Origin of the sequence: Paenibacillus sp. RC67 (assembly GCF_030020805.1) — a bacterium.
In the GTDB taxonomy this organism is placed as follows: Bacteria; Bacillota; Bacilli; order Paenibacillales; family NBRC-103111; genus Paenibacillus_S.
In genome coordinates this window covers 257,672-315,342 of the sequence record NZ_CP125098.1, presented here as the reverse complement: position 1 = coordinate 315,342, position 57,671 = coordinate 257,672, and the positions used below count along the sequence as shown (strand labels likewise).

General features: G+C 44.1%; 55 protein-coding genes and 1 other RNA gene (2 of these 56 running past the window's edge). 9 read left to right on the top strand and 47 right to left on the bottom strand.

Features of this window, described 5'->3' with window-relative positions; translation table 11 throughout:
* The 4 genes from QMA13_RS01470 to QMA13_RS01455 all read right to left on the bottom strand — a co-directional run.
* Positions 1-689: the 5' portion of an ABC transporter permease gene (locus tag QMA13_RS01470; protein WP_282939028.1), read on the bottom strand. Its footprint begins 175 nt before the window's first position; only the first 689 of its 864 coding nucleotides appear in the window; the start codon lies at positions 687-689; its stop codon lies beyond the left edge, outside the window.
* Positions 686-1,528: an ABC transporter permease gene (locus tag QMA13_RS01465; protein ID WP_282939026.1), complete on the bottom strand. Its 843-nt coding sequence runs from the start codon at positions 1,526-1,528 to the stop codon at positions 686-688. Before QMA13_RS01465 ends, QMA13_RS01470 begins: the two co-directional genes overlap by 4 nt.
* Positions 1,515-2,708 carry an extracellular solute-binding protein gene (locus tag QMA13_RS01460; RefSeq protein WP_282939024.1) on the bottom strand — a complete coding sequence of 398 codons (1,194 nt, stop codon included), beginning with the start codon at positions 2,706-2,708 and terminating at the stop codon, positions 1,515-1,517. The genes QMA13_RS01465 and QMA13_RS01460 overlap by 14 nt, the downstream gene beginning before the upstream one ends.
* A 137-nt stretch (positions 2,709-2,845) precedes the next feature.
* Positions 2,846-3,574 (bottom strand): GntR family transcriptional regulator, encoded by a 729-nt coding sequence (locus QMA13_RS01455; RefSeq protein ID WP_282939022.1) that lies wholly within the window; start codon positions 3,572-3,574, stop codon positions 2,846-2,848.
* Between the two features lie 323 nt (positions 3,575-3,897).
* Between QMA13_RS01455 and QMA13_RS01450 the strand changes: the two genes are divergently transcribed.
* Entirely contained in the window at positions 3,898-4,542 is a 645-nt protein-coding gene (locus QMA13_RS01450) for an SGNH/GDSL hydrolase family protein (protein WP_282939020.1), read from the top strand.
* Positions 4,543-4,811: 269 nt separating this feature from the next.
* On the opposite strand, the gene QMA13_RS01445 is transcribed toward QMA13_RS01450, so the two are convergent.
* The 23 genes from QMA13_RS01445 to QMA13_RS01335 form a co-directional block, all read right to left on the bottom strand.
* Positions 4,812-9,791 carry an S-layer homology domain-containing protein gene (locus QMA13_RS01445; protein WP_282939018.1) on the bottom strand — a complete coding sequence of 1,660 codons (4,980 nt, stop codon included), beginning with the start codon at positions 9,789-9,791 and terminating at the stop codon, positions 4,812-4,814.
* Between the two features lie 108 nt (positions 9,792-9,899).
* Complete coding sequence (locus QMA13_RS01440; RefSeq protein ID WP_282939016.1) at positions 9,900-10,031, bottom strand: hypothetical protein; 132 nt, start codon at positions 10,029-10,031, stop codon at positions 9,900-9,902.
* A 169-nt stretch (positions 10,032-10,200) separates the two neighbouring features.
* Positions 10,201-10,578 (bottom strand): hypothetical protein, encoded by a 378-nt coding sequence (locus tag QMA13_RS01435; RefSeq protein WP_282943200.1) that lies wholly within the window; start codon positions 10,576-10,578, stop codon positions 10,201-10,203.
* Positions 10,579-10,606: 28 nt separating this feature from the next.
* Positions 10,607-10,840, bottom strand: a complete 234-nt coding sequence (locus QMA13_RS01430) for a hypothetical protein (protein WP_282939014.1) — start codon at positions 10,838-10,840, stop codon at positions 10,607-10,609.
* A 238-nt stretch (positions 10,841-11,078) separates the two neighbouring features.
* Entirely contained in the window at positions 11,079-11,747 is a 669-nt protein-coding gene (locus tag QMA13_RS01425) for a glycoside hydrolase family 73 protein (RefSeq protein WP_282939012.1), read from the bottom strand.
* A complete protein-coding gene (locus QMA13_RS01420) occupies positions 11,744-12,202 on the bottom strand; it encodes a phage holin family protein (protein WP_282939010.1) in 459 nt (152 codons plus the stop codon). Before QMA13_RS01420 ends, QMA13_RS01425 begins: the two co-directional genes overlap by 4 nt.
* Before the next feature lie 42 nt (positions 12,203-12,244).
* Positions 12,245-12,430: a hypothetical protein gene (locus QMA13_RS01415; protein WP_282939009.1), complete on the bottom strand. Its 186-nt coding sequence runs from the start codon at positions 12,428-12,430 to the stop codon at positions 12,245-12,247.
* Between the two features lie 2 nt (positions 12,431-12,432).
* Positions 12,433-12,927, bottom strand: a complete 495-nt coding sequence (locus QMA13_RS01410; RefSeq protein WP_282939007.1) for a hypothetical protein — start codon at positions 12,925-12,927, stop codon at positions 12,433-12,435.
* 18 nt (positions 12,928-12,945) lie between these two features.
* Positions 12,946-15,516 carry a hypothetical protein gene (locus QMA13_RS01405; RefSeq protein WP_282939005.1) on the bottom strand — a complete coding sequence of 857 codons (2,571 nt, stop codon included), beginning with the start codon at positions 15,514-15,516 and terminating at the stop codon, positions 12,946-12,948.
* 3 nt (positions 15,517-15,519) lie between these two features.
* Positions 15,520-15,801, bottom strand: coding sequence for a ketopantoate hydroxymethyltransferase (locus QMA13_RS01400; protein ID WP_282939003.1), 282 nt, complete (start codon positions 15,799-15,801; stop codon positions 15,520-15,522).
* Positions 15,798-16,370 carry a putative phage tail protein gene (locus tag QMA13_RS01395; protein WP_282939002.1) on the bottom strand — a complete coding sequence of 191 codons (573 nt, stop codon included), beginning with the start codon at positions 16,368-16,370 and terminating at the stop codon, positions 15,798-15,800. Before QMA13_RS01395 ends, QMA13_RS01400 begins: the two co-directional genes overlap by 4 nt.
* Before the next feature lie 4 nt (positions 16,371-16,374).
* A complete protein-coding gene (locus QMA13_RS01390; RefSeq protein ID WP_282939001.1) occupies positions 16,375-17,454 on the bottom strand; it encodes a baseplate J/gp47 family protein in 1,080 nt (359 codons plus the stop codon).
* Positions 17,447-17,851 (bottom strand): DUF2634 domain-containing protein, encoded by a 405-nt coding sequence (locus QMA13_RS01385; protein WP_282939000.1) that lies wholly within the window; start codon positions 17,849-17,851, stop codon positions 17,447-17,449. The genes QMA13_RS01390 and QMA13_RS01385 overlap by 8 nt, the downstream gene beginning before the upstream one ends.
* Positions 17,848-18,192 (bottom strand): DUF2577 domain-containing protein, encoded by a 345-nt coding sequence (locus QMA13_RS01380; protein WP_282938998.1) that lies wholly within the window; start codon positions 18,190-18,192, stop codon positions 17,848-17,850. The genes QMA13_RS01385 and QMA13_RS01380 overlap by 4 nt, the downstream gene beginning before the upstream one ends.
* Positions 18,189-19,187, bottom strand: coding sequence for an XkdQ/YqbQ family protein (locus QMA13_RS01375; RefSeq protein WP_282938996.1), 999 nt, complete (start codon positions 19,185-19,187; stop codon positions 18,189-18,191). The genes QMA13_RS01380 and QMA13_RS01375 overlap by 4 nt, the downstream gene beginning before the upstream one ends.
* A 13-nt stretch (positions 19,188-19,200) precedes the next feature.
* Positions 19,201-19,938 carry a LysM peptidoglycan-binding domain-containing protein gene (locus QMA13_RS01370; RefSeq protein ID WP_282938994.1) on the bottom strand — a complete coding sequence of 246 codons (738 nt, stop codon included), beginning with the start codon at positions 19,936-19,938 and terminating at the stop codon, positions 19,201-19,203.
* 285 nt (positions 19,939-20,223) lie between these two features.
* Positions 20,224-22,386 (bottom strand): phage tail protein, encoded by a 2,163-nt coding sequence (locus QMA13_RS01365; protein ID WP_282938993.1) that lies wholly within the window; start codon positions 22,384-22,386, stop codon positions 20,224-20,226.
* Between the two features lie 211 nt (positions 22,387-22,597).
* Positions 22,598-23,017: a phage tail assembly chaperone gene (locus QMA13_RS01360; RefSeq protein WP_282938992.1), complete on the bottom strand. Its 420-nt coding sequence runs from the start codon at positions 23,015-23,017 to the stop codon at positions 22,598-22,600.
* 18 nt (positions 23,018-23,035) lie between these two features.
* The gene (locus QMA13_RS01355; RefSeq protein WP_282938990.1) at positions 23,036-23,500 is read right to left on the bottom strand and encodes a phage tail tube protein; all 465 of its coding nucleotides are present in this window, start codon (positions 23,498-23,500) and stop codon (positions 23,036-23,038) included.
* Between the two features lies 1 nt (position 23,501).
* Positions 23,502-24,818, bottom strand: a complete 1,317-nt coding sequence (locus QMA13_RS01350) for a phage tail sheath family protein (protein ID WP_282938988.1) — start codon at positions 24,816-24,818, stop codon at positions 23,502-23,504.
* A complete protein-coding gene (locus QMA13_RS01345) occupies positions 24,819-25,007 on the bottom strand; it encodes a hypothetical protein (RefSeq protein WP_282938987.1) in 189 nt (62 codons plus the stop codon).
* A complete protein-coding gene (locus tag QMA13_RS01340; RefSeq protein WP_282938986.1) occupies positions 25,004-25,432 on the bottom strand; it encodes a phage tail terminator family protein in 429 nt (142 codons plus the stop codon). Before QMA13_RS01340 ends, QMA13_RS01345 begins: the two co-directional genes overlap by 4 nt.
* 510 nt (positions 25,433-25,942) lie before the next feature.
* On the bottom strand, positions 25,943-26,305 hold the full coding sequence (locus tag QMA13_RS01335) for a hypothetical protein (RefSeq protein WP_282938985.1): 363 nt from the start codon (positions 26,303-26,305) through the stop codon (positions 25,943-25,945).
* A 207-nt stretch (positions 26,306-26,512) separates the two neighbouring features.
* On the opposite strand from QMA13_RS01335, the gene QMA13_RS01330 reads away from it, so the two are divergent.
* From QMA13_RS01330 to QMA13_RS01320, 3 genes are all read left to right on the top strand, one after another.
* Positions 26,513-27,526, top strand: coding sequence for a hypothetical protein (locus QMA13_RS01330; RefSeq protein ID WP_282938983.1), 1,014 nt, complete (start codon positions 26,513-26,515; stop codon positions 27,524-27,526).
* Between the two features lie 95 nt (positions 27,527-27,621).
* Complete coding sequence (locus QMA13_RS01325) at positions 27,622-28,203, top strand: ImmA/IrrE family metallo-endopeptidase (protein WP_282938981.1); 582 nt, start codon at positions 27,622-27,624, stop codon at positions 28,201-28,203.
* A 34-nt stretch (positions 28,204-28,237) separates the two neighbouring features.
* On the top strand, positions 28,238-28,639 hold the full coding sequence (locus QMA13_RS01320; protein ID WP_282938979.1) for a hypothetical protein: 402 nt from the start codon (positions 28,238-28,240) through the stop codon (positions 28,637-28,639).
* 86 nt (positions 28,640-28,725) lie between these two features.
* On the opposite strand, the gene QMA13_RS01315 is transcribed toward QMA13_RS01320, so the two are convergent.
* Positions 28,726-30,297: an MDR family MFS transporter gene (locus QMA13_RS01315; protein ID WP_282943198.1), complete on the bottom strand. Its 1,572-nt coding sequence runs from the start codon at positions 30,295-30,297 to the stop codon at positions 28,726-28,728.
* Positions 30,298-30,469: 172 nt separating this feature from the next.
* Positions 30,470-31,084, bottom strand: a complete 615-nt coding sequence (locus QMA13_RS01310) for a TetR/AcrR family transcriptional regulator (RefSeq protein ID WP_282938978.1) — start codon at positions 31,082-31,084, stop codon at positions 30,470-30,472.
* Positions 31,085-31,523: 439 nt separating this feature from the next.
* Here QMA13_RS01310 and QMA13_RS01305 point away from each other — a divergent pair, with 439 nt between their 5' ends.
* Complete coding sequence (locus QMA13_RS01305; protein ID WP_282938976.1) at positions 31,524-32,414, top strand: helix-turn-helix transcriptional regulator; 891 nt, start codon at positions 31,524-31,526, stop codon at positions 32,412-32,414.
* 509 nt (positions 32,415-32,923) lie between these two features.
* On the opposite strand, the gene QMA13_RS01300 is transcribed toward QMA13_RS01305, so the two are convergent.
* Positions 32,924-34,915 (bottom strand): S-layer homology domain-containing protein, encoded by a 1,992-nt coding sequence (locus QMA13_RS01300; RefSeq protein WP_282938974.1) that lies wholly within the window; start codon positions 34,913-34,915, stop codon positions 32,924-32,926.
* 44 nt (positions 34,916-34,959) lie between these two features.
* Positions 34,960-37,413, bottom strand: coding sequence for a hemoblobin-interacting domain-containing protein (locus QMA13_RS01295; RefSeq protein ID WP_282938973.1), 2,454 nt, complete (start codon positions 37,411-37,413; stop codon positions 34,960-34,962).
* A gap of 76 nt (positions 37,414-37,489) precedes the next feature.
* Here QMA13_RS01295 and QMA13_RS01290 point away from each other — a divergent pair, with 76 nt between their 5' ends.
* Positions 37,490-37,699 (top strand): hypothetical protein, encoded by a 210-nt coding sequence (locus tag QMA13_RS01290; protein WP_282938972.1) that lies wholly within the window; start codon positions 37,490-37,492, stop codon positions 37,697-37,699.
* Positions 37,700-37,953: 254 nt separating this feature from the next.
* Here QMA13_RS01290 and QMA13_RS01285 read toward each other — a convergent pair whose 3' ends face one another.
* The 11 genes from QMA13_RS01285 to QMA13_RS01235 all read right to left on the bottom strand — a co-directional run bounded on the left by QMA13_RS01285 (position 37,954) and on the right by QMA13_RS01235 (position 51,503).
* Complete coding sequence (locus QMA13_RS01285; RefSeq protein WP_282938970.1) at positions 37,954-39,369, bottom strand: MBL fold metallo-hydrolase; 1,416 nt, start codon at positions 39,367-39,369, stop codon at positions 37,954-37,956.
* Positions 39,370-39,441: 72 nt separating this feature from the next.
* A complete protein-coding gene (locus tag QMA13_RS01280) occupies positions 39,442-40,818 on the bottom strand; it encodes an ABC transporter substrate-binding protein (protein ID WP_282938968.1) in 1,377 nt (458 codons plus the stop codon).
* Positions 40,819-40,857: 39 nt separating this feature from the next.
* Positions 40,858-41,682, bottom strand: a complete 825-nt coding sequence (locus tag QMA13_RS01275) for a carbohydrate ABC transporter permease (protein ID WP_282938966.1) — start codon at positions 41,680-41,682, stop codon at positions 40,858-40,860.
* Between the two features lie 20 nt (positions 41,683-41,702).
* Positions 41,703-42,593 carry a carbohydrate ABC transporter permease gene (locus tag QMA13_RS01270; RefSeq protein WP_282938964.1) on the bottom strand — a complete coding sequence of 297 codons (891 nt, stop codon included), beginning with the start codon at positions 42,591-42,593 and terminating at the stop codon, positions 41,703-41,705.
* On the bottom strand, positions 42,590-43,666 hold the full coding sequence (locus tag QMA13_RS01265; RefSeq protein ID WP_282938963.1) for an ABC transporter ATP-binding protein: 1,077 nt from the start codon (positions 43,664-43,666) through the stop codon (positions 42,590-42,592). The genes QMA13_RS01270 and QMA13_RS01265 overlap by 4 nt, the downstream gene beginning before the upstream one ends.
* A 230-nt stretch (positions 43,667-43,896) precedes the next feature.
* Complete coding sequence (locus QMA13_RS01260) at positions 43,897-45,894, bottom strand: stalk domain-containing protein (protein WP_282938961.1); 1,998 nt, start codon at positions 45,892-45,894, stop codon at positions 43,897-43,899.
* Positions 45,895-46,294: 400 nt separating this feature from the next.
* Entirely contained in the window at positions 46,295-47,260 is a 966-nt protein-coding gene (locus QMA13_RS01255) for an SPFH domain-containing protein (protein ID WP_282938960.1), read from the bottom strand.
* 42 nt (positions 47,261-47,302) lie between these two features.
* Complete coding sequence (locus tag QMA13_RS01250) at positions 47,303-48,091, bottom strand: TPM domain-containing protein (RefSeq protein WP_282938958.1); 789 nt, start codon at positions 48,089-48,091, stop codon at positions 47,303-47,305.
* The gene (locus tag QMA13_RS01245) at positions 48,088-49,119 is read right to left on the bottom strand and encodes a TFIIB-type zinc ribbon-containing protein (protein ID WP_282938956.1); all 1,032 of its coding nucleotides are present in this window, start codon (positions 49,117-49,119) and stop codon (positions 48,088-48,090) included. Before QMA13_RS01245 ends, QMA13_RS01250 begins: the two co-directional genes overlap by 4 nt.
* 37 nt (positions 49,120-49,156) lie before the next feature.
* On the bottom strand, positions 49,157-49,843 hold the full coding sequence (locus tag QMA13_RS01240) for a PspA/IM30 family protein (protein WP_282938954.1): 687 nt from the start codon (positions 49,841-49,843) through the stop codon (positions 49,157-49,159).
* Between the two features lie 343 nt (positions 49,844-50,186).
* On the bottom strand, positions 50,187-51,503 hold the full coding sequence (locus QMA13_RS01235) for an ABC transporter substrate-binding protein (RefSeq protein ID WP_282938953.1): 1,317 nt from the start codon (positions 51,501-51,503) through the stop codon (positions 50,187-50,189).
* Between the two features lie 180 nt (positions 51,504-51,683).
* Between QMA13_RS01235 and QMA13_RS01230 the strand changes: the two genes are divergently transcribed.
* From QMA13_RS01230 to QMA13_RS01220, 3 genes are all read left to right on the top strand, one after another.
* On the top strand, positions 51,684-52,547 hold the full coding sequence (locus QMA13_RS01230) for a helix-turn-helix domain-containing protein (RefSeq protein ID WP_282938952.1): 864 nt from the start codon (positions 51,684-51,686) through the stop codon (positions 52,545-52,547).
* Positions 52,548-52,588: 41 nt separating this feature from the next.
* A complete protein-coding gene (locus tag QMA13_RS01225) occupies positions 52,589-52,729 on the top strand; it encodes an AbrB/MazE/SpoVT family DNA-binding domain-containing protein (protein ID WP_282938951.1) in 141 nt (46 codons plus the stop codon).
* 103 nt (positions 52,730-52,832) lie between these two features.
* A complete protein-coding gene (locus QMA13_RS01220) occupies positions 52,833-53,240 on the top strand; it encodes a type II toxin-antitoxin system death-on-curing family toxin (protein ID WP_282938950.1) in 408 nt (135 codons plus the stop codon).
* Positions 53,241-53,412: 172 nt separating this feature from the next.
* Here the strand turns inward: QMA13_RS01220 and QMA13_RS01215 are convergent, their stop codons facing one another.
* The 5 genes from QMA13_RS01215 to rnr form a co-directional block, all read right to left on the bottom strand.
* Positions 53,413-55,089, bottom strand: coding sequence for an ORC-CDC6 family AAA ATPase (locus tag QMA13_RS01215; protein WP_282938949.1), 1,677 nt, complete (start codon positions 55,087-55,089; stop codon positions 53,413-53,415).
* On the bottom strand, positions 55,086-55,781 hold the full coding sequence (locus tag QMA13_RS01210; protein WP_282938947.1) for a hypothetical protein: 696 nt from the start codon (positions 55,779-55,781) through the stop codon (positions 55,086-55,088). Before QMA13_RS01210 ends, QMA13_RS01215 begins: the two co-directional genes overlap by 4 nt.
* A 382-nt stretch (positions 55,782-56,163) precedes the next feature.
* Positions 56,164-56,528: a transfer-messenger RNA gene (gene ssrA, locus QMA13_RS01205) on the bottom strand.
* A gap of 180 nt (positions 56,529-56,708) precedes the next feature.
* On the bottom strand, positions 56,709-57,191 hold the full coding sequence (gene smpB / locus QMA13_RS01200) for an SsrA-binding protein SmpB (protein ID WP_282938945.1): 483 nt from the start codon (positions 57,189-57,191) through the stop codon (positions 56,709-56,711).
* Between the two features lie 87 nt (positions 57,192-57,278).
* Positions 57,279-57,671: the final stretch of a ribonuclease R gene (gene rnr / locus QMA13_RS01195; RefSeq protein WP_282943196.1), read on the bottom strand. The gene runs 2,148 nt beyond the window's last position; 393 of the gene's 2,541 nt are visible here — the last part of the coding sequence; the start codon falls outside the window, past its right edge; it ends in the stop codon at positions 57,279-57,281.

Below are 57,671 nucleotides of genomic sequence, written 5' to 3'. Positions count from 1 at the left end.
ATCAGCAAGCTTCCCGTAAATTCGTCCAGCGAGTATAAAAAAACTAGTAAGGAGCCTGCGATAATTCCCGGAGCCGCCATAGGCAGCACCACATGAAAAAAGGTGTACACTTTGCCGCCACCCAGCATATACGAGGCCTCTTCCATGGATTCTGCAACAGATTGAAATACAGAGACCAATGTCCATACGGAAAATACAATGGCGCCGACCAAATGGATAAGAGTCAGCCCTGTCAACGTACCTACGAGATCGAAACGGTACATAAAGGTCATCGCATTCGTGAATACCGGAAGCTGAGGAAATGCCTGAGGCAGCAAAAACAACAGCAGGATCAAATGCTTTAACGGAAGCCGGTTACGTGCAATGAGATAAGATAAGGGCACGGTTAGCACCAGACACAACAGCGTGACCGTAATAGCAATAACGAAGCTTAGTCCGAGAGATGAGAGCATCTTTCCTTCGAATACTTGTGTCCAGTATTTGAAGCCCCAAGAGTTCGGGAATGGATGAGGCCAGAACCACTTTTCCGCTACCGACCATAGAAGCAGACTGGACAATGGACCAAAAATGAAAAAGATCGATGCGACATAAATGAGCAGACGACGCGTCATACGAACGATTGGCGTTTTTCTCTCGTTAGGTGTGAGCGAGCCGTTAGAAGCAGCTGCCGATGAAATGACTTTGTTCATTTTTTCGCCAACCCCTTTAAGTAGTAAATGGCAGCACCCATGGACGCTATGTAAGTAATAACGCCAATCGCATTCGCTAAGCCGTAATTATGCTGATAGACGCTTTGATGGTACAAATCCATCATCAGCATTTGCTGACCGCCTGCGTTACCCAGCATGGCAGGGATGGAGAAGCACCCGAGCATGGAGGTGAAGGTCAGTACCGCCATAACCCCGATACTGCTCTTGTTCATAGGCACGAGGAAATGCCAGATCAACCTTAACTTACCTGCTCCCATTCCCCTTGCGGCTTCCAGCATCCCTTCATTTACAGATCGAAATCCGCCAAGCACCAGAAGCAGGGCCAAACCAAGATTTTTCCAAACCAAAGCAGCGATGAGACCAAACGTAGTGAACGCGAAGGATGGGAGTGCATCCGGATTAAACCAACCCGTGATAGCAATCGCCGAATTGAGCGTGCCGTGTGGCGCTAGAAATACTCGCATCGCGTGCCCTGCAACGACGAATGGCACAAACAAAGGGATTTTGAATATAAATTCCAGCACCGGGTATGCACCCAGTCGCAGCAACCCGCCGATCGTCACAGTGAACAGGGTAAGCAAGGCGAGGCTAGCTAGACAAACCCATAGCGTAAATACTACATCCCCGCCATACAAAGAAATCGCTTCGACGTAATTACCAAATGTCCATATTCCTTCCTGCGAACGCAGGCTAGAAATAAAGGAGAGCGTGAACGGATACAGGAAGAGCAGCGCGACAACAACAACCGCAGGAGTAACAAGCCCTACTCCGCCCAGCTTGTGCCAGAAGACGATGGGTGGTGAGTTAGTTTTTCTCATAGGCGGTTTTCAGATGATCAAAATAAGTGTTGATCGGGAACGATTGGCCGCGTTTATTCAGATCTTCTGCTGTAATATCTTTAAACAGCTTCTTCTTTCCCTCTTCGCTAACCTTCGGAAGCACCACTGTTGCGTCTATACCCGGATACCAGCTGTTTTTCTCTACGATGACCTTGGCTTGGGTTTCAGGAGAAGTCAGCAGATCGGCATATTTCAGAGCAGCTTCTTTGTTCTTGGCATTCTTAGGAATGACTACATACATTGGTTGACCTGGTATGCCCGGATCGAGGATTTTCAGACCAAAGTTAGGATTCATGCGGCCTTCATCCACCCATAAGTTAAACATATCGACCCATACAGGTCCCATGTCGATCTCGCCGCGGTTCAGCATATCGAGGGTACCATTGTTCCCATTGGTATAGGTCACTGGCAGTGCCTTGAGTTCTTTTAGAATAGCCGGCCATTTTTGCTCTAATGCTGCATCAAATGGACCTTCGCTCATCTTTTTATAATCGCCGGATTTCCAGTATGTAAAGGCAGTAGCAAAAGCGACACCACTTGCACCGTTCTGGATCCCGTTATATCCGAAGCGCTTCGGATTCGCTTTGATCCATGCGGTTAACTCTTCAAAATTTGCTGGGAATTTCTTTACTTTATCAGGGTTATAAGCAAAGGCAACCTGACTGTGGAACAGAGGAATAACATAGCCTTCCACGTTGGTACCCAAGCTGTTTTTACTGTCAGAGGAAACGACGTACTGCTTGTTGGCAGATTGGGGAACCCATTTGTCCAAAAGATCGTTATCAATGAGCTGCTGCATACCGCTTTGATGCACAATGGCAAGATCGATATCCCATTCCTTCTTGCCTGCATCTTTTTGCGCTTTTAGTTTTTCGAATATTTTTTGTGTTCCGCCATCTCCGGCACCAGAATTGACGACGCGAACTTGGGCGCCTGGAAACTGCTTTTGGAAGCTGAGAACTACGTTCTTTTCTTGCAGATCGGTCATGTTCGTGTCGCCGGCTGTGATGAGATTAAGTTCGTATTTCTTGGGTGCTTCCGTAGCAGCTGCGTTTCCGTTCGTTCCGCTAGTGGAAGTAGGCGTATTTGGTACAGTAGTATTCGTTGCGCATCCAGCCGATACAACCGTCGTCACCGTTAGAGCACAAAGCACGTTCATGAATTTCTTCATATTCCCCACCCTTTTCGAATTAGATGCGTTGTCTAGACATCTTTAATCTTAGTATAGATGGGTTTTGTTAACAGTATGTCATTGATATAAGAAGAAATTATTAAGCTGGACTTAGCTGAATTCGCTTATCTCCGCCGGTTCACCCAGAACTGAAATACATCATTGCGATAATAATCATACGAAAATAAGACAGGCATGTGCTGCTGATCAAAATGAATCTGCTTCAACATGAGCACCGTCGTATCCCGCTTCACTTGCAGCTTACGGCAGATGGGATCGGTGTGATGGGGGACAATCAGCTCGGTACTGGCACCCGTCAACCGGATACCGCACTCGTTTTCTAGAAATCGGAGCAAGGAACCGGTAAGCGTCTTGTTTTGAAAAGCCTGCTCTACTAGAGCTAAAGGCATCACATTAATATTATGGGCCACCGGCTCATCATTGGCGGTTCGGGTACGCTCGTTAATGATCACAGGACTGCCCACCGGTATTTTCAAAAACTGCGCCCATTCCTCTCGGCAAGGCTCCTTCCGGATGAATTGCTCCAGCTGGCCTTCTATCAATCCGGCAGAACGAATAATTTCTTCTGTGGACATAAAACGGTCGATGCTGCTAGGAATGGAGCTTAAAGGCCGTATCACAAAGCGCCCGACCCCTTTCCTCACGTCCAGCTTTCCTTCCTGCTCCAGCTGTTTCATCGCGGCTCTTACGGTTTCCCGGCTCACTTCAAATTGCTGGGTCAGCTCGATTTCCGTAGGCAGACGATCCCCTACCTTGAGCTCTCCACTCTGCATCAGCCCGTCCAAATATTCCTTGATTTTTATATAATGGCTGACTTTCGTCTTATTCGTCATGGTGGTTTCATCCTATCTTGGTATAAGGATCTGTTCTTACTTCTATCGTAGCAGAGTCTTTTCTAGGTGTAAAAGCATAAGGACAATCTTAATATTTCATAAATAATCTCAGCCCTGTTGCTGTCATAACCTCTTTCCCATGGCTATCCCCCTTTTTTTGAAGCTCCGCTTCTAAACTCGGTTACTGTCCAAACCATTCATGTTGGATTGCAATATTATAGCTGTAAATAGACGAAGAGAATGACAAGCAAACCGATTATCCTTATCTTTCTTCACCAGGATATGTTAATGCTATGATTAAACATTGGAGTTGATGCTGTCCTATGATTTATACAGCTCTTGGAGATTCCATTACATTCGGGGAAAATGCCTCCTGTTGGGCGAACGCTTATCCCCAATTAGCGGTGTCCACTTTGAATTGTCGCTCGCGCAAGGTTCGTGGGTTTGTCTTAGCTCGGTCTGGTTGGAGCAGTAATGACCTACTGGATGCTGTGATATGGCAGGGGGACCCCGTCATCGCCCATTCTGATGTGGTTTCGGTATGGATCGGGGGCGTGGATTTAGCTAAGGTTGCGTTGAGTTCGTTTAAAAGCAAACAGCCCCTAGCTGCGGAAAAGCTTATATCCAGCTATAAGCGTAATTTAAGTACCATCTTCACACAAATAAAAAGAGGAAGCTGCGCCCGAATTATCTGTTGCACGCAGTACAACCCGTTTCCCGCGACGTCTCTTGCCGTTGGGGCCATAGACCAATTAAATCGTACAATAACGGAGCTTTCTCATAGCTGCGGCGTCACGGTAGCCCCCGCTCATTCTTGGTTTGAGGGTAAGCAGGCCGAGCTTATCCATGGATTTCGGCAAGGAAAGGTCGAAGACGCGTTAAGCGGATCTATGCCCATCCATCCTAATGATCGGGGGCATCGAGTTATTGCGGCGGGATTGGCTCCTTATTTGATTCCTCGGAGGTGAGAGGGGGAGGACTAACCTGGGTTGGGGTTAGTCTTTTTTTATATGGGAGGGAGGGTATCCATTCTCATCGTGGATGGTTTTAAATGCACTGCTCCCAGCGCTTCGTTTTTTCCACTTGGAATGGTCTTTTTAGGTTCCTAATGGATACTTCGAATAAAGCAAAAGGTTCTCACCACTTTAGTAGCATTTTTCATCTAATACAAAAACAAGAGATACCAACCATAGTAGGCCGATATCCCTTGTTTTCCATAAGATTACACTTTCTGATTTTATTTATATTCCGATTGCATTAATGAGCTTCCATTGAGGTAGTACAGCTTACCATTAGCAAAAAAGATATTGCGAGCCCCAGAAAGGGAGATCGATTGCAGTTTCTGATAAGAATTAGCATCGTATAATCCATTCTTTCCTATAAACGTCTTGCCATCTGGGCTTACCGCATAGATCGGCTCAGGTAACACAACTATGGTTTGGTTAAGTTGATTCTGATTCAGAATTCGATCTTTGGCAATCACTAACCCCCGGTCCTCTAATAATAGAATTGGAGTATCCAGAGGATCTCTGCTGAAATTGTCAGGATACCCTACACTGGAACGGCCCGTTTGCTTGAACGGAGTGCTAGCGATCGATATTTCATATACATCCGTATTAGACAGACCTGCGCTCCATCCGTACTGGAACCAATAATACAGCTTGCTGTTATCTCTGTTAAAAACGATTCCGCCTATCGATTGTAGCTCTGCCCCATAATTTATTTTCTCAAAGGTCATTGCGTTAAAGACTAGCAAACGAGGCGACCACTCACCTGTTACGACATAGAGAAGTTGGCCTCTTTGATAAATTTGTCCATGGGCAGCATCACTATAATCGACCGGCGCTTGATACCTCAAGTACCGTTGTGCTTGAAAATCACTCAAGCTGATCTCCGTCACCAAGACATTCTCGTCATTGTTGCGGATGTACAACTTAGTCCCATCTTCAGATAGAGTGAGTTCAGATGGTTTATAAACAAGTGATATCGTACGTTCAATTTTATTGTCTATAAGATTTATTACGTATAGCTTACGAAACGCCTCATCTAATGCGTAGGCCTTTTTCCCGTCTGGTGCACTTACAATGTCCGCTATCACGCCATTAAGATATAAACCTGGGCCCACTACTGGCGGTACAGATTGCATTTTATTTTTATAGATAATTTCGACCACGCTGTTACCGCCAATTGTTGATATGGCAAGAAGTTTATCTGAATTGCTGTACAAAGATTTTGCAATTCCATCGATAGGATACTTGCCCAATTGCACAAAGTTGTCATATTGATAAGCGCCAATAAGCCTATCCTTAGCCGTAAAAAAGCCATTATTATTTATGTCAAAAGCAATATCAGTAAAGCCTGCATTCAAACTGTAAACATACTTCATATCACTCGAACGCGCTTCGGTTGCTTGAAACACCGTTCCTGCACCGTTAAACAGATATTTCCCATCTGGAGAAATTCGCATCTGTGTGCTCATGGCATAGTCACCATGGTACGGTGAATCATATCCATTCGGAGCTAAAGCTCCATTCTGTATATCATACGCTGTTATATCTCTTGGAGAAGAATCCGTAGTAATTGTATAAATTCGGTTAAGATTCGGATGCATATGAATATAACTTGCTTGTCTAATATTAGCGGAATATACCTCTGAATACGTGGTAGGATTATATGATTTCAAATTCGTCCACTGCCCTGATCCAGAAGCAATATAAATATACCCAGCTCTGTCCACTGCAATATCATAAGGATCAATGTTCACATCGAGTATTCTTGAGATCGATAGGTCAGAAGCATCAATAATTGCAATTGCCCCTTTTTGGTCTTCTTTCCACCAAGTGTAGGAATGCGTTCCCTTTAACAATGAGACGTAAATCTTACCATCAGCAAAAGTAATGCTTTCTGGCGGTAAAGGCAAGGATATAGAGTTTATATTGCCAGTTTCATAGTTAAGAGCGTAAAGCTTTAAATGTTCCTTATCTGTTAAGTATAAAATAGGCTGATTCGGGTGCTGCACTGAATTTGTAACTAGGAAATCAAGCTGAATGTGATCGTTATAATAAGGTGTACTTGCTACAACAGCACTAGCTTTAGACTCTACTTCCCAGTTGCTTCCTCCAAAAACAGCCTTGATTAAGTAATATTTCTTCACATTAGGCTGCAGGTTTTCATCAAGTATTGTGGTCTCCTTGGTCTTGATTACATTCCCCTGTGCATCCAGCAGTGGCCTGTATTCACCTGTTACTGTTGAGCTTGTATAAATTTTATAATATTCAGCATTTTCAACTGGCGTCCAGTTGAGGCGAACTTGCCTATCCGATTCTGCATCTGCTGTCACATTTGCAGGTGCCACGATCGGCTCGATTCTATCTAATAACCAAGCAGTTCCACTCCAACTCGCCGATAAGAATAACTCATTTCCATAAAAAACACGTATTTTATCATTTACAGCCAGCGGTTTACTACGTAACGGCGAATTCGGATCCAAATAAGCTCCATTTATTACCGTTGTTAATGCAGTTGTGCCGCTATAATATACTTTGCCGTAAACAGCCCCATTCACCGTAACCGTCCCCACCGTAATCGTTTTATACGATGCGGAACCTCCTTGAGGAGTCGCCGTATACAGCTCAGAAAGAACTGTGCCACCCTGAATGGTAAATACGCCAATATCCTGTTGAGAGTAAGAGTACTGGGCTTGGTAGACAGTTTGAGAAACGGTGCCGTTTAGTGTCCAGCTTTCCTTCGAGAAATTACCCACTGTAGCATATCTTGCAACTAACTTATCGCCTACGGTAAAAATCACTTCAGGCATTAGAGCGCCTGGATCAGCAGGAAAAACCGTCACAATGACCTGCATTGCAAAGCCAGTACTCCTATCGGTCAGATGGATAGTTACATCTTCTGGATATGGTGCATTTCCTCTCGATAAGGTTAGAGTGGACCAGCTCTCATTGCCAATCGTCATTGTTCCAAATTCAGGGCCTTTCGCATTCATTTTAACGTTTAATACGTTAGGGTGGCTTACATCAGCAGCGAAATTGTCCGAGAGAAGAGCCGAGTCCCCCTTCCATCGAAATAGAATGGAAAACTCTTGGAAGTTAGAACTAACAGTTAGCTTTTTATTTGCCGGATGGTACAGGCCATTAACCTCAAATGAAGGAGTAATAAAAGCAATTCCCGGAATGGTTAATGGAATTTCTTCCCTAGATACAACCAATTCTTTTTTCAGTTGATTGGTAGTTCCAAGGAAAGCATATATAACTAATTTTTCGTTTTCCTTTAGGGACCGGTAATATTGTAATGTCGCGGTACCGTTATTCGCAGGTGCGTGGTCTGAGTTAGCAACAATAGGAGAAAATGAAAACTTAACCTCACTGTTATATCGAGCGGTTATATCCTCTCCATACTGATTCATAAATTTGTACTTCACTTTTATGTATGATGGAGTTGCAGGATCCCAAATGACGGAGTCATACAGATAAGAGAACGTAATCCTTTCTTTCTCAACCGCAAGGTCCTGTTCTAATGTATTTACACCATTATTTAATTTTTGCTGAATCACTATAGTATGATTGCCTTCAGAAATAGGTGCTTTAAGAATCACTGTAGCAATTTTATTATCTACCGAATATTCTACTCGGTCTACTTCAATGTTACTTTTAAATGCAATATTTATAGTAGAAGCGGTAACCGATTGTGAAAAGGTGATCCCTACTTTATTGTGGCCAATAACCGCAGCTTGAAAAGTTAGGGGGGATTCCGGTTGAGTTGGCGTTGGCGTACCCCCTCCGCTATTATTCCCACCGCTGGTGCCACCGCGACTACCGCCTCCACCGCCACCACCAAAAAAGGTCGTTGTTGTTGTTTGACCATTGAGCATTGCCGGCTTCTTATCAAAGGTACTAGCTTCCGCTCCCCCACTTACTGTTGCATTCTCTATGTTTCCTTGGCCCGAAACCCGAGCTGCCGCATTCAGAACAAGCTCCTTTACAATAACTTGTTCAGCTAAGTCGATGGAGCCGCCCGTTGCTCCATCGGCAACATACATTTGCCCGATGGTACCTTGGATAACTTGTACTTTGGCATTTTTGGACAAAATCCGGATCTCTTGAAAATCACCAACGAGTTTAACTTCCGTTCCTTCTGCCAAGCTTGCCGGAAGCACAACTCGTGTAAATCCTGCTCCATTTATATGTTCTTCCTCAAGTTTAACAGCAGAATGTATCTCCGCCTCTTGCACTGATGTAGTACCGTTAGCTATAATTCGAACCTTACCGTTCACTTTCTCAATAACTAGAGAAGCTAGCGTACTATTTTCAAAGTGGATGCTATTTGCTCCCCCGCCTTTAACCGTAGTGGTTCCGCTTACTCTGACGTTCTGAAGTGTTACATCTCCTTCACCTATTCCTTCTCCTAGCATTAGATTTCCGTAAATTGTCATATTTCGAAGTGTAACACCTTGCATATTTATGGTTACATCTCTGGTCCATACTTCATTGCCACTATCCGGGCCAAAAGTACCAGCGGTCGAGAATTCTAACGGGCCCATCTTCTGCTGCACTTGGCTTGCGTTGTCGATGGTTACCACAGCTTCTGCGCGTGTAACTGCACGAGTGGGGGTAAAGCTTGAATCATTGTAACCATTCATAATGCCGTATGATGCTACAGCAGCTACTTCTCTCTTACTCCATTCGGGAAACTGATCAGCGTCTATAAATGAAGCATCTTCCTTCATTTCTAGTCTTAAAAGGTTCGTAATAATGACGGCTAATTCTTGCCGGGTTACCGCCTCGTTTGGCCGAATCGTCCCATCCTCATAGCCTCTAATGTAACCGACCTCTGCCGCCGTGCCTAGTGGTTCAAATTGCCACTCATTCTTTGCTAGATCCGGGAAAGACACCTTTTCCCTTGTAGATGTAAGCTTGAACTTACGGTTAATAAGAGAAGCTATCTCCGCACGTGTTATCGAATGGTCCGGCTGAAACGTTCCATCCTCATAGCCTTTAATAAGTCCCTCGTTTGTCCAACGATCAATGATTGGTTCAGCCCAATGCTCCTTCGTATCCATGGCAGCCTCAGCACTTGGCGTAAGCCCTGGAAATAGGGTCCATGCTAAGATCAAAAAGATCAGCATCGATTTTAGCCATTTTTGCATTAAAAATAGTCTCCCTCCAATAATTGTTTTACCTAGTGTAAATTCTATGAATTTCACCAAATTCCTCCAAAACCATACAGTTTTCGGTATTATATGTATATTTTGTTGAAGACCCTCGTTCTGTGTTTAAGAAGTAGGACCTGAATATATATTCTAAAGTCCTCGCTATGATTTTTTTAGCATCCCGTACAGAAAGGTCAGCTGCGGGAAGTCCCATCCGTTTAAAGGCGCGAACTGCGTAGAGATGATGTGCAGTATCCAGATTCCGGAAAGCCACTGGATCGGATTCATAACCAACTTTATACCTCCCGTAAGTCTAGCCCCCCTGCACCATCGTCGCCCGCTTAGCGCGGCCCCAAACCCGATGCACGATCAAACCCAAAATAACGATCCATACCGTTTGCAGTCCCATCGTTTGCAACGCTTCAACCGATCCTAGTTTCCCAACGTAGATGCCGAGTGGTGTCTAGTACGTATAAGGAAACGGTGTAAACGCAAGCGTTGCTGTACCCACCCTGGAAAATACCACAGAGGGATCAATCTGCCGGATAAGATGCGAACCGTCGCATATTTTGATCACATCTAGGGGTCCAAGCGCCGTAACCCAGAAAGCTACTAAACCGACAAGTGCGCTCAGAAGCCAAAGAATTGCATAGCTTAACACCGCACTCACAAGAAAAAGGGCTGTAGCAACAGGGCTGACCGGCAGCGGAATGTGAAACAAAACAGCGATAATAATAAACATGGGCAGCGCTTTATTCACTAGCGAACTAATCGAACTCCCGATGTCTTCGGCAAGATAACAAAAGAGGAATCTGACTGGTCTCATCAAATTAAGAGCGATATCCCCTTCGCGTATTTGCTGGTTGATTTTACTGGATACATTGCATACAAAACATCGAGGACAACACGACCGACACGAGCGTAAACGCTAACATTTGCGGTTTATTTAAAATGCCGGTTGAGCCGACTTGAAATGCTGTCTGCCAAAAGAACAATGTGGCGAGCATCATCATCAGATTCGTGCCGATCGAAACGAACACTTCGAAGCGATAAACTAATGTCGCAAGCACCCTCATTTTTGCAATATAATAATATGCCGACATCGAGCTTCCCCCACTACCAATTAAAATTTCAACACTAGATCTCAGTAAAATTTTTTCCTATTATTTTCAGATCAGTAATTTTATTCATCATAGATTCAAATTCAAAATATTGGAAATGGAAAGTTTGATTTATATTCATAGTAGAACTAGGGGGAAAATTAGTGTATCTTGGAATGCCCTGAAATGGTCTCTCTCATCTATTTGTTAAACCTGATTTAGTTATAAGATGCCGACCAGCTTACTGTTCCATCTGACCAGACGCCTTTCTCAATTGATTCGCCAGCCAATGAATATAATCCGCTTGCTCCTGTAGTTGAACTAACGCATCCTCATCACCCATTGATGCTGCTGCACACTTCTTATCCATGCAATCTTGCCAATCAGGACCCATCCACGTATTAATAATCGTATTAGCTACATCCGCATCTAGCATCGGTTCTTTCGCCTCCTTATCGTATCGTTCAAGCTCATGAGTCAAAATTAAGCTGTTCAATTTCTCAGCGTAAATCGGATCCGTTGCGTAGCCGCAAAGATACAATGCATTCGTCTGCACCTGCGGACTGGTTGCTGCTCGAACCCGATCATAACGACTCCAATTGAATAATAAGTCCTGGTCTTTAAAGCAATCTTCAATGCAATCGTAAGCGCGCCAATTGGCCTGCACTCCATCCACCTTAATCCCGTCATATACCTCCCATGTTGTTGTACTAACACTTCGACCATGCCAATAGGCATTAGGCTCGCCACTACCGACTTTAAAACCAACAAGATTATTCCAGTCATGCAGCATGCAACCCGTTTCAAGAATAGCCTGTGCTATCCGGACAGAAGAATAAAGCGGTGATCCTTCCCTGCGTAATTTCACGGCAACAGGTGCTATAGCCGCGATGAACTCCGCTCGCATCATCGATTGCTTTCCCCCTTCTGCCGGAGCTGCTCCAAAAATTGTGTTAACGCTGAAGGCATAGGTACACCTAATACCCCGAGATTTTCAATAACAGACAATCCCTCACGGCCCGCATAAAAGTACAAGGCAAGAGTCCGAAATACCGGTGCTTGTCCTCCTATAAACTGGTCACATGCAGCCGCTAGAGCAATAACCAAAAAGACGATGCCTTTACGGACACCGCCCCAAAACATGACCTCACTATTGAGACATTTATTTCTAAATGCCCCCAGTATACCGGAGAAATAATCGATGACCATTAATAAAACTAGGATTTTCATAGCGTTATCCCACCCTCCTAAATAGTCGCTTACGACAACTCCCATAAAAGCTACTGTCCCTCCAAACGAAAACTCCTTAATATTTCCTCCAAGCGCTGCCCCTGCTGCAAGTGATGCTATATCTTTAATATTCATTAATAACTCCTCTCTACCATTTGGGCAAAAAAATAGCCCCGCTTAAGCAGGGCTTTGTGTCTCTTCCATTTCAGGGCGTTTTGTATGAATTTGCGCAAGTACTAAGTCGCGGTCTTCACTAGACATATTATAGCTATCAACAATTGGTATGATCTGTCCTTCTCCAGAATCACAACGAGTCAAGCAAGCATTTGCTATAATGCGAATCTTTGGCATACTCATAGCCATGGTTATTTGCCTCCCCCTGTTAATATCTCAGCCATAATGATTTCTACGTCACCAAGTCGAGATTTTAAATCCTCTTTCTCTGCTTCCAATCTGGCTATTTTCTCGGCATCCGATTCAGGCTGCTTTTGATTCTGGATCTCCTTCAACTCCTCTGGGGTTAACCCCTCGATCCAAAGAGCTTGGGCTGGCCGCGATTGATGGACATTCCCTTCCTCAGCTGATTCGAGTTCACCAGCTTCGCCTATTACCGGTTCTAGTAGCTGATTGTATAATTCCCATGCAGTAAAGTTGAAACGAGGCTTGTACAGTCCTTCTGGTACTGGAATTGCTACGGTATAACCGGTTATTTCTAGTTCTTTAAGCTCCGAAGGTTCTTCGGTTGGATTATACAGTGGATTGAGTTGTCTATAGATAGGAAAAACGCCTGTCACATCTGCCGCGACAAGCGTTACATCTTTGATATATCCGTCTAAATCGGTGATAATTGCTTCTTTCATTTTTGACCTGACCTCCTATTATTGTTCAGCACGGAATGAGAAAAGTAAGTGCATATAACCGTTAGCTCCCTTATATAGATATATTTTTCTTGAAGTAATGGCAATCTTACCATCAACAATAGTAGATGCAATGACATTGCCTTGAGTACTTGCAAATATATCAGTTAGAATATCATCAGCAGGAGCATATCCTTTTGGGAATTGCATAATAATTGTCCCTTCTGCTGCGACTCCACCAGTAATACCCATATCAACATGGACGATTCCAAAATCATCTTTGTAATAACCACCTCTATGCAGAGACCATCCATTTAACAATGTCGGTACAATCAGTTGAGGTTGAATCTTTTTGGCCTTAGTATTTTCCAACTCACTAACCCTTTTGATAATATTCGCTTGATTTCGTGTTAACATATCGACGTTCGTCTTAAGGTTAGTGACATACCTCCCCTGCATGGCTTGGATATTGCATGTAAGGCTGTATCGGTCTAAGGCAAGGTAGGTGACGGTATAAGAGGCTGATGGGTCGTAATTTGGCCGATCTATTGCAAAACTAAAGTTTCCATAACGATTAATATCCCAGTCTAGTTTCTTAAGACTTTTATCAATAACATCATCACGATATAGTTCGAATAACTTACCGACCCTATTTTTAAATAGTGACGAGGGAAAGGCTAAATTATTCAGCAGCCATTCGCCAGTATTTGAGTAAAAGGAAGGAGTAGCCTTCTCCCTTACAATCATCCCATCACCAACTTCAATCTGATTCAACCCTTCATGAAGAGTAATGTCACCTTCTGGAATGATCTTTTCGAGAACGGGCTGAGCAAGTTGGTATTGAAGCTTATATGGTGTCCACTTAAAATTATTACCATTTGGTGCTTGTGAATATGGTAATGTATTTTGTCCACCGATATAACCAGCTGCGTTTCCTAATTGAGTACTATCCTCTCTATAGCACCAACCTTTCGTTCCTGTAGTGTAAAGACTGGACCCGTTTGAACTATCATAATTAAACATTCTCCAGCCATAGAAATACGCTTGAACCTCAGCCTGTGAAGGCTCATATCCGTCACCCCAACCACTATCTAAATTGGAAATAGAAATAAAAAATTTTCCAAATGATGTGTTCTGTACATCTGCTCCTGTATTTGGGTCACCTAATGGTATTATTTTCCCATCAAATTTTACCGCAATACTATTCGTATAATCTGATGAATTAGGCATACCCAAAACAACATACTTATAACCTGTCTTACTTGTTGATGTACTCCAATTTTGACTACCATCTAATGTTAAATATTTATGTTTAGCTAATTTGTAATAATCAGCTCCACTTCGATACAACTGATCTGCTACAGAACTGTCAATATTTGAGCACCATTGATTAGGGAACAGTAGGTAATTATCCTCACTAGGTTTGAAGAGTTTTGCTGTATTGCCAAGGTTGAGCATGGGGTTAGTGAAGGTATAGGTCCCGGCACCGCTCGTGTCATTACTTAGTAATACACGCAAGATAGCAGCGTTTGCGTCCGTTTTAAATGACTTTGGAGCGGATGAATAACCGCCAAAAGCATTTATAAGCTCCCCATTCTTATCTAAAGTATTTACCCCTATTCTTCCAGTTGCAACGGAGAGCGTGTAATCCTGATTCGGGGCTATCGGAATATCAATTGCTATCGCTTGTGAATTCCCGTCTGCCACAAGGGATGCGGAATACAGCAAATTAATGGTCATCCTCGGATTACCTGATCCTGCTGTAACAAACCAGCCTTCTGCGAATGGCGGCAGCAGATTCTCCCCATATTTCATCACATAAGGATTCACGATTGGCTTCATATCATCAACATATGGGTACTTTGCAGCGATTTGCTCTACTGTCATGCTATCAATAGCAGTATAATCTGCTGCTGAAATCTCATAGATGGAAATCCCATCAAAGTATGCACTCTCACCTGATTGCACAAAAAAGTTGGATCCGTCACTTTTTAGTAGATGCATTCTAGCTATTACCGATGATACATTACTTACACCAAATCGTACCCATGTGGTAGTAAATTTATTTGGATCTGATGCTATTGACGTTGCTGCAATTCCGGTATCAAAACCGATTTGAGAAGAACCATCATAAAAGCGAATACATGCTTTACCTGCTACTGGTTTTATACTAGCGCACGCTATATAATAACCATTTACATTAGGAAGGTTATATTGTTTAGTAATATCAACGTAATGTTCTATCACCCCGGTGCCAGTTGCAACGATTTTCATACTTTGATTTCCATGATTTTTGTTGGAAGTATCATAAGCTGCTGCTGCCCCACTACCAACAAGAGTTAAATAGGTTTCAAAATTCCCATCTCGACCCATCAAGTTCACCAGTGTACGCCCATTAAATCCCATTACATTATATGGAGCTATTCTGTCCGATTGGACGACTTGAGTACCATATTTTAAGTTCAAAGTGGTTGGTTCAGGACTATCAATTCCTTCAGTATGAGCATCCTTAATCCCTTGTTCTAAACGGTTCATATCATGTTCCGTTACGATCTCATCAAATTTCCAATCCGTTTTTGCATTGTACGGCACGTTCTATACCTCCTTGATTACTATAGTTTGTTTTATAATCGTATCACTGGTAATTGGCACATAGACTGCATTGGAGCTAATCACCACATCTTCACTGCTTTTAAGCTCTATAAGCGTTACTTCTTCTATGGAACCAAATGGTATGACATATTCCATTTCAACCGTGCTTGCCGTAACCTGCTTGATGGAAAAGCTCACTATCTCATAGCTCCCATTCACAACAACCTTTACAATCTGGTTATTCGTAAACAAGGCTAATTTGGACAAATACGTAGTTGGGATCATATTAACTGCACCTCCTGCCCTTTTACTGCAAATGGTGTTTGCCTCAGCTTCCAGCCTGTCCCTAATCGTGTTTTTCGAAATAGCGGCGTCCCCTTCATATGCTCCTCTAGCCCGATATTATCCAGCAATGAAGTCGATTGATGATATACAATGTTAGCCGGTTTAATAGAATGAATCGTATACTCAATCTCTTTAAAGTAGGCTGCGTTAGGAACATCGAATGTGACCTTGAGAATATAATTCTGCTCATCAATTTCTACAGCTGCCCGGCCTTCACCAGCGAGCATATCCAGTCGGCTTTGCAAATATCTAATGGTAAACGGAGGCTTGGTAGAGTACCGATTAATAAGACGCCTGCGTCGAAAATCTAAAGACTCCTTGGTCGAATCCGCTCGTATCCCGAGCATTTGCTCACGACGTTTGATAGCCTGGATACTGGCCGTATCCACAAACTGGTCGTCAAACAGCTTTTGTACAGCGATTGCTAACGCTTCGATTTCGGAGCCCTCTGTTTGCGCAATCTCACAAAAATCCTCAATATCCGCGTATAGCTCGGGTAAAAACTTCATTAAATTAGACACTCAAGCTCACCTTCCCAAGTACCGGGATTTGTTCACTCGTCAAGGTTATGTTTGCCGCAGCCCCGTTCAGCAGCGTACTTGAGATGTCCGTAACGCCTGCAACTGTCAAAATGCGCGATTCGATTTGACTCACTCTAACAACAAGCTGTGCTTCATTCATCCACGACTGACGCAAAGTAAGCATGTACGCTTCAATAGCGGCTTCGATATCGGCTCGAACTTGTCCTAGTGTCATACCACTCTCTAGCGTAATGCTTGTTTCCACATTGAAAATAACGGTTTCTACACCAACCACGGTGACGTGATGGCCAATCGGTGCAAACCCAAGCCCCTCTCCACTGTTCACCGTTGGATCAATGATCGTCTGCACGTCGTTAACCAAGATCGAAGAGGGTGACGTATGATCCGCTGAAATAATGGTGCATTTGACGGTTCCACCACCCTGCAAAACTGGAAATACTTTAACTCCTCCTATACCAGGGATATCACTGATTTTCTTTTTGTAATCCGCCACGTTCCCCCCAAAAGGCTGCTCATTGAGAGCTGTAAAATACCGCTGTCGGAGTGAAGCATCGGTTTCTACATCTTCGCCAGGCACCAATACCTCTGAGAGCTCTGCCTTCGAGAGCCCCGTCATGTAACTAATAGGCAGCAGCGTACCGAAATATTGATTTCCTGCTGCCCCTGACACTTCACACTCTACTTCAAAGACCCCAGTTGAAAGCTTCTTAATGACCGTGTAATTCAACGCACCACCTGAGAATCGGCTACCAATAGGTATATCAAATGGAACATTACCGGAACCATAAAACAACGCCTTACGACGTGCCTTACTAGCTGGCTTGCGTTGGATTCCAAATTCCAAAGTGCGGCGCTCCAAATATTCTCCCGTGGCGGTATCCGCGAAGGAAAGATTAAGGTTGATATCCAGCTCGGTATACAATCCTGCTAATTCCCATGCAGCCGGCGCCAGTGCATCATAAATGATACTGCCTTCGCGTTTATCTATATCTGCAGGCACACGTTCAAGCATCCTGCTCAAAATCGTTTGAAACGTTTGAAGCTCATACACTTTCTCCCACCTCCTTTGTTAATAAAACATTCCCGTAAATCGAAACAATAGTAAATGATGCGGTCGCTTCATCTCCGCGAATATCGATTTCCAGGTCTTGAATGTCCTTGATCCGGTCATCTTGCAATAAAGCCTCCCGGATTCGCCTGGCAAACTCTGTACGAATATAAGAAGAATGATGGCCTGGAAGATTCGCCAGCTCACAGCCATAATTGCCACTGTAAATAAGAAATTCAAAGCGCTCTGTCTCCAGAATCTTCATTGCTGCTTGCCTCACAGCTTCCAGACCGTCTGTCATTCCAATAATCCGATTCAAGAGCGGATCCATCCGGTACGTCTTGCTTGGCTGCTGCGTGATTTGAGTTGCTTTTCCCAAAATGCCCCCTTGTGGTATCACGGCTCCACCACCTTATCCAGTACAATGTACTTAAGACCGCCCTGCATTCTAAGCAGAAGTACCACATCCCCCTGCTCTAATCCCTTGCGAATGAGAATGGGATCGGCAAGCGCTTCTTCCGTTGTCCCCTCACCAGTAGAATGGGTATGCTTAAGATCAAGCTCCAAGTGAGTAAGACTTTCCGGAACAAGTAAAAAATCCTCCGTAAGCGGCTCTCTTTGCGGATCTAAGCTCACTTCTAGAGGATTTATTTGTACAACATTTCCTGTAAATATAGAAACGGGATACCCTGCGTTCACCGCATCGGACCCCGCCTGCTTAATTAAATCTAATAACCTCACTTCTGTATCACCACCTTCGGGTCTCCTGTTCTCAAATCAAATAGATCAAGGCTCATCGTATGATCATTGCCATCAAACTTATGGGTACATTCATTGACCATGAACCTTTGGTTAATTCCCTCTTCCTCCATGTTGATGGATAGATAGCAGCCAGCCCTTACCCGAATATCTCCAATGGCATCAACCTGAAAGCTCCTGCCGACCCTATTCTTGAGATTCATCAAGTTGGCTAACGACTGGCTCACTTGATCATCACCCATTTTCTCATCAACGGATTGGAATAACATCAGCAGCCCCCATTTGGCAATATTGACGCTGTCCTTTTCTATAAATAGCTCCCGTTTGCCGATCTTTTTGTTTTCTCTGCTCAGGACAACCATATTGTAAGAATCCTCGATGGACACTTTTTGCTTGTAATCTACCATTAGACTTCCATCACCGAGCGATAGATCGAGCGCCCTATCTTCCATGTTTTGAATGGCAAGCTCACCAAAATTATCGAGCAGCAGGTACTGTTTACCCGTCCCGATCAGTGTCTTATCCAGAGCCTTGCAGATAATGTCCATGGTCTTCACGCCATCTTCCGAGATGGCTGGAATGATAAATTCGGTGTCTGTCAATTCACCTGTTTTCAATTGGTACTTATCTGCAAAATGCTTTACGACTTCGGTTGCCGTCAGATTTGTTTTTATCAAGTAATCATTGACCATTAAGTAACGCAGCTGATCATAAGCGGTGATTTTGACGTCTTCATCCCTGCCGCTATTAATGGTGAAAATATATCCCAAGAATACGTTCAACCCATCCTTACGTACCCGAATCACGTCGCCGACATTGTACTTAAATTCGTTAGCTTCGTAGAGCCCGCCTCGAATCAAGGTAAATTCGAAAACCGAAGCACTGCCCTTTCTGCTTGTCTTATACGTTACGTCGGTGACTATTCCTGATATATCCCACAGCTGGCCATCCCGATTATCCATAATAATTTCAAGCACTTTTATTCACCGCCTAATTCTGGGGAATCCTTAAGAACGTACCGGCTGTTAAGTCCTTAAGCTTATCTTCTGTGATTCCGTTAAGTGATTGGATCTCCCTCCACCGGCCAGCATTACCAAATAACCGCTTCGCCACATCCCTTAACTTCTCCCCTGTATGCAGAGTATAGGTTTCAGGTCTAACTCTTTCATCCGGGCGCACCCGCGCTTGCTGCACTAGGACGGTCTCCCCATTATCCGATACAGTCGTACTCACACTGCGGGCCGAATAAAAAACGTATTCTTTCAACTTCAAAGAATATTCAATATCGCCTGAGGAGCCAGCCACTTCCTTCCATTCGAAGGATTCGATAGAAGCAGGGAAGTTGAGGTCCGATATTCCGTCTATGCCGCTTGCCTTTGTCAGAGCATTATAATCTCCTGCAACAATAAACCGGATAGGACGTTGGCTTTCCATCCATTTTCGAATCAGGTTAATGTAATACATCGGTACGAATAGCGGTACTTCTTCATTAACAAAAGGATAATATTGATTGGGGAAAAAGCTGCTGAAGCCCACCTCTTTCAACTTCGGGCTTTTTATGACATTGATCTCGCCAGCCCGTGTCTCACTAGTACCTCCGCCTTTGCCTACAATATTATAGGTTTTGCCCTGACTCTCTTCTTTAACGTCAAGTGATTCAGGATTTACAGGGATTTGAAATCCTTCAGCTTCATTGTTCCAGCTAAGCATGATTCTATAATTGTTCAAATAGCTACACCTCCGTCCTACGTATTAGTTAAAAAGAAAGCACCCTTTTAGGGTGCCCTTGTTGAAAAATCTGTCTTGCGGGAACTATGCTAAGTAAAGAGGTGGGGTGTGCCTCGGAGGAGTTTACGTCCGCCTTTGAAAACCGTGAAAATACCACAAAATCTAATCCAATTCACGGGTTTCAACAGCGGCTGGAGGGGCATACCCCACCGGAGTATTGGCAATAGTTCAAGCCTTTCAGGATTTTCAACAGACTCAGCACCCTGTATGGGTGCTTTTTACCCGTTATTCGTAAACTCCTTGAGCTGAATTAGCTATTTCCCTTACCATAACATCCTCGATACGGCGAATCATCTCATTCACATCGGTTGGATTAGTAATATCTCCGGTTGTTACTTGAACGGTAGGAGTCAAAGTAACGAAGTTCTGAATATTTTGCAGTTCTGCCAGATCACGCATGACTTTGATATCCTCACTGGATACATCCACCGTGTCATCAATCTTACCGACCACGCCCACCTTATCGATACTGGTATTTTGGTTCCAGCCATCAGTTATAGATTTCTGCTTATTAGGGTCCATGGAATCTTGAACGGTCGAAAGCTTATTGACCAGGGTCGCACCGCTGCTATAGCCGAAGTCGAACTCGTTTTTCAAGTCTTTATAATCCATCCGGCCTGTGACGATTACATTTTTATCGCTGACAGGCTTCTCAAGCTGATCCATCATATTCCTCATACTATCACTAATAGCATGAACGTTGTTTTCGTCAAAAAACTTGGCTTGGTTAATTTTGATCCCAAACATGTTGTTAATGCCATCTACTAACCAGTTGAATCCTTTCAAAATACCATTGATACCTTGCAAAATGGATTTCATAAAAACTCCGGCAAAATCTTCGACCCCTCTAACCATACTTTCTAAGAATCCACCATAAGCTACAACTAAATCATAAAACAATGTCTTGCCAGCATAGGTTGAATCAATGAACATATTTATTAGAAAATCACCAAAGCTTGCAAATCTATTCCACATTTGTGCAATAACATTCCATACTACTCCATACAACACCATGAAGCTTCCAACAATAGAACCGACGATTTGCTCTGCTGTTACACCACAACTCAAAAGGATATAAATGAGGACACCTATAACTGCAATAATAAGAAGTATCGGCCAAGTTGCTGCAAGCCAGGCTGCTGCTTGAGCTAAAATAGGAGTAATCGCAGCCCAAAGAGCAGGAATAAGTATAGTAGCGATAACTGCCCCTAAGCTTATTAAAATAGCGCTTGCCATAGGCCAATTATTTTGAATTACATCTGATAACCACAAAACCACGTTTACTAAAGCAGTCACAAGCCAGGCAACTACATTTAAACCTACTTGCAATCCATTAAAGAACGGTTCAAATTTACCTTCTTGGAATGCGGTGTTAAGAGTGGCTAGTAAAGGCTGAAGTGCTTGTAAAGCTCCTTGCCCTGCCATTGCAAGAGAAGTCTGGAAGTTATTGCTTAGCATTTCAATTTGCTTTGCCGGGGTCGCTAACATAGTTTCAAATGCCTGCTTCCCCATATTTTCCTTCTCAAGCAGTTTATCGAAAGCATTTATAAATCCGTTAAGATCTCCAGCTTTTCCGAAATCCTCAATCTTTGATGCCTTAATACTTGCGTCAGACATGTTATAACGTTCTGCTAACGAGTCCGTGTTCCCACCCATGGCTTCTTTAAGTACAGAAAGGTTATCCCCAATCCCCTTGCCTTCGGTATCAAATGCATTTAGTCTAAGTGCCATACTGTTCAATTTCTCTAATTGATTTGTATTTTTGACCTTAGGGAGAAGTGATAATGTCCCGGTCAAAAACTCGTTGGCGTCTACACCAGATTTCATAGCATCTGTCCTAAACTTTTGAAACATGGCAGTACCTACTTGATCGTCACCGGTTCGAGCCTTAAACATATCCTGCAGTTTCTGCTGCTCCATTCCTCCTGTCAGAGCTTTTGCTCCGAGATCCTTGATGGTATCAAAGCTTAAGTACTGGCCTGCTAAACCTTTTACTTTGTCCAAAATCCAGCTACTCTTACTTCCACCTTGCTTGCCCTTATTGTTCAGTTTATCCTGCAGTTGGCTGACCTTTTCTTCTAATTCGGTGACTTTCTTAAGGTCATCCTGCATTTGCTTTACGCCGGTATTGGACAGCTTAATCTGCCTGGCTGTTCGAAGGATTAATAATAATACGCGATATACCTTCTGGAATCCGTTAGTTAATGCTTCTGGAATTTCTTGAAATTGATTTATCTCAATATTAAAAAGATTAATGTTAGCATCCTTTTGCAAGGAATGCTTCAGCTTTTCAGCAGTACCTAACACCTTATTCATACCGTTTTGTGTGGTGCTGATCGATTGAGACATTTGATCAAACAATTGAAGGCTTGTTCCTACACTCGCCAACGGCTCTCCCTCCTTTCTTACACAAGTAAACCTCATCGAGGTTACCTGCTTTTCTTCGCTTGAGCCTTCTTCTCTTGATCAATTCGAATATCAATCATCGCGTAGATGACCGCCTTCTCACGAGAAGTCATTTGCATTAAGTCATGCGGTAGGATGTTTAACTCGTGGAGGGCGTAGTAAGCGTAATTAGCCTCACCATCCCCCTCCATGACTAGTTTTTTACTTCATCGACCAGCTCGTTCATATTCTTATCGAAAGCGTTAAGCTCCTGGATTTTTTCAATCAGTGCTGCATACTCTCCCGCCAGCAGCATTTTCCGAAGAAGATTCTCCGCACCAAGCACACCGTATGACTTTTGCAATTCAACATCCTTAAGATTAGGGAATACAACGCTAGCGACCGCAAGCTTGGCCATATATTCCGTAGGGTCCGTTTCTTGCGTTGCCACTCCCCTCTTGGCTTGGACACGCTTGGTGGCCGATTTCCGAATCGACTCATTCTCTTCTTCTGTCATGCTGCGCAGCTTCCACGCTACAGGCTTTCCTTCTTTGTCCTTGAAACGCTCGGAAACAATTAATTCCTCCGTCAATCCGCTAACATTTTGTGCATAGAATACGCTTAAATCGCTCATTGTAATAACCTCCATTAATTAACCCATAATTGGTTTGCCAAACGGATCTAGAATATCTACATCATCAAACGTGAAGCTTACTTCTTCTTCCAGAGCATCGGAGCCCGTATCCAGTAGAGCCATAATGACGCTATCCAAATTGACGCCTTTAAGGACAACCGTTTGTTTCCCAACGGAAGAGGATGGGTCCTCATTGATAACCTGCACGTCAAAATACGTATCCTTGCCTTTTTTGATATAATCCAGCATCATTTCTCTGAACACAGAGGTGACGTAATAAATTGTCATGCTGCCGGAGCCCTTCCACCCCTTAGCCTTGTGCTGCGTACCGCGGCGCCCTAGTGTCTTGACCTCAGACTTTTCTTTCTCGACCTTACCCTCGAGCTTTTTAATGTAAAACATTTCTTCAACCTGACCATTAATCGTGGCGTAAGCCCGGCCCTCTTGACCTGAAATCGTATCATTAGCTTTTAAGAAGGACATATTATTGCACCGTCACTTTCATATAGATTTTCTCAACCGAATCGACCGGTTGTACTCCAACTTCAACATATACACTGTCAGCCTCGCTGCCTTCCAACACGACCACATCACTTTGCGAATCAAAATTTTGCACCGCATTAATTCCCTGCAATGTATTCAAGTACGAGTTGCACTCTCCGCGCAGCAGGTTTCGCCCATCAGCATTATTGTCTACTTTCCCGATAAAGAACGATTCGAAGATTCGTTTGAAGTCATTGTTAATGCCGTCTAGTACACGAATCACTCTGTTTTTTCTAAATTCCTTTCCTTTTGTCGGTGAGAAGCTTGTGAATGTATTGATATCCAATTCTACTTTGGCTTTACCCTGACTTGGCGTGAAAAGAAATTCTCCCTTGTTGATTGCTGCAATGATCTGATCATTGGTGTAGCGAGGCGTTACATCGATGGCATCATCGTAAGCATCGTAGGTTAGTGATTGATTCATCTGTGCGGATGCTGTTGCAGCTGCCACCCATGCCGTTGCTTGAGCCGCCGTTAGCTTGGTTCCATCAGAGAGGATAACGCCATTCTTCACGCTAATGATTCCTTCATAATCAGCCGTAGGATAGTTCTCCAATACGACCTGCACCTTTTTCCCCTCATCATCCCTAATCCGTCGTACAAAGGAAGAGTATAGTGCTTTTAATGTATTATCCGTCGATGATAGAGCCATAGTCTGGAAGTCGACCAGCTCAGATGCAGCCAGATAATCCATATGATCCTGATTTGTTACTGTGCCGTCTGTACCGCCCTTCAACACCGTTCCAGCCGTTTCCGTTAATGCCCCAGTTCCGCTAAAGATAACCCAGTCATTAGCCTTCAAAGCTTCTGTCGCAGCTACCGTCTGGATATCAACGGCTCTTCCCGACAGAAGCGTCTTCACATCAAATTTGGTTGCATCATCGAAGTTTTTTTGGATGACATGAGAAATATCGTTACCTCGCAAACCGCCATATTTGGCCGTAGAAGTTAAAGTGCCGATGGTTGCATTAGCCTTTACACCTTCATTCAAGCGATATACAAGCAAGGTCTTAACCCGCTTCAACGCTTCCTTAACAAGCAACAGCTGTGCTGCAGTTACATCGTACCCAAGCTGCTTGGATACATCAGCGCCAGCTTGGATCTCAATCATTTGCTTTGACGGCCCCCAGCTAAGCGATAATGGCATTGTCATAACGCCACGGTCACCGACTGCTCCTACCGGTTTTCCCTCACCTACAAATTCAATGTATACCCCTGCTCTATCTTTGTTTTGTGTTGTCCATGTTCCTCCGGCCATCTATATAACCACCTTTCTGGAAAAATCCATCATATATTTTTTGACTTGCTCCATTGTGTACGTTGTATCATCCTGCAGAAGTGTATTTAGCACATCTTTTTGCTGCGCCGTATACTGCTTGGATTCCAAAAACTGCTGCTTGGTATAAGCTGAAACCGCGGCTTCAACACTTTTTTCTTTTGTACTCATTTGTATCTTTCCTCCTGTTCTAAATGCTTCATTTTCAATGCAGACGGCTTTTGCTTTGTCACGTGGATATCGAAGCTTATATAAAATTGGAGTGAATCCTCCAGTATCTCATGATGCAGCTCATAGCCTCGGTAACGCTTACCCTCCCACTCCATGTACTCCAGTTCCTCATACAACCGTTCAGCCATCTCGTGAAATCCAATGGGGATGGTCCTGTTTCCTGGATTCGGGAAGTATTGAATACTGAATAGTGTAGGGTATCGATATCGTCCATTGATTTCTTTCACTTGCTTACTGCTCACTAGGAGCATAAGAAAAGAAGGCTTCTGCAAATCCTGCTTGTTATTCTCATCATAGATTGGAATGTCAAAACCCAAGGATTTTAGCTGAACAAGTAAAGCATTTTTCATCTCTTCAAAGATCATCGTTCCACCTCAAGTACCGTTGGATAGCCATTTTCCACCCATCCTCCTAGCTTACTCCTAACTCCATGTTTCTATCGAATCGTCCACCTCTGCGAAGCTCGTTTGTCTCCTCTATTAACATTAGAGTTTATAATTACTTTCGCTAGAAGACAGCCAATCGACATCTTCCTGCAGCCATTGTTTCTCTAACACTATGCAGCAACAACGCAATCAACTATCCCCTATTGCACTCAACCACCCCCTTTCCTGTAATGGCTGCTATTTGGTGGATAGAGCCCCGCCACACAATAAATCATAATGGGGTTTCTAACCCCGCCTCTTCTTCACACCATCGACGACTAGCGTCTAAGGTGGAAAATCAAGTCCACCCACAGCATGACCGAGTCCTCCGATGTTTAGGGTACAGTAGGAATCACCCGAGCCTTAGCTCTATGGATCTAATGTACCTTCAAACCTTAGACATTTTGTTGACATGCCTTTGACAGGAAATGGACATCCGATGGACATGCTTCATTCAAAATATAGAAGCGTATTTGCGACGGATACGACTCCCTCTTCCAATTTCCTATCCAGGGTTTTATCACAGTAATTCCAGCCACTAAATCTAAGAATGGTCGCAGCACGTGAATTGCCTTTTATAAAGCGGAATTCCACAATAGCTTTGACATTGGGATCTACAACTTGCTCGACGGCATTTTCAATAAGACTAGTGAACTTTGTTAAGGATAATTGAATTTTTTTCTGCTCATCTGTTGTAGGTGGGTTGCGTTCAAATAGCTCTAATTTGTTCTTTATATCTCTATATTGCTTAAGGTAATCCTTAGCAAGCTTGATTTCCTTTACCGTTGCCACTGGAAACATTCCATTCATCATAGCCAACATTCATTCTCCTCACCTTTCATCGTCTAAATATTTTTAGATCACTTTGGAGTAAACACCAATCACTAAAAGGTCAACTTTTGACCAAATAGTACCATTGAGTCACTTTTTAGTCAACATTTAATTGTCACTTTTTAGTGTTATCGTTGAATTTTTGGTCAACATCAACTAAGATAATAATAGGAGAGGGGATTGAAGCTCGTGAAATATCATGAACTGTTGTCTCGTTATATAGAAGAAAGCAAGCTAAGCCTCGGAGAACTTGTCCTAAGGCTGAAAAACCACGATATTGAAATTACAAAATCCTATATAAGTAAGTTAAAAAACGGCAATAAACCACCCGCCTCAGAGGATATTACGCGTGCCTTAGCAGAAGCTGCCGGAGGAGACCCAGACGCTCTGGTCATGGCAGCCTATATAGATAAAGCCCCCACAGAAGTAAGAGAAGCTCTCCGGGAGGCTGAACGGTATCGATTTGTATTTAATCTGATTCGTAAGCTCATTGAATTCATCGAGTATTACTATGCACATCAAGAAGTTCAAGAAGACCTCTTGAAAGAAATTCAAGGAATAGGGTTTGAGCTAAGAGAAACTTATCATCATTCCTATCCGTTCGATAAATTAGAAGATGATCCAGAGTTCGCTTTACAGCTAATAGGATCTCTTCGTTCTCAATTTTTCCCTCAGACTCCTTCAGTAACTATGGGGACAGAAACGATTAACTTTACAAGATATATAAACGAAAAAGGAACGGCCAGACGCCGATTTCCTCGACCTGAAGACGATAAAGAAGCTTCGAGGAATGATGGAAAGGATTTTGATAGGGATATCGATGTAACTCAGCGCATGCTCAATGCAACTACGGATCTACTGAAAGAAACCGATGACTACATCGATTTTCTTGAACATGTGGATGTTGATGTGGAGTTTGTCGAAGATATTTTAAAGGATGTCATTTATATTAAGCGCTATATGAGCAAGCTTCACAAAAACATAGATGGATTACAGGCTACATTAAAAGAAGTAACACGATCCAAGGAGCCAGCTTCTAGCGTAAACAAAGTTAGAACAAGAACATTCGGAGTTGTATCAGAGGAATCAGGTGAGTATCTCAGCCAAGCCGCATATAACGGCAAACCGAAGCAGTTGACTGACCAGGAACGGCAAGAGTTCGAAGCAAAAAGGAGATTGTTTGAGGAATTTAACGGAAAGTAATAACTATCTTTATTATTTTTAAAAACTAGATAGCCCGCAAAGGGCTTTTCTTTATCAAACAAAATAGAACATATGTTCTGTTTGGAGGTAAATATATGGATCTTTCATTATACAAACCGACTGAAACAGAAGAATGGCTTTCATTTATTTATCGAAAGAACGGAATCCATTCGGCAGCAGACATGGATTTAGATCATATCGCAGCTATCTTTCGTGCCATGATAGAGATACACCCATATGAGTCAAAGGTCATTTGGAGCGATAATTTTGCACTTATCTACCTACATGCTCTGCTAAATAAAGAACAGCGACGTGAAAACTTCTTTCACGAGCTTGGCCATATCGTTCGTCATTGTGGAGATCAATTCCGTATGCCGGAGGCTTTTATAGAATTGCAGGAACAGCAAGCAGCCCAGTTCCAACTGTATGCTGCTATGCCGGCTTATATGTTGGACGAGTTCATTCATGATGTTTATAGTTGGAGCGCATTTGAAAAAATTCTAGCTGAAGCTTTTTGCCTTCCTATTGGGTTTGTCCAGAAAAGGCTCAATCAAATCATGAATCGGCTTCAACTTGCGCAATTAGATAAAGAACGCCGAGAGCGAACGATTGATACAAGCTATATTACGACAGAATATATTCGCCAAATGCAAGCCAGATGGGGAATTCAAAGATAAATTAGAAAGGGATCAGGGAGAGTGTATGGTGCAAATGAATGTCCTTTATGAAGAACATCAAGGAATTGACGGCATTTGTTTAGTTCCTATGAAACTCATAGTGCGATTCGCTCGCGGCAAGATGCTGTGGGATAAAGCTGCCGTGTACCTTCCGTTGGACTCTCCATTTAGGCGCCAATATCCTGAGGATTTTTGTGAAGATGTAATGAGCATCACCATTTTGCTCGATGATATTATTATGAGTTTCCTTAAGCCCAATCATGTTGGAATCTCGCTTACCCATGTAATGGAGCGCATGGAAAAGCTGAAGGAACGTGACATGCTAACTTTTCATTATGAGGATATAGAGCAATTCATTATTCAGATAGACGATATTGAACAGGTTTTACGGCTGGAAATAAGATCGTTGTTTTTAATCCATAAAATTGAGAACTAGGCAATGTAAGCTGATAAAACAAAAGGCACCGACCGAATGGTCAGTGCTTTTGCATTTTATCAAGACAAGCCGAGGCTTTATTAAATTTAATTTACTGCTTCTTGTTCCGTACTCTTTTTGTCCGATAATTTAATCTTTCCGACAAACAAGCTAAGCACGGCTCCCAAAACAACAAATATTAAACCATAAAAGAATACGCTATGCAACGAATCCACCATCGCTGTTTTCAAAATGGGAATGATCTGCTGCGTCAAAGCCTTAGGCATTGCTGCAAGTGTTTCTGGGTTCAGAAGCATCGAGTACAAGCCTTGTGGATTGCTATGAATCATTGAAGTGATATCTGACACCAGTTCATTCGCCTGTTCGGGCATTTGCTTAATCATCGGGAGCAGATTTTCTGTTAATATCGTACTCGATTTATAGTTCATAATTGCACCCAGAATGGTCATCCCGAAGGTACCGCCGATTTGACGGAAAAACTGGCTTGAAGAAGTAACAACACCCAGTTCAGATTTCGGGAAGCTTTCTTGAAGAGCCAGCGTAAGCAATGGCATGACAAGCCCCATTCCCAACCCAATCACCATCATATAACCGGAAGCGACTAGCTTCGATGTATCCATTCCTAAAGTAGTTAAAAGGATAAAGCCACCCGCCATGATAATCATCCCGGCCATCATTTGCTTACGAACGCCTACTTTTTGTACAACTTGACCGCCAATTACACTTGCCAAAATCATTGTAATCATCATTGGTGTCATGACTGTTCCTGATGCAGACGGGCTAATGCCAACAATACCTTGCATAAATAACGGAACAAACATAATGGCACCGAACATCCCCACGCTCATTAAAAATCCGATACCGTTGATGACGGAAAATGTCCTATTTTTGAACAATCGAACCGGCAAAATGGGTTCAGCTGCTTTCGTTTCAATGAAGACAAAACTGATTAAAGAAATAACGGAAAGAGCGAGCAGACTAATGATCTGCCACGATACCCAAGCATAATTTTTGCCGCCAAACGTTAATGCAAGCAGCAAGCCAACAACACCCACAATTAAAGTTACAATGCCTGGAATGTCAAATTTCACTTTCTCTGTTGTTTTGTTATGTTTCGGTAAGGCCATAGCAATAAGAATCGTAGCCAGAATACCTACAGGAAGGTTGACGTAAAACACCCATCTCCAATTCAGCGCATCTACAATCCATCCTCCAACTTGAGGACCTATGACCGAAGATAGGCCGAATAAGGCACCAAACACTCCTTGCCATTTTGCGCGCTGCTTACCAGTAAAAATATCACCAATAATAATCATAGCCATCGGCATCATAATCCCGCCGCCAATTCCTTGCAAGCCGCGGAATATAATGAGCTCCGTCATATTTTGCGACATTCCACACAGCGCTGATGACAAAATAAAAATAACTAAACCCGTTACATACACTGCCCTGCGGCCAAGCAAATCGGCAAATTTACCTGCAATGGGAACAACAACAGTTGAGGTAAGCATATAGGCGGTGGTTAACCAGGTCATTAATCCCAGCCCACCCAGCTCCCCAACGATACGCGGCATCGCCGTCCCTACAATAGTACCATCCAGTGCGCCGAATAACATCGCAATCATCAAGCCCAAAATGAGTAGACCTTTATTTTTAATAACGGTTTCTGGTTCTGATGCATTTATTTTATTTTGTGCTATTTCCACAATCATTACCCCTTTATGGTTTTAAATTGTGTTAATCCCACAAACCCACTATTCACATATATTAGAGATCTGATAGGAACAACTTATCTGGTTTGTTTATATAGCGTCGTTCCATGCGTTATAATCATCCCTTGCAAAGACCCTTCTTGATTAAATTTATTTCTAAAATATACATTTCCAGCGCACTCTCATAAGATAATTCTTTGGCGAAATTTTGAATTAGATTCTGAAATGTAATGGCCATAATGATTTTCATAACATGAAATACATCTCGTTCATTAACCACATTCAATTTATCTTTATTAATTAATTTGCTAATTTCTGAGAATTGCTGCTTATATTTCTCTTCATTGATTTCTTGGGTAAAAGTGGTCTCCACCTTATAGTTCATGTTTAAAAATGCATTTCTAAAAAAATTTCGACTCTCCTTGTTTTGAAATTGTTTTAGCATAGCTTGAAACATTTCAATAAATACTTCAAAAATATCGCCATCAAATCTTTTTAAATTCGCAATAAATTGCGCCCTATTTTCTTTGGAAAGCTGCTCTAACAAGTAATAAAATGCTTCATCTTTATCCTCAAAATATTGATAAAAGCTCCCTCTTGGAATTCCGGCGGTCTGAACAATTTTAGCAACAGAAGCTTCGTGTAAGGGAACTCTCGAGAATTCTTCCTTCATGGCATTTATTAAAACTTGCCGCTTTTCCTCGGACAAATTAAAAAACGTTGGTTTAGGCATTTATTTTCCCCTCCAATCTCATACGCCAAAATGACACTGTGTCACATCGAATGTTCTTATCATAAATGACACCATGTCATTTGTCAAACACAAAATGACATGGTGTCACAATCCCGCAAATTAAGCCTAACATCCACAGTGATGGGTATCGGGCGAATGAAGCGTTAAGAAGAAGGAAATGATCTTAACCATAGAGCGCTGGGAGCAAAAGCAAAGTACGCCGAGAAACCATGCGCAGAAGTTGACCGTTATGGTATGATAGTATTACCATAATTTAACACAACAGCATAGCGAAATAACCCCTCAATGAAGCCTAACAATCAACTTTTAATTTGTTGTATCATAGTAGGTACCGCGTTCAAGCGCAACCATTCATATCTTATCCGACATTTGACATGCTAACGGAAAAAATCATCCGCATACGGAAGGTAGGACCACTATGAACCGTGTATCCAGAAACGTGGATCTTCAGTCCAGTCCTTATTTTTTCCACTATCAAAAATGTTCCCAAGGACCTTTTCAGGTCTATCACGCCCATAAGGGAATGGAGTTTATGTTTGTCCATGAGGGTGCAGGACGCGTATGTCTGGAGCAGGAGAAGTCGGATGTCTTTCCCGGCACACTACTTTGCTACATGCCGTTTCATCTCCACAAGCTGGTCATGGATCCCCACATTCCTTTTGTTCGAACGATCCTTATTTTCGATCCTTCTATATTAGAGCCCTACTTGCGCTTGTTTCCTCTACTTCACTCCTTGTTTATGCAGCTCTCAGAAAACCCTACCTTTCCACATATTATCGGACCGCTGCCGGACCTGCGTCCGCTAAACGATGTATTAGGCGACTTTCATGCCTTGACCAAGGAGTCTCTTCCCGAGCATCAGCCTGAACACTTCGCTGCCTTTATGGTGGGCTTTTTGCAGCGGCTTCAATCACTCGTTCCCCGCGACTGGGAAATGCCCCTGCAGAAAACATCCTCGATGGCAAGCCACCATGCGGGCAAAATCATCCAATGGATCGACGAGCATTACTCCGAGGATTTCTCGCTGGCGCAATTGTCCAAGGAACTGCACCTCTCTCCGTACTATCTCTCTCACTTGTTCCGCGACGCCGCGGGGGAAAGCATATCGGCTTATTTGACCCATCGTCGTATTCGGGAAATTTGCTTACTTTTGAAAACGTCTTCATTGTCCCTTCAGGATATCGGACGCCGGGTCGGGCTTCCGAACATCCCCCATTTATGTACGATCTTCAAAAAAACGATGAATATGACGCCCATTCAATATCGGAAAATGTTCGAGCAGCACATGATCGATGGTCCTGAGCATTAAGCCCACAAGAAAGAGCCTTGGCGAAGACTTTGTCGGAGCCAATTGGAGACGAGAGGAACCGGATCAGGGGCGGCCAACCCCCAATTCTGGATTTCCATCGTAGAGATGACGCTCAAGCTGGGCGTACAAGAAAAAAAGCACCGACCGAATGGTCGATGCTTTTTGCACGCTATGGAGATGAAATGTGGCTTGGTCCATTCTCTGCTGAGGATTATTGCCAGAGTACTCATCTGCACATATATTATTATAGTTTTGGAATTCGCTTCCTAGGTCTGGAGAAGATTTTGTACCAAATATCTTTCTGGTCATCTTGAAAAATCTTAATTCCTACTAACTTCATTGGCGTCCAAATTTCACGAAAATAATAGTTTGGCACTAGTCACCCTCCTTCATGTGTAAATATAATCCAATCTTCATTTGAAAAATAGTGATGATTGTCATTATTTTTGTCACGTGACAAAAAGGCGTACCGCAACAAGTCCTTAAACCAACGCTTTCTATATGTTTCTTTATTTACTCTTTTGCGCCAGCATTTTCAGCAGTACGGTCACTGCCTCAGCTCTTGTTGTTTTATCCCCTGGAGCAAATTGGTTTACACCTTTGCCTTCAATAACGCCCAGCTTGTTCATGGCCGCAACTGCGCCTTTCGCCCAGGTAGGAATGTCCTTGTCGTCCGTGAAGCTTGTTCCCGCAGTCGCCTCGATCGACTGACCCAAAGCTTTGGCGATCATTACGGCCATCTCCGGGCGAGTGATTTCAGCATCCGGACGGAAAGAGCCGTCCTCATAACCACTGATAATACCGGCTTGCAACGCTTGCGAGACCGCTTTTTGTGCCCAGGTGCCGATCCTCGCCGCATCCTCGAACTTCAGCGCTGCACCTTCGCCTTCCGGTTTCAGCGCATTCATCAGCATGACCGCAAATTCCGCACGCGTTACGGTAGTATTCGGCTTGAAGGTACCGTCCGGATAGCCGCTGACGATTCCAGCGCTTACCGCTTGCTTAATATTGGCCTCTGCCCAGTGTCCGGAAATATCGTTGAAGTTGATCGTCTGCTTCGCATCTATTGCGAATACTGCATACTTCGTAAAGTGGCTAACCTGTATGGTGATGGTATTGCCGTTTACGACGCCTCCTACTTCTACCCAAATCTGCTTCGTTTCATCATAGTAGAATACGGAAGGCTTTTGATTGCCCTTCACACTTTTCGGATCAAAGGTAAAGATTATCGTGATTTCCTTACTGAAATTTTCTGAGAAATTTTTCAAAATTTCATATATCGGACTGGCCAGAACGTCTTTAATGGTGATTAGCTTTTGCGTATCCACCACTTTTTCAATCGTTAATTGCAACTCTTTGCTAAAAGCATCAGCAGGAATAACGATTTTGACCATATCATTCAAGCTAACCTCTCCCGATTTACCAACGGGAATCGTTAGTTTACCGTCCGTTGAGGTCACTGTATCACTTGAGGACGTTGATCCTGAACTGCCGCCACGACCACCGCCGCCACTGGATGGTGCCGATGCACGCGTCACTGTTACTGAATAGGTCTTCTGGGTGCCATTCTCCGCTGTAACCACGATATTGATCAGGTTAGCACCTACGTTCAGGCTGATAGCACCGCTTGCAACGGCCGCTCCGTTCACCTTCATCGTTGCTTTGCTATCGGATAGAGTCGCCGTAACCGTCATGTTGGATACATCATTAGCTACATCCGCACTGTACGAAGTTGTACCGGATGCGAAGACAGGACTTATCGTGCCGCTTGACAGCGTCAACCCGCTTAAATCCGCATTGCTGCTCTTGTTGCCTGTCGGCGGAGTTGATGACTGTTCGCGTGTCACTGCTACTGAATAGGTCTTCTGTGCTCCGTTCTCCGCCGTAACCTCGATGTTGATTAGGTTAGCGCCTACGTTCAGACTGATAGCGCCGCTCGCTTGCCCGCTTGCAACGGCCGCTCCGTTCACTTCCATCGTTGCTTTGCTATCGGACACCGTTGCTGTAACCGTCATGTTGGATACATCATTAGCTACATCCGCACTGTACGAAGTTGTGCCGGATGCGAAGGCTGGACTTATCGTGCCGTTTGATAACGTCAACCCGCTTAAATCCGCATTGCTTGACGGCGTTGGAGTAGGATCGGTAGGCTTTGTAGGTCCTTCAACAACAAAACTTTGGGAAGCCACTTGATCTGCCTGTCCGGCAATAATGGTATAGGTTCCTGTCGGCTCATTGCTGCCAATTGAAAAAGAGTCTGAAAATTGCCCGTTCGTTACCTTTACGATATTATAAAACACCGTGCTGTTACCGGGTCGAAGCACCTTAATCAAGACTTCATTTAATGTTGACGCACCTGCTATAGTCACTGTACCGCCGGGTTGAACCGTTGGAATGGCATTTAACGTAACCGCACTATCTGCAGCAGCCGTGATTGGCACTAACGACATGCAAAGTACCGTAATGATAAGAACCCATATACTGAATTTGCGTAATTTCACCTATACATTCCCCTCTTTCCTTTTACGGAATTACCCATCAATCGCTAATTGTCAATTTCAAGTTCAATCTGATCCAGTTCATCTTGTGTCTTGATCGAAGCTAAGTTGATCCCGATATTCGATGAATCATTATTAAAATGATTGACCACAAATACTTTAACCGTATAATTGGGATTTGTTGCAGCATCCGCCACATTGAAATTAGCTGAATATGCCCCATTTCTAATGTTTAAATTGGAAGCCACAATACTTACAGGCGTCGCTCCGTTCATCAACTCGAAGACCACGGCTTGCGTTCCTGAATCATTGTTGTAATGGTTCAAAATATTTACCGTTGCCGTAATTCCGTTATCCGTAGTCACTGACGGTGCAGTCATGTAAAACAGTTCCGTCGAAACAGAGGCTCTACCGTAAAATTCCTTACTGCTATAACCTTCCGCAACGATCGTCACATAGTAGTCTCTTCCTTCTAGGAAAACCCCTTTATGGATCACCAGCCTGCCTGCAGCCAGTGTATATTCGGTGCTGTTCAATGGTCTGCCAACCTCATTGTAATTATCGACGACGATAATGTCCTTTACCTTACTTCTCCACTCTTCATTATCTTTAAAAATAAATTCGCTTGCCGTATCGCTTAAGAAAAAACCTGTAATATCAGGATAGTTGTATGCAACAACTTGGTTAATTTCCTGACTCCGCACATTATTGCCTAAATCGCTTAAGGCGCTTGCGGGAATTTTCACCTCAACAGTGCCGCTTTGTTTTGCGTTTTGGAATAAAACAACAAGATTGTTGCCTTGTATAATGACGGTATCCTGAGTATCCAAAGATTGGAATGACGACCCGTTATCGGCTGATAGGGTAATTAGATTTTTTAAGTTTGATAATCCGTTAACTATGGTTCCATCCTCGATGCCCTTGTTAAAATTCAGGGTCAACCACCGTCCATCTTGTGACATAGATCCTCTATTCAATTCCAGTGGTTGATTCGGATAAAACCAGCCTGCACTTACGAAGCTTAGAATATTTCCCGACATATCTTTAAAGGACCCTTGGTAAAATTGGAAAAGATACTGCGGTTTGGTCATTGGCTCTGCAAAATGAATCGTCACCGTTTTACCTGAGAAATTAAGTGCTGCCGTTTCAGGAAGGTTCTGCCAACTCCAGCCGTTACCGTTATAATGTGTATAGCTTGTGTTTGCCCTGAAACTTGCATCATCACTTCGGGCATTCTGCACATCTTTATTGAAAACAAGCACTAAATCCTGATAACCGTTTGTTAAATAGCTGCTTACCAACCGAAACGGGGAGCTATCTCCGATCTCTGTGTCACCTTGAATGAAAGGAGTACTCGCTTCATTATTCAGAACATTACCGTAGCTGTCCTTAAGCGCCCCCCCACCTATGATGATCTGGTTGTTCGCGCCAGTAAGTGCTGTTTCAAAATGGACGATCAGATTACCATTAGAATCAACAGAGGCCTTGTCGCCTGATTTCAGATCCAATGGAATCGGGTCATAAGAGCCATTGCGAATTAACTTTATTGTGCTGGCTAAGTTGGAGACTCCGTTGGAATAGGTATTATCCACAACGCTTTCGTGGAAGGAAACCTTCACATCATGGAAGTCGCTTTTGCTGATTATTGTCGCAGTTTGGATAACCGGAGGCGTGACATGCAAAATCATTTCCTCATTGAGCTCGCCCGCTGCATTCTTCATTGTGCCGGAAGCGATTTTTATCAGCGTTTTCGTACCCATTATAACTTTCATATCATTTTGGGCCGACAAACTAATTTGATTTGAACCGGTAACTGTATTGTAATTTCGAAGCTGTACATCAATCTGTTTCGAAAGCGGAGCAAAGTTGACACCGTCTGTTGCTATGCTCATGCGATTTTTCAAGTAAGTGTTTGCGGCGATGACAGTTGCATCATTGGTATTAATTGTAAACAGCTTGCTAAAACTCAAAAGTAAGTCATTCCCGTAACTGGAAGTGGAGCCGGTATAAGCAACAGGAGTAAGATCAAGCTCAGCGATATGGTTGATTTCAACTCCCAGAGGGTAGGGTGTGCCGCTTTGATTCATCAATGCCCCTGGGGCAATTTTGATAGCGTTGGCAGTGCCAACCAAAGCCGTATTAAAATGGATCACCAGCGTACTGCTCGTACCCGTGTTGGATAAAGCTACCGTATCATTAGCGCCAAGTGCTGAAAAAGCAGGTTCACCCGTTTTTTCGACCGTAATACTATTTTTCAAATCGGTTAAAGTGCCTACCTGCGTTGAATACACGTTCAATGAAACCGTAACGGCCTTATTGCGTCCGCTAGCAGTGGCCTTTATACCATCATCAAATTGCATGTCGCGGTAATAACACGATTTAGTTGTCCCACCAGCAGGATCCTGTCCACCGAATGAATTCGTCTCACACTTCACACCATCAGTAAAAACTTGATATATATAGCTTCCATTAGCTCCATAACGCACTACCTTTGTACCCATAAAAAAGCAAGTATTGCTTTCAGAAGCGCATGGTGCTATAAAACCGCTGCTATTGAAACTAGGGGATATTGCAGCATTGACCAAAACGGATGACGGAGCTGCTGAGGCAGGTTCGGAAATCGCAAATGAAGATAATACGGTGAGGACCAACAATAAACAAATGGAAACCTTTTTCAGCAGAAGCTTTGTAAAGCCGGGCAGGATGTTGACCCTGTCCGCATGGTTCATAAACCTCTTTATACTTTTTGAAAACATAGTTCTTTTTTCACTCCTCCTGAAAATATAGGTAAACGGATATGACTACTATGAATAAATTAGAGAAAAAGCCTTATATACCCGTACCTTCTTGTCGAACTTTGACGTTCTTGACCTACTATAAGACTATATCAGTGAAAAAAAAATCCCCCGTTCGGGGGGGAAGAGTAAAAAAAATTATAGTAATTCCAACTAACAACTCAAATCATTAGCTCATAAGTATTTTTTTTCAACAGTTCCATCGCACTTTCATTGCATAGGTCACAATGTGACGTTAGGCTATCACTACAGTAAGCGCCCCTTTTCCAATCGGTAAGTATAATTGTATTCAGGAAGCAGCTGCACTCCCGATTTGGGCTTCAATAATTCCGGATGAAAGCTGTGGAGAGGTACAAGTGTCTGTGGATCAATCGTATCTACAACGTGTTTAAGATGCTCTGCAGGGGCATGACCGCTGCAGCGAATTGGAACGAATTGCAGGTTTAAGCGTTCCAAGAAAGCGAGAAGCTTGGCATAGGTCGGATCGAACGCCCCGAGCGGGACTCCATCACTGTGAATATAGATGCCTTCGTCTAGATTCAGATCGAATAGCTCAAGTAAATGGGCATACGAGTTCTGGAGCATATAACGCGACGGCTGGCTGTTAATGGTCTTCGCTGATATAAACTCTGCATGGCGCTTAACCTTGCGCAGCCAACGGGGATCTGTTCCGCTATCGCTCTGACGACGTGTTTCACTCGATTCATACACAAGGAAGCGGGAGCAATCCGTTAACGTAAGCAGCAGATAGGCTGATTCCGGCTCCAGAACGGCGATCCGGCCGGCACGTTCCGCTCCCACAATCATTGCAAGCAGACGCTCGACATTGCGTGTCGTTACGTTGAAAAGGGCCAATCCTTGCGCTGCCTCCAGCTGTTCTGCGATCCGCTGCGGGGTCTCGGCTTCGGTCGGATACCCTGGAGGCTGCTCCAGTGAGGCGACTAACTCATCCGGGTCGTCCACTTCTGCCCCATCATGATCCGGAAGCCTCAGCATGGTGCCTTCAATGATCAGCACGTCCGTGCCGAGCGCCTTAGCCTTGGCGACCGATTCGCTCGTCCGTTCCGGGTGAAGGCCGTGAAAGCGGAAATCGCCCGTATAGAAGAAGGTACCGTCCGGCGTCCGGATATGAAATGCACAGGCGCCGGCCACATCGTGATCCATCGGAAGCGCCGTTACCTCAATGGCTCCTACTCGAATCGGCTGGTACAGCAGCATCGCATGATAGCGGCGATAAGTGCCTTCAACTCCTTCGCCAAGCTCATATAGACGGCGGTATAAGCTGCGCGTCGGTTTTGTCATATAGATAGGAATAGGATCAAGAATACAGCCGATCCCGAGCATGTGGTCCAAATGCAAATGCGAAATAAATACAGCCGTCTTCTCATCGCGCACCGGATCATACGGACGGATGAACGGCATTTCACGAAGCTGTCCTTCTTTATACAAACCATCCACGGGCGGGAGTATGCCCAGTCGGATGTAATCATGCAGAAGCGCATCCTGGCGCAGCTTGACTTGTCCATCCAATACATTGGCAACCGGATTATAGGATGCTCCAAAGTCGAACACGATTTTGGCGTCCTCGTATTCAATCGTAATGACCGTTCCGCCGATGGTACGAAGTCCAGCCCAGAATCGAACGAATGTTTTTGAGCTCATAGCGCTCTCCTTTTTGTGAAAGTAGTAGAAAGGAATCCCGTACAACCGGGATCCCCATGTATTCTCTGTCTATTATTTTCCTGAAGCAGCCTTTGCCTTCTGCATTTCTTCGTTGCCGGCTTTTTCGGCGTCTGCTAGCGCTTGATCGATCGATTTTTTGCCAAGGAACGCGTTCTCGACTTCTTTCATCACTACATTTTTCACAGCAGTAGAGCCAAGCACGCGGGAGTAAAAGAATCCGTCGGCAAGCTGTTTTTCCGCTACGCCCTGATTCGGCTTCTCCTTCACAAACTGTTTGTAGCTATCCAAGTTGGAGGCGGAGGTACGAACAGGCAAATAGCCCGTCTGCATTGCCCAATACGCCGTGTTTTCTGTGTTGATCAGGAACTTGATGTATTCCCAAGCGGCCAGCTTCTGCTCATCCGATGACGATCTGTATACCGATACATTCGTTCCTTGAATGACAGCTGCACTCTTCTTTCCTTTTACAAGCGGAGCAACGGCCCAGTCGAACTTGCCGGCAATGGCTTTGTCAACGAAGGTAATACCTGCGGAGGATCCGACATACATAGCGACATCGCCGCGACCGAACGGATCGGACATGAACTTGTCTTCACCGGCAAGTCTGCCAGTACCGTCTTTAATGAAGCCATACAGGAAGTTCATTGCATCTTTGGCTTCCGGTGCAGTTAACTGCAGCTTCAAATTTTTCTCGTCAATGTAAGTGCCGCCCGCTTGCAATACATAAGTGTGCAGGTCCATGCCGATGGAGTTTTCGAAGCCCATACCGATGACTTTTCCCTTGCCGTCCGGCTTGTCCTGTGTCAGCTTTTTAGCCGCATCCTTTAGCTCGTCCCAAGTCGTCGGCACCTTCACGCCCGCTTTGTCTAGCAGAGTTTTGTTATAGAACAGTACGTTCGTAGACTTATTAAAAGGAAGGGAGTAATATTTGCCGTCCCACATATTGCCGTCACGATAAACCTTGGCGATATCCTCCAGCTCTTCTTTTTTCCAGCCATATTTCGGATCGTTAATGTACGGGGTCAAATCGGTTACGATATCGTTCTGGATAAATTCCGTATTCCAGTCTTCATAGGTTTGGGACAAGGTCGGCGACTTTTTCGCTTTAGCCGCTGCGGTCAGCTTCTGCTGCAGATCGCCGTAGTTGCCTTGGGCAACCAGCTTGACTTTAATGTTAGGGTATTTGGCTGTGAAATCATTCGTAATTTTGGTTAGCGCCTTTTCTTGTTCGCCGGTCATGGCATGCCAGAATTCAACCTCTACATTTTTGCCTTCAAGGCTTGTCTGGATTCCCTTGGCCGCTTCGTTCTTCGTTTCACTTGAAGCCGCTGTTTTGGTATCGTTGGCCTTAGGCTCTTGGTTACCGCAAGCGGAAGCAGTTAAAACTACAGCAGAAGTCAGCAGCAGCATGGATAGTTTCTTTTTCATATAAGTTCCCCTCCGATTATATGTTTGTATGATTAAGGGTTATCCCTTTAATCCCCCACGGGAAATTCCCTCCACGATATGTTTCTGCATGAATGCGTAAAGTACCACCATTGGCAGTACGATCATCATGGCTGCGGCCATTAGCAGCTCGTAATGCGTATTCGTCTCCGAGGTGAAAGCAATCAGGCCGACCGGCAGCGTTCGCATTTCCGCCGAGTTCGTCACGATAAGCGGCCACAGGAATGCATTCCAGGAGCCAATGGCCTTCAATAACGCAATCGTTACCAGCGCAGGGCGGCTTAGCGGCACCATAATGCGCCATAGATAGTTCCAGTCCCGGGAGCCGTCGATACGAGCCGCGTAGTACAATTCCTGCGGAATGCCGAGGAAATACTGCCGCAGCAAAAATATTGCGTAAACCGAAACGATCCAAGGGACAATCAAAGCCGGATAACGGTCGATCCAATTGAATTGGGTCAATGTGACATAGTTCGGGATCAGCAGCATTTCACCCGGAACCATCATCGTTGCTAGCAATACGGCAAACAATAGGTCCCGCCCCCAAAACTTCAACCGGGAGAACGCGAATGCAGCCAAGATCGTCGTCAGCAGCTCTCCGATTGTTGTCGTAACGGTAACCAGGATGCTATTGATAAAATATCGTCCGAACGGCGCCGCTTCCCACGCAGCAGCGTAGTTGCTCCATTGAAGCTTGGAAGGTATCCATTTCGGCGGCAGCATCGCTACTTCCGAGGGCGCCTTCAAGGATGTCGACAGCATCCACAGAAACGGTAAAATCATAACGGCGCTGCCTGCGACCAGCAGAGCGTACACGAGCAGCTTCATGAGTGGTTTGGTGCCCATTTCGTCTCCTCCCGGCCCCATCAATAGTGAACCCGTTTGCGACTGATGTACAACTGAATGAGCGTGAACAGAAGTGTCACAGCGAATAGCGCATACGATGCAGCCGCAGCAAGTCCGAATTTGGATTCCACATAAAATTTTTGAAAAATATAATACACAACCGTCATCGCACTATTTCCCGGTCCGGGGCGGCCACCGAACAAGGCGAAGATTTCATCGAACACTTTGAACGAAGCGATGACCGAAACGATCGAAATGTACATGGTCGTAGGCGACAGCATCGGCAGCGTTATCCGCCAAAATCGATGCCAGGAGCGGGCTCCGTCAACCCGGGCGGCAAGATACATCCGCTGATCTATGGACTGCAGTCCGGCCAGGAAGATGATGATGTTGTAACCGAGCCCCTTCCATACACTCAAAATGATGAGCGCAGGCATCGCCCATTCCGGCTTGGTCAGCCAACCGACCGGCGACAGCCCAAACCATCCAAGCAGGGAGTTCAGCAGCCCGTATTCGGAGTGATACATCCAGCGCCAAACCATGGATATCGCGACAACCGATGTGACAACAGGCAAAAAATACACCGAACGAAAAAACGCACGTCCTTTGATATTCGCGGTCAGCAGCAAAGCAATCATAAGGGAGATGGCCATGGTCAGCGGAACGGTTCCTAGGACAAAGATGAGCGTGTTCTTCATCGCCAGCCAAAACTCGGGATCGCTCAACATCGTCGTATAGTTATCGAGCCCTCTCTCGTATACGATGTTTTTGTAAAAGTTGTACCGGGTGTAGAAGCTGATATCGAGAGAGCTCAGAATAGGATACAGCGTAAATACGCCAATAACCGCAAGTGCCGGAAGCAGATACAGCAGTGCTTGAACTGTCGAGCGAAGGCTAGGTCGTTCATTCATAGGCGAAGCTCGCCTCCCCGAAGGGTAAACTCGCCGTGCAGCCTCAAACCGGTCGCCTTATCGAAAAAGCGTACCTTTCCATGACGTATGCCAAGCCTTATTCTCGATCCGACTTGGAGGTCCGTCTCCTGCGGTACGAATAGTCGGAGCGGGATGCCTCCACTTTCCGCGCGAAGCAGTGTATCGCGACCAATGTTCTCCACAAGAGTAACGGTTGCCTCGCAGATAGCATCCTTGTCGTTATCAGCAAGAATCCAGTCCTCCGGACGGATTCCTACCCATACATCCCTGCCGGTCGTTGGTGCATCCGTCAAAATAACCGTTTGCCCATCCTGTAGCTCCGCACCATTCATCAGATTCATCTTCGGCGAGCCGATAAATTCAGCCGTGAACACATTCTCCGGCTCGCGGTACATCGTCTGCGGTGTGCTGTCCTGCTGCAGCTTCCCGCCCTGCATAAGCACAATCCGATCGGCGATGCTCATCGCCTCTTCCTGATCATGCGTCACGAACACGGTCGTGACCCCTGTCTCTTGTTGAATGCGCCGGATTTCCTCGCGCATTTCCAGCCTGAGCCTTGCATCGAGGTTCGAGAGCGGCTCGTCCAGCAGAAGAAGCTTGGGTTCTTTAACAAGCGCCCTTGCGATCGCCACACGCTGCTGCTGGCCGCCGGACAGCTGCCCCGGCTTTCTGCCGAGCAGGTGGCCCACCTGCACCAGTTCGGCCATCGCCTGGGCGCGCTCGCGGGCTTCCCGCTTCGGCACCTTTTTCATCTGCAAGGGAAAAAGAATATTATCGAGAACGCTCATGTGCGGATAGAGCGCATAGTTCTGAAACACCATACCGATCTCCCGATCCTCCGGCTCGACCTGGTTCATCACCTGATCATCGAACTTTACGATTCCGGCAGTCGGCTTGTAGATGCCGGCCAGTACGAACAGCGAAGTGCTTTTGCCGCAGCCGCTCGGACCGAGCAGAGCAACGAGTTCACCGCTGCGGAATGTTGCGGACAGATTGTCGACGGCTTTCACTTGACCGAATTGAACGGTCACTTGATCTAATGTAATATGCAAAACCGGACTCCCTTCTATTTAGCGAGAAACCTCGCATTCTCTTGTATAACGGGCTAAGTATAATTCCCGTTCATTTTCCCTCTATTAAACGGATACAAAGAATTTGTAAAAGAAGACTGAAGTGGGGTTGTATCCTGCCCATCCTCTCCAAATACAAAAAAGCACCGATCCAATGATCGATGCTTTTTGTATTTGGAGAGGAACCATGGCTGGGTAAGCCACACAATTAGTTAATGCAGCTGCATCAGAGCAGCGTCATTGATATCGTACAGTGTACCCTGATTAGTTTGTACAAGCTGAATAATTTGCTCATAGGCCAACCCGCTTTGCGGTGCGATGGCATCGAGAGTAACCTGATTTGTCTTCAGCTCGGAGATAATCTCCTCGAGGAAGAAGCCAGCCAGCCCTTGCGAGGTGCCTTTATCGTGAACAGGGGCATCGGTTATGAAGATGATCCTTTTGGAATTCTTGCTTCCGGATAATTTCTGAATCGCCATATCGATAGCCTCCAGTCCGGATTCATCCAGATCCTCGCCACCAGATGCCACTAAATGACCTAATTGATCCTTTAACAGATCTTTATTATTAGTAAAATCGTAAAACTCAAAATCAGGATTATAAAGGTCCACATAATTAATATCGCGATAAGCAACAATAGCAAAATTAGAACCAGACGGGACGGAATCTACGAAGCTTTTGACCGTTTCCTTCACATAGTCTATGACTTCACCCATACTGCCTGTAACGTCAATGACGAATACGATATCCGAAGGTTCGGTAATCCCCTTCGATATTTCTTGTAAAATCGGCGAAGACGGGGACGGCTCCGACGATTCTTGTACTTCTTCCCCGGCAGAAGTTTGCTCGCTTTCAGCAGATGTAGAGATAACCGGCTTATTTTGAAAAACAATAACGGATTGAGCCGCCTCGTTCCACTCTACAAGCCCTCCGAGCGCCTCGCTTACGAATCGAACGGGAACCATGGTGTTTCCATTGATTAATTGCGCGGCCGCATTCAAAGTCACAGGAGAACCATTCACATAAGCTATATTGGAACCAATCGTTAATACGATAGTTTTGCCTTCTTTTGTCGCGGTGACGGTTTGAGTAGAGCTATTCCATTCAACAGCGGCTCCAAGTGATTCGAAAATGGCCCGAAGCGGAACAAGCACACTTCCATTCCAATTCACTGGCGCCTGCTCATAGGCTTGCAATTTCCCTTCAATATAGACCTGAATAGTGGGAGACCCATTGCTAATAGGAACGAATTGAGGGATCGATGCAGCCGAGCCTCCTGATTGATTGACTGTTTTCAAATAAAAGTAATATCCCCCCGGTTGCAGCCCAAGCTTGCTCAATGAATAGGTTGAAGGATAATTTGAGTTGACCCGAATTCTTTTAACGAGTTTTCCGTTTGCGCTTTTGATCATTACATACGTAGTATAAGCTGGTCCCGATGCTGCAGCTTTCATATTCACGGTAAATGTATGATCCGGGTTTAGCGTAATCGTTCCGGGATAGCTTTCTCCGCCGGGTACTTGAAATTCCGGTTTAACGGCGGGGGAAGGTGCTGCAACTGGTTCTTTCGGTGCAGGTTTCCCTTGAGATGGCTGGATACCGCCGACGGAGGTTTTAGGAAAATAAAAATACATTTTCGACTTGGCGCTCGGTGCCCGACGTTTATCTGATATCGTGACAGAATGATTCTCATGGTTAAAGGTGAATTCCGAAGAAGGAACTTTTGACCCATCTATGAATAAGCTGACACTTTTACTAGAGTTGATAATATAACGAGTAGTTACGTTAAAGACCCGCGTTGCACCATCCCCATTAGCAAGGGCATTTCCAATACTGGCTACGCCCGATACCCCTTCTTCCCATTCAAAAGTAGGGCGGATCAAGTATTTCATAGATATTTCAGCCCCCATGTCGGGTGCTTTACGCATCGTTATAGTATAGTTCTCATAATCTACCGTATACTCTGTCGGCTGTATTTCACGAGAATTAATAAACAAGCGAAGCTCGGTATTGGCAGCCGTAATGGGATTACCGGGTGTGAATGTAAAAGTGCGCTCCTTCCCATCTCCATCCTTAAGGATGTTGACTAGGTAATCACCCTCTCTAAAATCAAGCCGGTCACTCGCACTTGCTGCCCCCGCACGAATATCCAAGCCCCCCAAAAGCAATACAAAAACAATAAACAAACTAATCATGTTTCTACACTTCATCTTCTTCACTCCATTATGCATAGCATTGTTGATTAATCTGCGCTTGTTCCACTATGTGGAAGTAGAGTCGCCACCTCACTTTACCATATCAAGGAATGTTTTTCTAATATAAACCATTAAATTGGCAGTGTCAGTCTGCTGCCGTTATACATTTTTTAAGAATGATTTGCTCATTTTTGATTAGATTGTTCCTCCAGCCCCCTCAACGGCAAGCGGACTGAAACCCTATCCGAAGAATGACACCGCACAGGCATCTACGGGTGCATTGGCAGTTTTGATGTCTCCCAAGCAAACTCGCTACAATCTACTAGTATAAAAAAATACAACCCCATCCTCATACGGATAAGGTTGCCAATTGTAGAACATTCAGCCCTCTATCAAGTTCATGAATCCATGTTAATTAGCTCAGCTTTTGACCACAATTCGGACAGAAGTTAGCTCCTTCGTTTTTCGTTCCACAGTTCGGACAGAAGTTAGGCTTGCTTCCCCCTTGAGAGGAAGAAGAAGGCGTCTGAGTTTGATTCTGATTCATATTTTTCATCATTTCATTCGCTATGTTCATTCCCATCATCATGCCAGCCACGTCCGAAGCCGTTCCACCGCCATGTGATTTACCGGAAGCCATGGCATCGGTCATGCTTACCTGTTGATATTTCTGCAAGTTGCCTATCATTTCGTGAGAGGCCGTCTTCGTAATCATATCCTGGATTTCTTGAGGATAATTAAAGCTCATCACTTGAAAGCCCGTAATGGTCATTCCATGATCCAATACTTCCATATCCAGATCCTCACGAATACCTCTGGCAATATCGGATGCATTCGCTTGGAGATTGAACATGTCCTTCCCTTCTCTGCTGATCCATTTCATTAGGAGTTGATCCAATACCGAGGTGATACGAATTTTAATATCCTCAACTAGGTAGCTGTCTTTCATCCCGGCAATTTTATCGATCAGCCTAACATAATCGTTCACTTTAAAATTGAACGTCCCGTTCGCGCGTATCGGCATGCCGCCTGGAAGCTGCGGAGTTGGAATTAGAACAGGATTTTGCGTCCCCCATTTAACGGTAAACTCCTTCGTGTTCACAAATAATACTTCCACTCTCATGCCACTATTGAAGCCGAATTTGAACCCTTTTAAAGTCGATAAGAAAGGAATGATATCCGAATCAATCTGATACTCTCCATCATCCTGAAATATCCCCTCGATCTTACCATTATTCACGAATATGGCGTCTTGACCCGGGCGGATAATCAGTTTGCTGCCTTTCTTAATCTCCCGATTGCTCCACTTCCAAAAAATCATATCATCTCTAAACTCTTCCCATTCCACAACGTTCGAAAATTGATTTTTGAAAAATCCCATAGAAAAATGCCCCTTCCCATTGGTCATGAACTCAACACTTGATTAAAACTTGCCTCTACTGCCGCTATGCGAATGTCCGCCTCCGGAGATACCTCCTCCTCCGCCTCCAGAGCTCCTGCCAGAGCTTTTTTCAATTTTATGCTTCGTTACGGTTGTTCGAATGTACTGATCCTGCCGATCCAGAATTCCTGAACTGCTTGCATCCTCATAGGTTTGCCGATTTACGGTGACGCGTCCGCCGGAGCGATAGGCCATTATTCCAACAGCAATACCTCCAATAGCCAAAGCCCCTCCCAATTGAAACCATATATTAAACAGCACATTATCCGGATTCACTCCAGGCTTGAAGCCCATATATTTATAGGAGATTTTGATATAGGTTTCGAATGCCTGTTTATAATCGCCGCTTGATAGATCAGATGTAATCTTACCCCGTATTTTATCAAGCCTGCCATCGCCCAGAACCTGCTCAGCCTTATAAAATCCAGCCAAATACACGTCACGGTTTCTCATATCCAGTGTCAAAATGACTGCATTACCATGGGACTTGTCGTACCCGGGTCCATGCTCATCATAAAAATTCTCTGTCATCTTTTGGACATCTACATTTTGGTCGTTATTAGAAGTAATGATGATAATATCCGTTTCTCTTTTGGCCCCGTATTGATTAGCCATTGTATTGAGTTCCTGATATTGTTCAGGAGTAAGCAGCTTCGCATCATCATAGATCAATGTTTTTTCTTCCATTGCTGCCGCCATGATTGGAGCAGGAACGGCCAGATACATCAGGAGGAAGAACAGAACGGCCAGAAAAGCACCTTGCCTTCTCACAGGAACCCTCCCCCCATCATCCAAGAGATTATTTTTAATGACAGGAAGGAGACGCTAGAAATACCAGCAAACCATGCTGCCACCTTCATCTTGCTTATCGGAGGCTTGCCGACGACCTTGCCCGTCTGACCATTCATGGCAAACGTGTACTCCAGTCTATTATAATCATAGTGAACCACCCATACCGGAAGCAAACAATAGTCTACGTTCTTTACCATTGTATCAATATCCTTATTCGTAAAATGAACAGTAGAATATTCTGACACAGCTGACGAAATGGAAGCTTCAATGTACTCTCTGATTTTATTTTTCGCCCGTGGTAACATTTCCGTATCCGTATAACTGTATTTCTCCGCAACGTAACCTGCCAGATAGGGAGTTTTAAAATGCTTCAATTGATCATAGTGAAAAGGCTCCAGCCTATCCATAAGCGTATCATTCATCTTCTCCGACGAATCAATGGGCACCTTCAAATAATTCAATTGAAGTTTGCGATAGATGTCAAAATGCTGCGTTTCCGTGTATCGGTAATCCGCGTCTGCATATGTTCTAACTCTCGTGGCTTGACCGTTTACCCTCACTTTGTTGTGTAATTCATATAGCCAGAAGGGGATATACATTCCGGTCATCCCTTTAATACGATCTGCGGTCATAAAGCCACTCGGAGTAAGAAGACCGTTTCTGCACCATTTTCGGAAAGCCTCTATCGCCTTCTCCTTGCTGATTGTGAAAGGAATGACCAAGCCCGGAGCCAGCTTCCCACTCAAGCGATCGCCAAGAACAACAGCCGAGCCGCAAAAGCTGCAAACGGTTGCCGCCGTTTCCTTTTCGGTGATAACGATTGCTCCGCAGCTAGTACAGTGATATTCCTGAACCTCATCTGGAGAACTATCCTGCTGGCCAAGGGGATCAGGGATCTGCTCGATATTATCCTTTCTCCCACAGCTATGACATGATAACATCCCCGTCTCAGAGTCAAAGACCATGCCGCTGCCACAGTTAGGACATTTATATTCAATAACGTTCATTGGTTCACCTCAATGACATAAGGAATAGCAAAGAACTCTATTCCTTTTTAATTTTTGCTCGGATTGCAGCCAGCTCATCCTCGGGCTTGGGCAGACTCACCGTATTGGCAGGTGTATTCGAATTCTTCTCCATCTCTTCCAGCAGTGTGTCCAGGTCATCCTCTTTCGTTCCAGCCCTCAGTTCAGCCAGTGCCTCAACTTCATTCAAAGCTTGATCGGTCCGTTCCTCCATCGCTCGAAATGAGGCCTGAACATCTCCAGAAGAGGAGCGACCCTGCTGCAGCTTCGCAGCGGCCAGCTTCCCTTTAAGCTCTATCTGCCGAGCCTCCAGCTGTCCCAGATCCGATATAAGCTTATCCTGCATTTGTTTCATGTTTGCAGCATGGGTGGAAGCAAGATCATAAGCCGCCTGCAGCTCGATTAACCTCTCGCTTAACTTCGCTTTCTTCTCCAGAAATTTCAAAGCGTCATCCTCATTGCCCGCTTCTACAGATTTCTCCGCATATCGCTGCAGCTTCTTGATCTCGGCATTGCACTCATCAAGTTGCGTCTTAGCTCTTCGCTCATCTGCGAGCACGGTAGCTGTTTCGGATTTTACCTTCCCTAGATCGCTGTTCAAGCTCCGCATATATTCATCGATCGTCTTCTCCAGATCATCGTTATGCTCTAGTATGGAGTTGATATTGACTTTCATAATATCCCTTAATCTTGATAAGATTCCCATGATACTCCGCTCCCTTCACGTTAATCCTTTATTTTAATAATACAATAATTTAAGGAAAAAGGTTTCGATGAATTAGATAATATGTTATTTGATTCAAATATTAGTAGTCCATTTATTATTTAGGTGCCTTCACTTCACCTTGGTGTAAGACATAACAAAAGCCCAACTACATGAAATGGAACTTATTTGGGGGGAGTATCGAAATTCTATTAATTTGCTCACGCTGCGAACTCGACGATGACAACCTAAGCGGTAAATTTCGATGCCGTCCTCCCTCCCATGTGCAAAGAAAAATCCCCGGGAGCTTTTCCCGAGGATGCGAAGCGTGGATAGTCACGCCATATTAGTTTCCGGTTTGCGATCGAACGTAATTATTAATTTCCTCCTCGGCTTCACGAAGCGCCGTATTCGTATCTTTTGCGCCGTCAACATACTGCCTGAAGTAACTTTCCAGGATGCTGACAGCTTTGGAGTAGAAGATTGATAACCGCGGCGCAGGCGCAGGCTTGCTCTTGAAGATGCCTTCTATATGTTTTCCTTTCAAAATAGGCATATCCGCACCGTAAGCCTGCTGGAATTTCGGATCGTTCAGCAGCGAAATGCGTCCGGTCTTTTTCGTAGCGATCATTTGCACTTCGTCCGAAAATAGAACTTCGAGCACTTTCATCGCTTCTTCTTTGTGTTGGCTTGTTTTGCTGATGGACATGATGTGTAAGTCGTACATCCCGGCAACATTAGGTTTATCCTTATAGCTCGGATACTGAACAACATCCCAATTGTATTCGGGAGCTTGTGCGATGTAAGGGAACATATTGACGGTTGCCGTCATGGCGACTGTTTTGTCTTTGATAAAAGAGTCGTATGTGCTAGTCCCCCATTTAGGCGGTTTGTTCTCAGGTAAGGCGTATACATCCTTGCCCAATTCAAACAGCTTTTTATAAGTTTCGTAGTTGGCGCTGATGGTTGTTTTATGGGTCGTGGCGTCAACTATATTTAAGGACAAAGGAAAACTCATTCTTTGGATGCTTTCCGGATCCAGTCCACGATAAGCAACGCCGTTTTCCGTCCTTGTTAACTTTTTGGATAGCTGGATCACATCTTCCCAGGTCATGCCATCCTTCGGATACTCGACTCCGAATTTATCAAAAATGTCCTTATTGTAGTAAAGAGCGTTAAACTGTCTGTTGTAAGGCAGACCATACAGCTTCCCGTCGTTGGAAATGTTTTTGATGGTCTCGAGCGCTTGCTGGTCGAAACGGCTTAAGTCAGAACCATTTGCTTTCGCCAACGGCGTCAGATCCTCGAATACTTTCAGGTCCATTGCCGCAGACATGCTGCCATTCCAGGTTGTGATCAGGTCCAATTGACTTCCTGAAGCTACATGATTTTGCAAATCATTTTTGGTTCTGTCTATCACCTGAACAGTAATATAAGGATATTTTCGGTGCAGCGGCTCATTAATCATAAGCTCCAAGTCTTCTGGTGTAATCATTTGGCCCGGGTGCAGCATTAATGTCACAGGTTCGTGATGTTCTTCGGTCTTCCCTGCACTGGTGACCGGAGAAGCGCCCGAATCCGAGCTCCCTGAACTGCAACCCGCCAACAGACTGGTTAAAAGAATAACCGATAATGCATATCCCATTTTCAACTTCGCTTTCATTGGTTTCAATCCCCTCATTCAAGTTTTACAAAACCTTAATAAAGTGGAGAAAATTGCAGCAAAATTTGAATATTCACAATATGTATTGCCTTGCACAAATTGAATATTATAATAGATTTAAATGGACCTCAATGGTAATGAATTATCATGAATGGGTAAAAAATTGCAAGGAGATACGATATGAGTGTTTACGGTTTTCAATTCAAAGACGGTCCGTCTACACCTTTTGCTGAAATCGTTTATGTAGGCCGGGAAAAGCGGACCACGAATTACTATTGGGATGGGTTGCAGAGGGTTACAAACCATCAATGCATTTTTCAATACACGCTTGCCGGAAGAGGGGAAGTTCGCATCGGGACTCAAACATACTCGCTCGAACGAAATTCTGCCTTTCTAGTCGTAACCGGAACCGACCACCAATATTACCTTCCACAAGACAGCGAATGTTGGGAGTTTATCTTTATTACCTTAATGGGGCCGGAAGCTTTGGAGTGCTGGTCCGCTGTCCAAAATCATTCAGGACCCGTGGTTCATTTCGATCCTGACTCGCCCGTGATTCGCACACTGGAACACATTTATCTGGAAGCGAGCAAAAAGTCCATCACCAATGGCTACAAAGCATCGGGATTCGCTGCCCAGTTTGTAATGGAAGTTTACCAGTCCCTTAAATATAATCAGGCATCGCCGGATACTTGGCCCGAAGTTGTTATAAAAGCGTTAAAGCTGATTCACGAGAATTACGCGGTCATCAACAGCATTGAGGAACTAAGCCGGTCGCTTGGCATCTCCAAGTACAAATTTTCGAGATTGTTTCACGCAACATGCGGCATGACGGCTATGCAGTATTTAACAAAAACTCGCATGGAAAAAGCAATGGAGCTGCTTCGCCAAACCAAACTCAATTTGGGTGAAATCGCACGGCTCACGGGGTATTCGGACGAGAACTACTTTAATAAAGTGTTCCGCAAGCTGATGGGTGTATCTCCAGGCAAATTTCGCTCAAGCAAACAAACGATCCGCGTCGATCATATTTCGTTTAATTAAAGAGTGGCAGTCGGTATATGCTGTGAAAAGGAGTGAACCCTATGGAACGGAAAGTATCAAAGTTTGGTAACAGTCTAGGTATCACCATGACAGATGCGTTAAGACAGATTGGCCTAGAAGCTGGTGATTCAGTTCAGGTTGATGTTCGAGAAAAGGATGGGGAGATCGTCATCAAGAGCTAAACAAGGTGTCTCTACCGTCTGGGAATAGTCCTGATTTTCTCAATACTCTTAACCAAGTCATGAATGAGCATGATGAAACACTGAGAAAACTTAAGGATCGATAATGAATACGTTTCGATATCTATCCAGTCAAGAGGTCATCGCTATCCATGTTGCTATGATTCAGCGATATAGTCCTGGTGAACACATTGGCGTAAAGAGCAACAACTTATTAGAGTCAGCCGTTCAACGACCCATGTCATCAGCCTTCGGAGATGATGCATATCCTACGGTCTTTGAAAAAGCAGCGGCACTATTTGAGTCTTTAGGACAAAATCATCCCTTCCAGTATGCTAATAAACGAACAGCATTCACAGCACTCGTCATTTATCTGAGATACAATGATTATGTATTCACCATGGAGACGATGAAAGCGGAGGATTTTAACGTAGATATGGTGAATCATCATAAATACTCATATACTGAACTTGTAGAGATCATTAGGGGGCATGCTCATAAGGTGCGCACCTAACCGTGAGTTTTCAATTAAGTGCTCCCTACGCGAGGACTGAACCCCTTAGCGGGGATCTCCTCCCCTCAAGATCTCCATAAAGCAAAAAGCACCGACCTCAGAGGTCGATGCTTTTTTGTACTTTATGGAGACGAACCGTGGCGGCCCAGCAAATCCACAATTCGCCGTACAATTAACCTGAGATATATTCGATTGTTGCATTAAAAGTGATATTAAAAATTCTTCTAGATTTTGTTTTCCCGATGCCAAATGCCCTTTGTAAGTCTTCCTCAGTCCCACTTAAAATATCTTCAATTGTATTAAAACCAGCTTGTTTAATTGTATCCCTTTGAAAACTTGTAATATCTAATCCATCTACAGATTGCTTCATAATATCTTGAAGTATTTCTGAAAAGTTTGTAATATCATCTGAAACTGTTAATTCATCAGTTTTTTCATAGGACGGTGAATTCATACCATATTCTGAGTATAGTTTTATTGATAATCCCGAAATTATTTCTTTACATCTTGCAGAAGGAGTTTGTTCGTTAGCCAGAACAATACCAAGGTTTATTTGGTACCTATCAAATATTTTACCACCAACTTTTGTTCCTTCAGTATGCAATTGTACAATACCTGAGTATTCTAAAATTCTTATTGATGTTTTTACCGCTTCCGGTGCATCACGGTGTATTGCGAAAAATATTGTTTGTTGTCTTACTCCCTTATCGTTTCTCGACATATTTTTGTTTGATGTTTCAATTAAAACTTTACCTTCAAGAAAATCCCTTCCCCAATCAATAAATGGCTTGTGCCCTTTGTATACTTCACCAAGTTTTGTATGGTCATTCCAAATATCAGTCCTAAAAAAGCTTTTAATTGTATTATTAACATTCTGTAGGCTCAAGCTTTTCAACCCATTACTTGCCATGTATAAACTCTTTAGTAAAAGCCTAGGGTTACCTGATGAAGCATAAATCAGAGTATTAAGATTTTCACCATTGGCTTCGAAAATTCTATAAACATTTTCATCAACTTGATTTTTCACAATATCTCTCATTAATGAAATATAGTCAGGATCAGTTAGATCCCTCTCAATCCTCACAACTCTAGCATCATGAAATTTCTGAAATGTAGAACCATAAGATGTTATCCCAGGATAAACGGCTGCCTTACAGCTTATATAAGGCGATCTTAAATCCCTGAATAAGGTAAAAAACTCTCTTTGTTGAAATGGAATGAAATTATGACAAGCTTCATCAAATAGTAATATTATTTTCTTAATTCTAAGTGTTCTACAAATGTCCTCAATTAATGCCTTGAAGTAATCCATCTCATTAAGTATTCCCACATAACGGGTATTTTTTCCGAAGAGTTTGTCGATTTCCTGAGCCAAATCTACTTTTCTACTGGTCCAAGAATTTTCTAATAATACATTGAATTTTTCAAGCTTTTTCGTAATATCATCATCAGGCATCTGGATATTAAAATAGCTTTGAAATATTCCCAGATCATTAACAATATTGCATAAACGAACTACTTTTCTTTTTAATGCAAATAATATCTTAGAAATCATCCACTGCCTAAAATAATTTCTGTCTTCCAGAGACTCTAGAAACATTGCTTTATTAAAGCTAACCATTACCGCAAGAACTTTATTTTCCTGAAAACTATCATCTAGTTTTTTCTCAGTAATTCTTAATAACATAGTTTTACCAGTTCCCCGGCTACCTACTAAAAGAACTGGTTCTTGACTCATTAAGCTTTTTACGTTCTGCTTGTCCATTTCAGACTCAACATATATATCATTTAATTCTTCATCTTTTATGTCTTCAGTACGATAAATAAACCCATTTATGTCGTAGTTCACGCAATCTCTCCTTGAAAATATATTTTGGCAATTTCATTTGTACTAACTGATTTCTCTTCAATAAAATCTAGTTGCCTTTCATTAAATCGTAACACCATATAAACAATTATTAGTTTAGAAACTTTTATATAAGTCTTTGCAAATTCTTCAAACTTACTTTGATCAAACGTTATCTGCTGGCTATGTAGTGTATGCATAAATTCATATTTCCCATGTACATATTCAGAACAACTTCTATACGCCTCTTGGACTTCTTCTATGAATTTTTCCTCTTTGAAGTTTTTCTTGAATAATCTTACATACTTTTTACTTAATACCCCAACCTCATTGTCTTGTAATAAACTCCATTTCATGTCAAAATCGTTCTTCTTCCATTGCAAATATCTATAATTATTATCCACGAAATAAAAAAAGCTCAGGCCTAACTCTAAAGCACTCCTAAGGCAAATAAAAGCATTTCTATACATCCCATTTGAACCAATATAAATGGATGATAATAGATCATAATTTACTTCCTTAAGTACAGGAATACAGCTTATATCCGATAATTTCTCAGACCAATAGTACAAGAGATTTAAATGCTCTATCATCTCGTTTATTAAGGCTGCATTTTCTGAAATACATCTTTGAAAATTTTGGTTCAAAGATTCTGATGTCTTTATTAATACATCGGTAAGAGTAATTGTTTTCAATCAATTCTTCCCCTTGCTTTTAACATTATAAAACATATATATACAAAGTATTCCATGAATCAGCCTTGTTTTCAAGAACCTACAGTGAAAATTGTTCTTTTTTTATACTGAATTAAACGAAAAGAGCCTGTCACCGAAATGACAAGGCTCCTTTTCGTTTTTGTGGATTTGAAGTATGGAGACGAGGGGAGTATCGAAATCTTCATCCCCCTGCTCACGATGCCAATTCGACGAAGACTATCTTAGCGGTAGATTTCGATGCCGTGCTCCCTCCGCTTCGCTCCAGTCCGCGCGGACTGAACCCCTTGCAGGGCTTCGCCTCCCTCCTTGCGTCTCCAAATGCAAAAAAGCATCAACCGAATGGTCGATGCTTTTTTGTACTTTATGGAGACGAGGGGAGTCGAACCCCTGTCCGAAGATAACGCCACATAGGCTTCTACGGGTGTAGTCACAGTTTTGATGTCACCCGAGCAGCGCCCCGTAACCGGCTCTGCGTTGGGTCAGCCTGATTATCTTCTTCAGCTAGCCGCAGGCGGAGACTAGACAGCGTATCCCACTAAAGGTTGAGCCCCTATCCCGCCACATGGGCGATGGAGAGTAGAAGCACGCTCACAGGTTATTAAGCTGCGAAAGCGTAGTTTTGTTGTTGTTTGCCATTTAATAGGCTTTAGCGTTGATGAAGTGGACGCGTCCCCACTACCCGCTACCCATGCTCGAACTATCCCCGTCGAATCCAAGAACGTCCCCGCATAGGTGGGCTTTCTGCCAGGAAAGCCGCAATAGATAAAGCATGCATCCGCTTGTGATGCTTACTTAGTATAACACATTTTAATATAAAATGAAGCATGACTTACTGGAAGTCAATCCAGTCTATAACCAATCGTTGTTTTTTCCGAAGTTAGCGCTCGTAACTGCGAAGTTCCCAGCCTACCGAGCAACCTTCTGCTTCTCACGAAGCGCACGTTGGATATCCCGTTGTGCATCACGCTTAGCAGCCGTATCCCGTTTGTCGTACTGCTTCTTGCCTCGACCTAGTCCGATCAGCAGCTTGGCATAGCCATTGCGCACGTAGATCTTCAGCGGCACCAGCGTATAGCCTTCCTGCTTGGCTAATCCGAGCAGTTTCTTGATTTGATCCTTTCTTAGCAGAAGCTTACGCGTTCTTGTAGGATCATCAGGGTTGTACCGGTTTCCTTGCTCGAACGGACTGATATGCACATTATGGATGAAGGCCTCACCATTACGGATAGTAGCAAATGCATCGCCAATATTGGCTCTCCCCAACCGCAGTGATTTGATCTCCGTACCTGTCAGCACCATACCGCATTCGTAAGTATCTTCAATGAAATAATCATGGGAAGCTTTCTTGTTCTGCGCAAGAACCTTACCATCGGCTTTCTTCGTACTCATCGATCCTCACTCCTTCCCTACAGCGCTCCGAAAAAGGGATTGGAGTTCATTTTACCAAACTCCAATCCCCCGAAGCAAGCGAAAAAACTACTTTTTCGCCAGCTTTTTCTTGCGCTTGCGCGGCCCAGGACGCCCGCCTTCGGCAGCTGGCCCCTTGCCGGTGCCCTGCGCCTCCAGCGCACGCGCCTTGGCAGCCTCGACACCGGTGCCCCGTGAGGCACCGCCGGACATGGCTGCCCCGCCGCTAGCGCTGCCTTTACGCGGCCGTGCGCTCTTGCTGCCGGACGCGCCTTTGCTTGCGCTGGCGCCTGCGCCCGACTTGCTGCGCTTGCCGCCACGCGCGGCTTCGGCTGCTCCGCGCTCGCGGTCTCCGCCGCGGCCACCACGCCCTCCGCGTCCGCCAGCTCCAGCTGCTTCGCCACGACGTCCGCGAGGCTTATCGCCCCGACGCGCGCCTTTGAGTGCGTCGACCAAGCTCAC

Bases quoted from the DNA above. Each gene is read 5' to 3' on its own strand.
- QMA13_RS01465 (WP_282939026.1), bottom strand. From the start codon at position 1,528: ATGAGAAAAACTAACTCACCACCCATCGTCTTCTGGCACAAGCTGGGC.
- QMA13_RS01460 (WP_282939024.1), bottom strand. From the start codon at position 2,708: ATGAACGTGCTTTGTGCTCTAACGGTGACGACGGTTGTATCGGCTGGA.
- QMA13_RS01455 (WP_282939022.1), bottom strand. From the start codon at position 3,574: ATGACGAATAAGACGAAAGTCAGCCATTATATAAAAATCAAGGAATAT.
- QMA13_RS01450 (WP_282939020.1), top strand. From the start codon at position 3,898: ATGATTTATACAGCTCTTGGAGATTCCATTACATTCGGGGAAAATGCC.
- QMA13_RS01430 (WP_282939014.1), bottom strand. From the start codon at position 10,840: ATGTCGGCATATTATTATATTGCAAAAATGAGGGTGCTTGCGACATTA.
- QMA13_RS01425 (WP_282939012.1), bottom strand. From the start codon at position 11,747: ATGATGCGAGCGGAGTTCATCGCGGCTATAGCACCTGTTGCCGTGAAA.
- QMA13_RS01420 (WP_282939010.1), bottom strand. From the start codon at position 12,202: ATGAATATTAAAGATATAGCATCACTTGCAGCAGGGGCAGCGCTTGGA.
- QMA13_RS01415 (WP_282939009.1), bottom strand. From the start codon at position 12,430: ATGGCTATGAGTATGCCAAAGATTCGCATTATAGCAAATGCTTGCTTG.
- QMA13_RS01410 (WP_282939007.1), bottom strand. From the start codon at position 12,927: ATGAAAGAAGCAATTATCACCGATTTAGACGGATATATCAAAGATGTA.
- QMA13_RS01400 (WP_282939003.1), bottom strand. From the start codon at position 15,801: ATGATCCCAACTACGTATTTGTCCAAATTAGCCTTGTTTACGAATAAC.
- QMA13_RS01395 (WP_282939002.1), bottom strand. From the start codon at position 16,370: ATGAAGTTTTTACCCGAGCTATACGCGGATATTGAGGATTTTTGTGAG.
- QMA13_RS01360 (WP_282938992.1), bottom strand. From the start codon at position 23,017: ATGAGCGATTTAAGCGTATTCTATGCACAAAATGTTAGCGGATTGACG.
- QMA13_RS01355 (WP_282938990.1), bottom strand. From the start codon at position 23,500: ATGTCCTTCTTAAAAGCTAATGATACGATTTCAGGTCAAGAGGGCCGG.
- QMA13_RS01350 (WP_282938988.1), bottom strand. From the start codon at position 24,818: ATGGCCGGAGGAACATGGACAACACAAAACAAAGATAGAGCAGGGGTA.
- QMA13_RS01345 (WP_282938987.1), bottom strand. From the start codon at position 25,007: ATGAGTACAAAAGAAAAAAGTGTTGAAGCCGCGGTTTCAGCTTATACC.
- QMA13_RS01340 (WP_282938986.1), bottom strand. From the start codon at position 25,432: ATGATCTTTGAAGAGATGAAAAATGCTTTACTTGTTCAGCTAAAATCC.
- QMA13_RS01335 (WP_282938985.1), bottom strand. From the start codon at position 26,305: ATGATGAATGGAATGTTTCCAGTGGCAACGGTAAAGGAAATCAAGCTT.
- QMA13_RS01325 (WP_282938981.1), top strand. From the start codon at position 27,622: ATGGATCTTTCATTATACAAACCGACTGAAACAGAAGAATGGCTTTCA.
- QMA13_RS01320 (WP_282938979.1), top strand. From the start codon at position 28,238: ATGAATGTCCTTTATGAAGAACATCAAGGAATTGACGGCATTTGTTTA.
- QMA13_RS01310 (WP_282938978.1), bottom strand. From the start codon at position 31,084: ATGCCTAAACCAACGTTTTTTAATTTGTCCGAGGAAAAGCGGCAAGTT.
- QMA13_RS01305 (WP_282938976.1), top strand. From the start codon at position 31,524: ATGAACCGTGTATCCAGAAACGTGGATCTTCAGTCCAGTCCTTATTTT.
- QMA13_RS01295 (WP_282938973.1), bottom strand. From the start codon at position 37,413: ATGGGTACAAAGGTAGTGCGTTATGGAGCTAATGGAAGCTATATATAT.
- QMA13_RS01285 (WP_282938970.1), bottom strand. From the start codon at position 39,369: ATGAGCTCAAAAACATTCGTTCGATTCTGGGCTGGACTTCGTACCATC.
- QMA13_RS01280 (WP_282938968.1), bottom strand. From the start codon at position 40,818: ATGAAAAAGAAACTATCCATGCTGCTGCTGACTTCTGCTGTAGTTTTA.
- QMA13_RS01275 (WP_282938966.1), bottom strand. From the start codon at position 41,682: ATGGGCACCAAACCACTCATGAAGCTGCTCGTGTACGCTCTGCTGGTC.
- QMA13_RS01270 (WP_282938964.1), bottom strand. From the start codon at position 42,593: ATGAATGAACGACCTAGCCTTCGCTCGACAGTTCAAGCACTGCTGTAT.
- QMA13_RS01260 (WP_282938961.1), bottom strand. From the start codon at position 45,894: ATGAAGTGTAGAAACATGATTAGTTTGTTTATTGTTTTTGTATTGCTT.
- QMA13_RS01255 (WP_282938960.1), bottom strand. From the start codon at position 47,260: ATGGGATTTTTCAAAAATCAATTTTCGAACGTTGTGGAATGGGAAGAG.
- QMA13_RS01245 (WP_282938956.1), bottom strand. From the start codon at position 49,119: ATGAACGTTATTGAATATAAATGTCCTAACTGTGGCAGCGGCATGGTC.
- QMA13_RS01240 (WP_282938954.1), bottom strand. From the start codon at position 49,843: ATGGGAATCTTATCAAGATTAAGGGATATTATGAAAGTCAATATCAAC.
- QMA13_RS01235 (WP_282938953.1), bottom strand. From the start codon at position 51,503: ATGAAAGCGAAGTTGAAAATGGGATATGCATTATCGGTTATTCTTTTA.
- QMA13_RS01230 (WP_282938952.1), top strand. From the start codon at position 51,684: ATGAGTGTTTACGGTTTTCAATTCAAAGACGGTCCGTCTACACCTTTT.
- QMA13_RS01225 (WP_282938951.1), top strand. From the start codon at position 52,589: ATGGAACGGAAAGTATCAAAGTTTGGTAACAGTCTAGGTATCACCATG.
- QMA13_RS01220 (WP_282938950.1), top strand. From the start codon at position 52,833: ATGAATACGTTTCGATATCTATCCAGTCAAGAGGTCATCGCTATCCAT.
- smpB (WP_282938945.1), bottom strand. From the start codon at position 57,191: ATGAGTACGAAGAAAGCCGATGGTAAGGTTCTTGCGCAGAACAAGAAA.